A 57671-nucleotide genomic window follows, 5' to 3' on the forward strand; every position below is an offset into this window, starting at 1 on the left:
CAGTCGGAGCCCGCAAGGGTGACGGCGTACCTTTTGTATAATGGGTCAACGACTTAGTGTAACAAGCAAGCTTAAGCCGGTAGGTGTAGGCGAAGCGAAAGCGAGTCTGAATAGGGCGATTTAGTTTGTTGCATTAGACCCGAAACCGAGTGATCTAGCCATGAGCAGGTTGAAGGTTGGGTAACACCAACTGGAGGACCGAACCCGCATCTGTTGCAATAGATTGGGATGACTTGTGGCTAGGGGTGAAAGGCCAATCAAACTCGGAAATAGCTGGTTCTCCGCGAAATCTATTTAGGTAGAGCGTCGAGCGAATACCCCCGGGGGTAGAGCACTGGATGGGCTATGGGGACTCACCGTCTTACTGATCCTAACCAAACTCCGAATACCGGGGAGTACTACTCGGCAGACACACGGCGGGTGCTAACGTCCGTCGTGAAAAGGGCAACAACCCTAACCTCCAGCTAAGGTCCCCAAGTCATGGCTAAGTGGGAAAGGATGTGAGGATCCCAAAACAACCAGGATGTTGGCTTAGAAGCAGCCATCATTTAAAGAAAGCGTAACAGCTCACTGGTCTAAATAAGGGTCTTTGCGCCGAAAATGTAACGGGGCTGAAGCCATGCACCGAAGCTGAGGATTTGCAGTAATGCAAGTGGTAGCGGAGCGTTCCGTAAGCTGATGAAGGGAGACCCGTGAGGGCTCCTGGAGGTATCGGAAGTGCGAATGTTGACATGAGTAACGATAAAGAGGGTGAGAGACCCTCTCGCCGAAAGACCAAGGGTTCCTGCTTAAAGTTAATCTGAGCAGGGTTAGCCGGCCCCTAAGGCGAGGCAGAAATGCGTAGTCGATGGGAACCACGTTAATATTCGTGGGCCTGGTGGTAGTGACGGATTGCACAAGTTGTTCTGGTTTATTGGATTATCAGGGCAGCGGAGCGGTTCCAGGAAATAGCTCCACCGTATAGACCGTACCCGAAACCGACACAGGTGGTCAGGTAGAGTATACCAAGGCGCTTGAGAGAACTATGTTGAAGGAACTCGGCAAATTGCACGCGTAACTTCGGAAGAAGCGTGACCCCATGGTAGGCAACTATTATGGGGTGGCACAGACCAGGGGTAGCGACTGTTTATCAAAAACACAGGGCTCTGCGAAGTCGCAAGACGACGTATAGGGTCTGACGCCTGCCCGGTGCTGGAAGGTTAAGAGGAGAGGTGCAAGCTTTGAATCGAAGCCCCAGTAAACGGCGGCCGTAACTATAACGGTCCTAAGGTAGCGAAATTCCTTGTCGGGTAAGTTCCGACCTGCACGAATGGCGTAACGACTTCCCCGCTGTCTCCAACATAGACTCAGTGAAATTGAATTCCCCGTGAAGATGCGGGGTTCCTGCGGTCAGACGGAAAGACCCCGTGCACCTTTACTATAGCTTTACACTGGCATTCGTGTCGGCATGTGTAGGATAGGTGGTAGGCTTTGAAGCGGGGACGCCAGTTTCCGTGGAGCCATCCTTGAAATACCACCCTTATCGTCATGGATGTCTAACCGCGGCCCGTCATCCGGGTCCGGGACAGTGTATGGTGGGTAGTTTGACTGGGGCGGTCGCCTCCGAAAGAGTAACGGAGGCGCGCGATGGTGGGCTCAGACCGGTCGGAAATCGGTCGTCGAGTGCAATGGCATAAGCCCGCCTGACTGCGAGACTGACAAGTCGAGCAGAGACGAAAGTCGGTCATAGTGATCCGGTGGTCCCGCGTGGAAGGGCCATCGCTCAACGGATAAAAGGTACGCCGGGGATAACAGGCTGATGACCCCCAAGAGTCCATATCGACGGGGTTGTTTGGCACCTCGATGTCGGCTCATCGCATCCTGGGGCTGGAGCAGGTCCCAAGGGTTTGGCTGTTCGCCAATTAAAGCGGTACGTGAGCTGGGTTCAGAACGTCGTGAGACAGTTCGGTCCCTATCTGCCGTGGGTGTAGGAATATTGACAGGATCTGTCCCTAGTACGAGAGGACCGGGATGGACATATCTCTGGTGGACCTGTTGTCCTGCCAAGGGCATAGCAGGGTAGCTACATATGGACGGGATAACCGCTGAAGGCATCTAAGCGGGAAACCCACCTGAAAACGAGTATTCCCTATCAGAGCCGTGGAAGACGACCACGTTGATAGGCCGGGTGTGGAAGTGCGGCAACGCATGAAGCTTACCGGTACTAATAGCTCGATCGGCTTGATCGTTCTCATTGACTATGCTCATCGAACAAAGTTCGATGTGCCAGACCTTTGTCCTGACGCGCCATGGCGCTGCGGACGGCCCGCCAAACGATTGGCGACGGCCTCTGGCCTGTATCGGTGCCACAAGCACCCGCAGCCGGAAGAGGTTCCAAAAGACGTGTTCAAAACCAGCGAAAGAGAACCAAATAGCGCTATTCGCTATTGGCTACTCCCTATTCGCTCCAAATCCAGCTTCTCAAAACAACAAAGTTGCGCTTTGCCGACCTGGTGGTTATGGCGGGGTGGCTGCACCCGTTCCCTTTCCGAACACGGCCGTGAAACGCCCCTGCGCCCATGGTACTTCGTCTTAAGACGCGGGAGAGTAGGTCGCTGCCAGGTCTGCAAAACGCAACTTTGATAAAACAATCTTCTCTAAACAAAACAAACGGCCCATGCCGAACAAAAAGGGTCGCCCAAGCGGCCCTTTCTGCTGTAATATAATAACGCGGGGTGGAGCAGCCCCCGCCGGAACCGCAGAAGGCAAAGCCTTCGAGGATCGGCAAACAAAAAGTCCGGGCTTGCCCCAGACAGCTCATCATGGCGCGGGGTGGAGCAGCCCGGTAGCTCGTCAGGCTCATAACCTGAAGGCCGCAGGTTCAAATCCTGCCCCCGCAACCAAACAAATAGCCGCCTTCAGGGCGGCTTTTTGTTTGGTAACGGGTCGAGGGTTTTGCCTAATCAGCGGCCCGCAAGAAGGCAAAGCCGACGCAGCGGGACAGAAAACTACAAATCCTGCCCCCGCAACCAAACCTTCCCAAATACACATACGCAAAAGCCCGCCTCCTGCGGGCCTTTTGCGTTTCTGCTTACCGGTGGGTCGAGGCAGGCATCCGTCGGGCAGCAATTGGATCCGATGCTTCAGTTCAATTCATTCCGGCCCAGGAATTCGGCCGCCTGACTTGTCTCCAGGGCGCTCGCTGTCTCCCGGAAATAAGGCAGGCCTTCCCAGAGGCTGCGATCGCCGACGATATAGAATCGGCGTTTGGCGCGCGTGAGGGCAACGTTCAAGAGGTTCGGCTTCGAGGCGGCCCAACTGGCCGCTCCGCTATGGTCGGCATCGGCGCCGAGCACCATGAAAACGATGTCTTCTTCCTTGCCCTGGAAGGTATGCACCGTGCCTATCCGATCCCGCAGCCACCTCGACAGTTTCGGTGGAGGCGAGTGCGTATTTCCGTTCCAATCGACCCAGGCTGCATGGGCCAGCGCCTGCTTCAGACTGTTCTTGACCTCCTTGAACGGCGAAATGATATAGAGATCAGGCAATCCGCCGTCCCGGCGATAAGTGGCGGTGAGGAGATCGACGATGAAGTCCGTCTGTTCTGCAACGGCCTGTTTGCCGGCTACCCTTCCCTTGACGTCGATCCAGGCGCTGTCGCCATAAAACGGTGGAGCATCGCCGGCGGGCCGGCGCTCCTGCAGTCCGAAGACCATCTTGTTCTGATAGGCGATCTGGTTGGCAAGGCCGAACATCGGATCGATGCAGCGCCGATGCACCCTGAGAGGGCTGCCGATCCAGAGCCCGTCCGCCTCCTCGCCCGGAACGGTCGTTCCATAGCGATTGGCGGCATCCGCCAGCATCTGCACCGACGCCCTGTTCGGCGAATATTGTCCTGCGGCGGTGTGGGGCGAGAGAGCCGAGGTGGCGGTGATCAGCGCGCTGGGTAGCGTGAAGACCGGCTCGATTTGCTGGGGATCGCCGATCACCATGACACGGCGCGCCCGCAACAAGGCCCCGACGGCCGCCTGCGGCACCGCCTGACCGGCTTCATCGATGAAAACCCAGCCGATCGAGCCGGCTTCGAGACCGCGGAACTGCCGGGCGAAGGACGCAAACGTCGTCGACACGATCGGAACGATCATGAAAAGGCTCTGCCAGATCAAGGCAATGTGCTTGCCATCGACGGGACTGTTGTTGGAAAGTAGTTTGCTGATGGCGACGATATTTCCCCCAAAACCTCCGCCCTTCCTGCCGACCTCCGCCAGCCACGCTTCATGCAGCGTCAAAGCCGCTTCCAGCAATGCAGAACGCAGACCTGCCAACTCGTCTCGATGCCACAGACCATCAATCTGGAAACGGTCGGCCTCGAGATCGGAGAGATGCCTGGGTACGGTGGGATGATCGAGAATCGTCCCGAGACGATCGAATTCCTCTCTCCTCCTGGACCAGATTTCCCGTTGCGATCCTAGCGCCCGCTCGGCCCGTTGATGTCCCCGCAACGCTCGCTTCAGCGCAGGTCCATGGACTTTTGCAAGACGACGCTCGCATTCCGCCAGGGCCTTGCGCAGTTCCAGCTGCTTGCGCGCGTTGGCAACGACATTTTGCCGATGCTGCCGGGCAGGATTGGCCGCCAGCACTTTTTCCCACCACACAGGAGCGCTGCGCTCCAGCAGCTGTTCCTCCTCCTTCAGATGAGACAATCCTTCCCTGATCCCGAACATTTCGGCCGCGACCATGTCGCAGCGATCCTGTGCGCGCCGAAGTTCGGTCGCGGCCGCCCTGACCCCTTCAAGCGCCTCGCGGCAGAATGCATCCTGCGAAACCAGGGCGATTTCATCACAGAGATCGGCATAGCGCGCATACTGGCCGATCTTGTCGCGAACCACCTCGTCGGCGGCATGAAATGCCGCCGCTGCCTCGGCGAAGGTTGGTCCCTCGTAGCCTTTTAGCCATTCCCAGATGGTCTGTGGCTTATCGGCGCCGGACCAGCCAGGTTTTGGCCTTTCGGCGATCTCCATGAAGGCGAAACGTTCCTTGAAGGCTCGACGGTTCCGGGCGTTGCCGAGCGCACAGGCGATCAACCCCCATGGGCGGTCGCCGTCGGAGAGCTTGACGATAGCTCCATTGTCCTTCTGGCAAGCGATCTTGTGCGCGACCGTCTGCAGATATTGGAATGAAGATGTCTTCCCAATCGAACTCCGCTTGGGAAGGTCGCGCGAGATATTCTCCACGGCGGCGTTGTTGGACGAGGCGACGACCATTTCGAATCCTGAAATAGCCGGGATCAGCGCCGATATCGAGGCGGTGCTCCGGTCCGTGAAGATGGCTCGGCGCGGCGAGCCGTCGAAGGCGTCGCGCGCCGTCTTCAAGGAGGCCAGGACGCGGGCGCGCCGAACGATATTATCCGCGAACATGTCGCGAAGCAGGGTCGTCTTTCCCGTCCCTGGTGGGCCGTTAACCGAGAACAGTCCCGTTTCCGAAAGGTCGCCGATGGCCGAATTGATCGCGAACTGCTGCATGAGGCTCATCGCCTGGTGAGGTTCGCTGAGCCAGCGTCCGCGGTTGAGATTTCCTGGATGCAGGGCTTGAACGATCGCCCGGCGTCCATCCTCCGAGTAGAGGTCGATCCGCTTCTCTTGCGCAGGCGGCGTGAGATATTGCCTGAGCGGCTCGGGGATATCGCCGTGTTTGACGCACGTCATCGCCCGTTCGATATCCTCGATGAAGAAACTGTTCAGGATCCCGATGTCTTCTTCAACGTTTGCACTCTCCTCCTCCTCGTCGCCGGCATCGAGCGCATTGCTCTCCTGCGGTGGCGGCAAGGAGATGATTTCAGGTTTTTCCATCCTGTCTCGGTAGCGTATTTCGACAGCAGCGATGGGTTTCTCTTGCTTCGAGGAAAAGCCGGCCCAATCGCAGAGCAATTCATGCAGCGTCAGGATTTCGGCGGCATTGATCGGCTGACCGTCGGGATCCTCGGCGGACGAAGATCTCAGATGCCGTTGTGCCCGAAAGTTTTGAAGCAATTCCGAAAGCTGCCTCTTGCCATCGGCAAATGCCTCGTGGCTGAGTGAGGAGAGGCCGGATTTCCGCACCTGCCCCAGAGCCCAGGGAAGCGTGGAAACGGAAAATGTTTCGAACAACGGCTGTCCAAAGGGGGAGAGCTGCAGGCTGGCAAAGCAGGTATCGCCATCGAGATCGCCGCGTTCGGCATCCTCATACTCGGTGATATCGGCCGCAATGCTATCGAAGTGCCTGCGGATATCGGCAATTTCGGATTTGCTGAAAACGCCGAGGAATAGGGTGAAGCCCGTAATCTGCTTCTCTTCGGGTATGGCTGGGCGGCTGAGTGCGGCGCCGTCATCCTCGAGCGTTTTCGCATGCAGCCAAAAAACGCTTCGGCCTTCACTGGAGGCAATACGACTGGAGAGATCGTAAGGAATGAAGAACTCGATTTTGTGCCAGAAATCCAGAATGGCGAGAAGCCGTTCTCTTTCGGCGCCGTCTGCATTCATCTGCATGAGTTCTCACTGAGGCGTTGCAAAAATAGGCTCGCGCTTGTTTTAGCAACGATCGCAGCTCGAAATCAAAGTCCATGGCGACTGCGTCCCGAACGCATTTCCGCACATGGCAATACCGCGTCAATGCAGACGCGGTCGGCGTCGCTCGCCGAGCGCCGTCCCCGGTTCCAGCAAAGCCATGGTCTCCGCCACGACATCCGTCTTGCCAGCGGCGGGCTCGGCGATCGAGCGCAACCGTTTGAGCGCAGCACCGCCGGCATAATCAAGCGTGGCTGGATCGTCCGAATGCAGGTCCCGGATTTGCGGCAAAGACGGCCCCGTCCGCCAGCCGTTTGCCCCGATCTCGCCGACCCGGCGGAAAGTCTCTGCAGCTCGCTGATACTGCAGGGCAAGCTGCGTGTCGCCAAGCCGCATCTGGATCGGTGTAGGATCGGGCCCACTGGCTCAGTGAGGCTTTGGCAGTCAAGGACCCTGTCAGCTTGCCTCGGCCACGCTGCATGACGAAAGTATGACAATTTGTACTGAAATATTACATTAAGCTGATCGTCTATAGTCAGAGCAAATATAGCCTTCAAGTATCTACCGATTGAAAATGCAACCAAAGCTTTGTATTATATGGTTTTTCGTCCGCTAAAACTAATCACTTTGGGCCATTTCCTTCCTTCTCAATCCGTATTAACATAATTAAGAAATGTCTAAAAAATAAGGCGATGACATTCGGGATCGACATTTCATACTATCTAATACCCGCCATCGCTCCACGTTTGAGTAAAGTGTAACGCTAGGGGAGGCGTATATGTTCATGACAGGCTCTGGAATGGAGAATACTGACCAGGGGAGGAAGTTGAATACGTCTGGAGATACTATACTAGTAGTGGCAAAAGCGGATTTATTTTCGGAGTGCATGGTAGAAGCACTGGCAAAGAAATTTCCGAATTGTGAAGTAGCAAGCATAACGAGCACAAAGCCAATGCTGGAAAAAGATACCAGCGAGATTAAGCTTGTTTTATTCTATCATATACCCGGCCCCGAGCTTCATGAGGCGTTGCAGGCTGCGCGCGAAAACCACCCTGAAACCTCGATCGGGCTTGTTGTCGAAGCGATCGACATGCTCGAGCCCTACGTCAGCCGGCTGGTGGAGGCAAGGATCATCGATGGTGTCCTGCCGCTCAACCTGCGGCTCGACGTCTTCATGGCCGCTGTGGATTTACTGATGAAGGGCGGCGAACATTTTCCGTCAGCACTTCTCAACCGTCTCAACAACAAGAACGCCCAGCTGGAACCTTCGCTCTATCAGGCAAAATCGGTCGATGCGGCCCGCAACAATGCGCTCAAGCTGAGACGCGACAGCATCTCTGCTTTGACCACCCGGGAGGTTCAGATCCTGGATCTCATCTGCAAGGGGACGCAGAACAAGATTATCGCCGACAAGCTGCATCTTTCCGAAAACACCGTGAAGGTTCACGTCCGCAACATCTACAAGAAGATGAACGTGCGGAACCGCACGGAAGCGGCATCCCGCTTCTTCAATGAGCATCCAGCCGGAGAAGACGACATGTCCGGCCGGTGGCGCAATTGATATAATGCTATTGTTTCAGATAGAAGGACGCGCAAAGCAGCGCGACTTCTGTCCGAAGCCGCTTGGAGAGCAGATATAAGGCGCTGAGCCGTGATAGGCGACAGCGCGGGCCGTTACTCCGGCCGGGCGCTCGGCGTGATTTTCCGGATAGGCGTAGGCCTTCGAGAAACGCGGAGCCTCGGCCACGACGAGATTCTTCTTCGCGACGACAGCGATATCGTCATCAACGAGCGTGCAAGCCGTTTGTCCGATCGCCATAAGCGTCGTTCCCCCGACGAACATCGCCAAACGAAGACACCAGCCTTTCAGCTGCGCTGCATCTTGTTTCTTCAACATAGCCCAAACCCCTCGCATATGGCACTTCCGGATGCAAGACCGGCCGTGCCGTTGAGCTCCGCCGATCTCCCGACTTCCCTCGTATATTAGCGGCATTGAGTGAAGCTTGAGAGGCGTATGAGAGGCGTATTGGTGGTAAAACATTGAAGTGATTAATCATTTGTTACTTTTAAGTATACTTTCGTAATTATTTCGGATATCTAAATCTTTTCATGTTGACCCCGCTAACATTCGTTGTACTATTTTACTAATAATTCGGTATCCGAAGAGTAACTACAAAGTTATTCGTGTATGGACGCTCAGTTTTATGAATATCCAGAGCGGGTACAGAGGCATGCAGTGCGTAAATAAAACAAAAGACTAAATACCTGGGAAGGAGTTGGTAATGCGTAGTTTCGTTCCCAACGAAGGCTATTCTAAAGTGTCAGGCATACCGGTGCTCCAAGGACGACGCACCGTTCTTGTAAATGGCGGGGGCGGCTTCCTCGGTTCACATCTCTGCGAAAGGCTCCTGCAGCGCGGCCACAGCGTTACATGCCTCGACAATTTCTCGACCGGCCGCCGTGCGAATGTCGCTCACCTTGCAGCGAACATCCGCTTCCGCATCGTCGAGCACGATGTTAGGCAGCCCTTCGATATCGACGCGTCGCTCATCTTCAATTTCGCCTCCCCCGCCTCTCCGCCCGATTATCAGCGGGATCCTGTGGGAACGCTGCTCACCAACGTGCTCGGCGCCGTCAATACCCTTGATTGCGCGCGAAAGACCGGTGCGATCGTCGTCCAGTCGTCGACCTCAGAGGTCTATGGCGATCCGACCCAGAGCCCGCAGCACGAATCCTATTGCGGCAATGTCAACCCGATCGGGCCGCGCGGCTGTTACGACGAAGGCAAACGCAGCGCCGAAACGCTGTTCTTCGATTACCACAGGACTTACGGTGTCGACATCAAGGTCGGCCGCATCTTCAATACCTACGGACCGCGCATGCGCCTGGACGACGGCCGGGTGGTTTCCAATTTTATCGTTCAGGCCCTGCGCAATGCCGACCTGACGATCTATGGCGATGGTCAGCAGACCCGTTCTTTCTGCTACGTCGACGACCTCATTGAGGGTTTCCTGCGTTTTTCGGCTGCCGGCAGCGCCTGCAACGGTCCGATCAACCTCGGCAACCCAGCCGAAATGACCGTGCGGCGTCTGGCGGAAATAATTCGAGACTTGACGAACTCGCGTTCCCGGATCGTCCACCTGCCTGCGGTCACCGACGACCCTCGTCAGCGGCGGCCGGATATTTCCCGGGCCATGGCCGATCTTGGCTGGAAGCCCCGCATCGGGCTGGAAGCCGGCCTGGCTCGCACCGTCGAATATTTCGACGGACTGCTGGCCGGCACAGAGAAGGCGGAGGTCGTATGAGATGCCCCGCTACATTCTCGTTACCGGCGGCGCCGGTTTCATAGGCAGTCATATCTGCAAAGCGTTGTCGCGCGCCGGCATGATCCCCGTCACCTACGACAATCTCTCGACGGGACATGCCGACAGCGTCCGCTGGGGCCCGCTCATCCGGGCAGAGCTTGCCGACGCTGCCACGCTGCGCCGGACCCTTGCAGAGTTTTCGCCCGATTGCGTCATCCATTGTGGTGCCAATGCCTATGTCGGCGAATCCGTCGACATGCCCAGGAAATACTACCGGAACAATGTGGTCGGCAGCCTGACGCTGCTCGAGGTCTGCCTCGATCAGGATATCGAGCGGATCGTTTTTTCGAGCAGCTGCGCCACCTATGGCGTTCCCGCCTCGCTGCCGATTCGGGAGGAAAGCCCGCAGCACCCGGTCAATCCCTATGGGCGCACCAAGCTGATCTTCGAGATGGCGCTTGAGGATTTTGCCGCCGCCTACGGTATCCGCTTTGCCGCGCTGCGTTATTTCAATGCGGCCGGCGCCGATCCAGATGGTGAGCTTGCCGAGCGTCATCACCCCGAGACCCATCTCATCCCTCGTGCCCTTCTTGCCGCTGCCGGCAGGCTGGAGCGGCTCGATATCTTCGGCACCGATTATGCGACCGAGGATGGAACCTGTGTTCGCGATTATGTTCATGTCAGCGATCTCGCCCAGGCGCATCTCGCCGCCGTCAATCATCTGATGGCGGGTGGCGGCTCGCTCAGTGTCAATCTCGGCTCCGGCCGGGGCACTTCGGTGCGGGAGATTCTCGAGGCGATCCGTCGCGCGAGCGGCCGCGAAGTCCCGGTGAATTATCGCGCCCGCCGCGCCGGCGATCCGCCGATCCTCTTTGCCAATACCGCAAGGGCGAAGGCGGAACTCGGCTTCGCGCCGGTCTTGTCGGATATCGATACGATCATCCGCACCGCCGGCCCCACCTTCGGACTGGAGATGAGGGCATGAGCGACGCACTGCAAATCGGTCACAGGACGGCGAAGGCCGCTACAGCTGATGCATTCGATCCTGTTTTCACCGGCTGGAACCGCGTCGCCTATGCCTTCGGCATCCTCTGCTGGCTGGCAGCACTCGGTTATTTCTGGATCTGGTGGTGCCAGTCCGCCCATATTATTTCCTCGGCGGCCTTCGTGCTGATTACCCTCGTGCTTGCTTGGATCACGCTGGTACCGGCCTATTTTATCCTGATCTTCCTCGACGCGAGAACGGTCAGCGCTCGGGCAGGGCTGCCGGAAGGGCGGGTGGCGATGGTCGTCACCAAGGCGCCGTCCGAGCCCTTTGCCGTCGTTCGCGCTACGCTTCAGGCGATGCTCGACCAGATCGGCGTCGATTTCGATGTCTGGCTGGCCGACGAGGACCCTTCGGACGAAACCACGCGCTGGTGTGCGGAGCACGGCGTGCTGATCTCCACCCGAAAGGGTGTGGCGGAGTATCATCGCACCGCGTGGCCGCGTCGGACGCGTTGCAAGGAAGGCAACCTCGCCTATTTCTACGACCATTTCGGCTATGCACGCTATGATTTCGTCGCCCAGTTCGATGCCGACCATGTGCCGACGCCGACCTACCTCCGTGAAGTCCTGCGCCCCTTTGCCGATCCCGGCATCGGTTATGTCTCCGCTCCCAGCATCTGCGATGCCAATGCCGGCGCAAGCTGGGCGGCGCGCGGCAGGCTCTATGCCGAGGCAAGCCTGCACGGTTCGCTGCAGACCGGTTACAACAATGGCTGGGCGCCTCTATGCATCGGTTCCCATTATGCGGTCCGCACATCAGCCCTTCGCCAGATCGGCGGCCTCGGCCCCGAACTTGCCGAAGACCATTCGACGACGCTGATGATGAATGCCGGCGGCTGGCGCGGCGTGCACGCCGTCGATGCGATCGCCCATGGCGACGGACCAGCAAACTTCACTGATCTCGTCGTCCAGGAATTCCAGTGGTCGCGCAGCCTGGTCACCATTCTGCTGCAACATTCCCGCCGCTACATCATGCACCTGCCCTGGCGACTGAGATTTCAGTTCGTGTTCTCGCAGTTGTGGTATCCGCTCTTCTCCGCCTTCATGGCCGTGATGTTCCTGCTGCCGGTTGCCGCCTTGATGACGGGCCAGGTCTTCGTCAATGTGACCTATCCGGATTTCCTACTGCATTTTGGGCCGATATCGGTCGTGCTGACGCTGTTTGCCTTCTTCTGGCGGGCCACGGCAACCTTCAGGCCGCACGATGCGAAACTGTTCGGCTGGGAAGGGCTTGCCTTCATCTTCCTGCGCTGGCCATGGTCGCTTGCCGGCAGCCTCGCAGCTCTTCGCGACTATATCTGTGGCTCTTTCGTCGATTTCCGCATCACGCCGAAGGGAAGGCAGCAGCAGCGGTTTTTGCCGCTGCGCGTTATCGCGCCCTATATCGGGCTCGCCGGACTTTCCGCCGTCGCAATGATGTTTGCGACCGATGCCGCGGCCGCCCAGGGTTTTTATGTTTTCGCCATGATGAACCTCTCGGTCTACCTGTCGCTGACGGTGCTGATCGTCGTTCGCCATGCAGTCGAAAACGATCTGCCGCTGCTGCCGCAATCGCGCGGGCTGTGGCTTGCGACAGCCACCGGGCTTGCGATTTTCGTCGCCGGCGGCACGCAGGCGGGGAGCCACGGCCTGCGCGGCCTCGAAGCTCTTTCGCACGGCCAGGCGTTCGTCAGTTTCACCGAAACGCAATTTGCCGTGGCCGGCGCCGGCCTCGGCGGCGGCAAGACCAGGATCGTGAAGTTCCGCCTCAGATGGAATGGGTTCGGAAGCACGGGACGGGACGAACAAGGTGTCTGAGCCGGCGGAACCGGCAAGTATCGATTAGGAGGATGTAATGAGTATCGGATCGAAATTATACGGAGCGGCGCTCGCATTGAGCCTGTGCCTGCCAGTGGCAGCATACGGCGCAGAGGTCGCCAAAACGAAGGCGCCAACGCCGGTCAGCGCCTATGAGCTCTATCGTATCTACGGCGACAAGACCTGGACCTGGAACACCGGCGGCGGCCGTTTCTTCGACGATGGGCGGCGGTTCGTCGCCTGGAGCAATGACAAGGGGAAGCCGTCCTTCGCCGAAGGCAGATGGGTGGTCGACGATCTCGGCCAGCTCTGCATGCGTGCCACCTGGACGAATGCCGAGGGTGCGGCCCGCGCCAGCACCTGTTTCGGTCACCGCAAGATCGGCAACACGATCTATCAGCGGCGCCAGCCGGACGGCAATTGGTACGTCTTCCGCCATGCATCGGTGCTTCCGGATGACGAGTTCCGCAAGCTCGTTCCCTTGGATACGGTGAGCGCGAAGGCGCGCGAACTGAAGCAGGTTCTGCTGAGCCAGGAAATAGCCCGAAAAGGAGGGTGAAGCCATGAAGAAGCTAATGAAAAACAACCTCTCGACCACCGCGATCGCGTTGCTGTTGTTGTGTGTCGCGGAGCTGCCGGGCCGAAGCGAAGTGCAATTTGCGGGCATTGCGCCAAACCCGGCGGCGGCCGTGCAGACGATCATCGACAAGCGCCCCGTCGTTCATGCCGGCGGCATCAAGTTCGGGGCCTACGATCCGCACGGCGATTTCGGCGCGCAGACGAATGTCGCGACCGAAGCCCTGTTCCTGCCATGGGAAGACGTCGACCTGGAAACTCTGCGGGTCGCCGATGCCTATGCGCTGGCGAGAGGCCGCAACCTGCTGATCACCGTGGAGCCGTGGTCCTGGGACGTCGACTGGCGGCTAAGCTCCGCTCAACTTCGCGCCAAGGTCCTGCGCGGTGACTACGATGTCAACATGCGTTCGATCGCCCATATGATATCCGAGCTGAAAAGCCCGGTGATCGTCCGCTGGGGACAGGAGATGGAGGACAAGTCAGGGCGGTTTTCCTGGTCTGGCTGGAGCCCGCAAGACTATATCACGGCCTACAAGCGGATGATGGACATCCTCCGCAAGGAGGCGCCCGGCACAGAGCTCATGTGGTCGCCGAAGGGAGAACCTGGCCTCCAGGCCTACTATCCCGGCGACGATTATGTCGATCTCGTCGGGCTCTCGGTCTTCGGCCTGCAGCGCTACGACGAGCTTGCCTACAAGGAGCACCGGACGTTCTCGGAAGCGCTGAAGCAGGGCTATGATCTCGTCGCCGGCTACGGAAAGCCGATCTGGGTGGCGGAGCTCGGCTATGAAGGCGGCGACGCCTATATCAGGCCGTGGATCGAAACTGCCACGTTGAAGCAGAGCGCCTTCCCGAATCTGCAGGAAGTCGTCTATTTCAACGATCGGGATGTGCAAGCATGGCCGTTCGATCTCGGCCGGCCGGATTGGCGCGTGGTCGAAAACCTGGGCAGCAACTGATAGTCCGGAAAACAGAGGCCTGAAAAACAGAGAGGCCCGCAGGGGTGTTGCGGGCCTCTCCTCATGTCGGGCGACCGATCATCCCTTGATCGTTGCCTTACCCTCTTCGATGAGCCGGGTCGCCGCATCGGCGGGCGAAATCCGTTCGAAGGCGAGTTCGTCGCAAATCGGGCGCAGCACGCGCTGGTCGAATTGGGTTGCTCCCATCGGCACCGGCGGCGGATACTCACCGACCTGATCCTTGAGCAGGTTCACGTATTTGACCGTTTCCTGCTCCGTCGGGTTGAGCTGCGGCAGGATGGCTTCGCGCACGGCAGGCGACATTGGCACGCCGCGTTCGACACCCAGAATCTTGCCGGCTTCGGGATCGTTGACAAAGAAGCTGATGAATTTCGCAGCAGCTTCGCCCTGCTTGGTCGTGGCGCCCACACTCCAGATCAGTGCCGGACGGTAATAATGGCCGGATGGACCGCCCTTCTTTTCACGCGGCAGCATGGTGATGCCGAGCTTGTTCTTGATGATCAGCTGATAGCCGATCATCTGGTTGGAATAGGCCATGCCGATCACCGATTTGCCGAGACCAAGGCAATTGGTGTCGATCGTGTTCTGATCGAGCGTCTGCACGTCGGCAGCAACGGTGCCGCCCGCCTTGCGCAGTTTCTCCCAGTAGTCGAACCATTCCCTGGCATCGTCGGCCGTGAAGCCCAGCCCAACACTTTCTCTCGCAAAGAGGCTTTTGCCGCGCTGGCGCAGCCAGGCATCGAACACATAGGCGTAGCGCGCCGCATAGGGGCCGCCGCCCTTGCGGGATGACTTGGCGAGTTCGACGGCGAGCTTGGCGTACTCATCCCAGGTGAGGTCGGGCGTCGGCAACGGGATGCCTGCCTTTTCGAATTCGACTGTGTCAAAGAACATCGAGAAGGAGTTGAGGCCGAGGCCAACACCATAGAGCTTACCGTCAATGGTGGTCAGTTTCAGCATGTCGGCACCGAAGGACTGAACGTCCAGTGCGGAGGGGACGAATTCATCGAGCGGCAGGCAGGCGCCGCGCTTCGAATAGTCTGAAATCGTTCCCGGCTCGAGTTGGAAGATGTCGGCGATCGAGCGGCCAGCCATCTGCGTTGCCAGCTTCGTCCAATAGCCGTCGCCCGAAAGCGATTCACCGACAATAGTGACGCCAGGCGTTTTCGACTGATAGAGCTTGGCAACATCGAGCGTGCGCTTGGCGCGGTCGTTGGATCCCCACCACATGGCGCGCAGTTGCGCGCCTTCGGCAAAGGCCGGAATGGCGCTTCCGGCGCCGAGAGCGAGGCCGGCGGCCGCACCGGCTGAACCCATCAGAAATGAACGGCGATTGACCTGCATGCTAATCCTCCTTGTCCCAATTGCCCGCTGCCATCCTCCAATGGCTTTATCGGGCACTTCGGCAAACAGATTACGCAAAAAAAAATTTATTGCAAGAAGCAACCATTTTCTTGCAAATTTGCATTACTTGCATAATGTTTGCCTATGAACGACCAAAAGATCAGACGGCCGCGGCAGGCCGATATCGCTACATTGGCCGGCGTCTCCGTCTCCACGGTGTCGCGCGTTCTCGCCAATGAACCTGGCATCAGCGAAACCGTCCGCCGCCAGATATTGAAGGTGGCAGCCGAGCACGGCTATCCCGTCAAACCGGCTTCCGAAGCCGTTGCCGGCGGGCTGGCGCTGATTGCCAGCGACGGCGTCACCGGCACTCTCAGCGTCTTCTACGAAGCCATCGTCGACGGCCTGCGCGCCGGCGCTGCCGAAGCGGGCATGCCCTTCGACGTCCGGCTGGTCCGCGAGGATCGAACCACCCCGGATGCCGTGCGCGACTATATGCAGACGGCAGGCGCTGAAGGTCTCTTTCTCGTCGGCATCGATCCGAACGAGATGCTGCGCGGCTGGCTGCAAGCCAGCATGACGCCCACCGTTCTTGTCAACGGCACTGATCCAAGGATGCAGTTTGACGGTGTTTCGCCGGCTAATTTCTTTGGCGCCTACGAGGCCACCCGTCGGCTGACCGAAGCCGGGCATCGTCGCATCCTGCATCTCAGCGGCTCCCACCGCCACACGATCCGCGAGCGCGTGCGCGGTTTCGAGGCGGCGATCGCCGCCGTCCCCGGCGCCGAGGGCCGTCTGGTGTCCTTGACACTTCAAGGCAGCGCCATCCGCGAGGCACATGAACGCACGGCAGAAGCACTTGCCGAGAATGCCGGTTTTACCGCCGCCTTCTGCATGAATGATTTCATCGCCGTCGGCGTGCTCGAGGCTGTCACCGAGGCCGGCCTGCGCGTGCCGGAGGATTTCGCGATCGTCGGTTTCGACGATCTGCCCTGCGCGCTGATGACCAATCCGCGGCTGTCCACCATGCGCGTCGATCGTTCCGCCCTCGGGCGCGAGGCCGTGTCGCTGATGCTCGCCCGTTTCCGCAACAGGACGGCACCGGCGCGCCACATCTGCCAGGCGGTCATTCCCGTTCCGGGCGGAACTGTTCCGAATCCGAATGCCGAAAACCCGTGAGAGATGCGATGACCTATGATCCCGCCAGCGCCAACCCGCTTGCCGGCAATCCGCTGGAAACCCGCGCCGATATGAGCGGCGCCCTGCTTGCTCTCTTCAATCCGCTGCTTGCCTGTTTTTCGAAGGGCAATGCCCGCGTCACCCTCAATGGCGGCGGCGCCCATTTCGACCGGGCAGCGGCCGATCTCGAAGGGTTCGCCCGCCCGCTCTGGGGACTGGCGCCGTTTGGCGCCGGCGGTGGGAACTTTGCCCATTGGCATCGGTTTGCCGAGGGTCTCGCAAACGGCACCGATCCCGCCCATCCCGAATATTGGGGAACGGTCAATAGCCGCGATCAGCGGATGGTCGAGCTTGCCGCTCTCGGTTTTGCCCTGGCGCTGGTGCCGGAAAAGATCTGGGAGCCGCTCGATGCGCGCGCCCGCGGCAATGTCGTCGCCTACCTCAAGCATGTCAGGCAGTTCGACTATGCCGACAACAACTGGAAATTCTTCCGGATCTTCGTCGATATCGCACTCGATCGTCTCGGCGCCGATTTCGACCGCAGCCTGACGCGGCAATATCTCGAGGAGCTCGAAGGCTTCTATATCGGTGACGGCTGGTATCGCGACGGAAACGTGCGTCGCATCGACCATTACATTCCCTTTGCCATGCATTTTTATGGCCTGATCTATTCGAAGCTCGTCGATGACGATTATGCAAAACGCTACCGCGAACGCGCGGTCCTCTTCGCCCGGGATTTCCGCCACTGGTTTGCCGCTGACGGGGCGACGATCCCCTTCGGCCGCAGCCTGACCTATCGCTTCGCCTGCGCCGGCTTCTGGTCGGCGCTGGCCTTTGCCGATGTCGAGGCTCTGCCTTGGGGGGAGATCAAGCATCTCTGCCTTCAACATCTGCGCTGGTGGAAGGACAAGCCGATCGCCGATCGCGACGGCGTGCTGTCGATCGGCTTCGGCTATCCGAACCTCCTGATGTCGGAGAGCTACAATTCCGCCGGCTCGCCCTACTGGGCCTTCAAGGCCTTTCTGCCGCTGGCAATCCCCGATGATCATCCGTTCTGGACCGCTACGGAAAAGGAGCCGGAGCAGGCGCCTGTTGTCGTCGCCCAGCGTCACCCCGGCATGGTGATCATGCGGGCGGGCGGCGATGTCGTGGCCCTGTCTTCCGGCCAGGAAAACCTGCAGATGCGGTGCGGCACGGAAAAATACGCGAAGTTCGCTTATTCCGCTCGCTACGGCTTCAGTGTGGAGGCCGATGAGCGTGCCTTTGCGCTTGCCGCCTTCGATTCAGCACTTGCCTTCAGCGATGACGGGCTGCACTACCGCGTGCGCGAAACGAACGAGGAAGCCAAGCTCGCAGGCGACGTGCTGTATGCGAAATGGTCGCCTTTTGCCGATGTCGACGTCGAAACCTGGCTCGTGCCTGTCGCTCCCTGGCATATCCGCCTCCACCGGGTCAGGACAAGTCGGCCGCTGCGGATTGCCGAAGGCGGGTTTGCCATCGGCCGCCGGGATTTTGAGCTGGATACGCTGTCCGCTTCCGATGGGGTTGCCTATGCGATCGGCGACGCCGATTTCACCGGCATTCTCGATCTCGGCTCTTCGGTCAAGCGTTCGGGGCTCGTCCAGAAGGCAATGCCCAACACCAACGTGATTGTCGCGAAAACCCTCGTGCCGCAACTGCGCGGGCAGATTCCGGCCGGTGAAACAATTCTGGTGACGGCGGTGCTCGCGCTTGACGATCCCGCTGCTGTCTCGTCTGTCTGGACGATCCCGCCGAAAGCGCCTGACATTGCAGCGCTGGAGTCCCTGGTGAGGGAAAAGGGCGTGACAGTCAGCGCCATTGAGGCGCCGGGACACATGCCATGAGCCAGCCGGCCATTGTCCTTGCCATGCAACCGTCGCGCACGGAGCATGTCCTGCCGGATGAGGTCCGGCGCCGGCTGAGCGGCATCGGTCGCCTGCTGGATTCCAAGCCGCTGCAGCGCTTCGACGACGAGCGTGCGAGGCGTCTGCTGGCCGAAGCCGAAATCCTGATCACCGGCTGGGGCGCCCCCTATGTCGGGCCTGAAATCCCCGCCGCGGCGCCGCATCTTAAGCTCATCGTCCATGCGGCGGGCACGGTAAAGGGCGTTGTCGACGACGCCATCTTCGAAGCCGGTATCCCGGTCAGCCATTCGGCCGAGGCCAATGCTGTGCCGGTTGCCGAGTTCACGCTGGCGGCGATCATTTTCGCCGGCAAGCGTGCTTTCCGTTTCCGCGATCTCTACGTTGCCGACCGCAACCGCAATCGGACTCATCCGATGCAGCGCGAAGCGATCGGAAACTACCGCCGCACCGTCGGCATCGTCGGCGCGTCGCGCATCGGCCGGCGCGTCATCGAGCTCCTGAAACCCTTTGACTATAGACTGCTGCTCGCCGACCCGACGCTTGATGCCGCTGAGGCAGCCGGCCTCGGAACGGAAAAGGTCGATCTCGATGAATTGATGCGGCAGGCGGACATCGTTTCCTTGCATGCGCCGTCGCTGCCGTCGACACAGCATATGATCGATGCGCGAAGGCTGTCGCTGATGAAGGACGGTGCAACGCTCATCAACACGGCGCGCGGCATTCTCATCGATGAGGCCGCCCTGCTTTCGGTGCTGAAGACCGGCCGTATCGACGCGGTCCTCGATGTCACCGATCCGGAGATCCCTGAGGCGGGCTCGGCTTTCTACGATCTGCCGAATGTCTTTCTGACGCCGCATATCGCCGGCGCCATCGGGCTGGAACGGGCGCGCCTCGGCGAGATGGCCGTGGACGAGATAGAGCGCTTCGTGACCGGCCAGCCGCTGCTCTACCAGATCCACCAGGCAAATCTCGAAAACATCGCCTGAGGCGTCGAGCGGCTCAGGCGAAGGGTATCAGCGCGACGTCCTCAGCGAATTTGGCGAACCGTCATTGGCAAGTTCAGGCATGAGATCGGCAATATTGACCACCTTTCCGGTGCGCGAGCTCTCCAGCGCGGCAATGCCGCAGAGTACCGACATGGCACCCGCCCGCGTGCCGGCGCGCTGGGCGAGCCGGTCTTCCGTATCGGGCTTGAAGATCATGTTGCGCATCCGGTCGTCGCCGCCGTAATGGCCGCCGGTGAAATGCGGAACGACGATGCGCTCCACCGCCTCCTTACCATCAGGGAAATTGCGGATGAGGAGGATCGTGTCCTGCTTCGGCTCTTCCCAGGGCTGGGCCTCATATTGGCGAAGCTCGATGCGCCCTTTGGTGCCGTTGAAGGCAAGGTGATGGCCTTCGATCGGCTGGAAGGTGTTCAGCGAATAGGAGACATGGACATTGTTGCGGTAACGCAGCGACACCACCATCGTGTCGGGAATGTCGATGTCCTCGCGGAAGACGCAGCCGTCTCGGAAGTAGCCGTCGATCTTCGAGGGATCCTCGTAGAGCGAATCGAGGAAAGGATCGGCCTCGAGATCGAGGTAGTAGTCGCATTCATGCGCGTGCGGACAGAGCTTGCAGCGCGGGCCGCGGAACGGGCCCTTGCGGCCGTAATTCTGCAGGTCGGCGAAGGAGGTGACGGCATCGGGATCGCTGTCGAGGTACCAGTTCAGCAGATCGAAATGATGCGTCGCCTTGTGGACGAACAGGCTGCCGGAATTCTCCGTATAGGCATGCCAGCGGCGGAAATAATCGGCGCCGTGTTTGGTGTTCAGATACCAATGAAAATCGACTGACGTGACTCGGCCGATCTCGCCGGCATTCAGCAATTCCTTGATCTTCGCCGCCGTCGGCGCATAGCGATAGTTGAAGGACACGTCGACCCGGCGACCAGTGCGCTTTTCGGCATCCAGAATCCGGCGAATCTTCTCGACCGAGGTCGTCATTGGCTTTTCGGTAATGACGTCGATACCGGACTCCAGCGCCCGCACGACGATATCGTCATGCGTATGATCGGGCGTACAGACGATGACTAGATCCGGCTTCTGCTCAGCAAGCATCGAATCGATGTTTTCGTAGATCGGCGCATTGCTGCCGATCATGTTGCGGGCGCGTTCGCCACGCAGCGAATTCTTCTCGACGATCGCGGTCAGATCGACATGCTCGCGCCAGCCGGCAAGCAGATCCTTGCCCCACATGGTGGTGCCGCGGTTTCCCGTACCGATCAGGGCAAAACGGCGTTTCTCCATCGAATGATCCTCCTGCATGCGTGATGAAACAAATACTGAAATCAGGCCTAAAGCGCGTCGCGATCTTTCAGATTCGCTTGGCCAGCGCTCTAGGTTTTTGGTTTTCGCATGTCATGGTCCAAAACCGCTGTACACTTTTGCGCGACATGCCTTAGCAGCAGCTCCTGAAGCGCTCGACGCAGGTGGCGATCACTTCGTCGGCCGGGCGTTTCCACCAGTTCTCGGCCGAAAAGATCTCCACCTCCTGCGCGCCGAAGAACCCGGCGGCCTCCACCATCAGCCTTATGCCTTTGAGGTCGATCACGCCATCGCCCATCATGCCGCGGTCGAGCAGCATGTCCGTTGTCGGCACCAGCCAGTCGCAGATGTGATGGGCAAAGATGCGTTTCATGCGCCCGGCGCGGGCAATCTGGTTGGCAAGATCGGGGTCCCACCAGACATGGTAGACATCGACCGCAACGCCGACATCCTCGCCGAGCTGCTCGCACATATCGAGCGCCTGACCGAGTGTATTCACGCAGGCACGGTCGGCGGCATACATCGGATGCAGCGGCTCGATGGCGAGCTTTACGCCGGCAGCCCGCGCATGCGGCAGCACCGCGGCAATGCCGTCGAACACCATCTGGCGCGCAGCGACGATATCCTTCGACGCGCCCGGCAGGCCGCCGACGACGAGCACGAGGCAATCGGCTGAAAATGCCGCCGCCTCGTCGATCCCACGCCTGTTGTCGTCGAGGTTTCTCTGCCAGTCGGCATCGTTTGCCGCCGGGAAGAAGCCGCCGCGGCACAGCCCGGTCAGTTTGATGCCGTTCGATTTGACGATACGCACCGCCTCGTCGAGGCCGACCTTGGCGACTTGGTCGCGCCAGGGCGCGATCGCGGTGATGCCGTGTTTCAAGCAGATGTCCACGGCTTCTGCAAATCCGCATTGTTCGCGGATCGTCGCCAGATTGATCGAAAGTCCTTCGACCTGCATGTCATTCTCCTCCCATCACCTCAGCGCCTCAATTGACGCCGTGGACGGCGAGCACGTGGCGCATGCGGCTTGCGGCCAGTTCGGGATCGGCTAGAACCCGGGCCTTGTCGGCCAGGCGGAAGAGTTCGGCCAGATGCGTCAGCGAGCGCGTGCTCTGCTGGCCGCCGACCATGACGAAATGGTCCTGCAGGCCGTTGAGATAGGCGAGGAAGACGACGCCGGTCTTGTAGAAGCGGGTGGGCGCCTTGAAGATGTGGCGCGACAGCGGCACCGTCGGCTCCAGCAGGTCGAAGAATTCAAGATTGCTCTTGCGGCCGAGCGCCTCGAGGGCTGCCGAGGCAGCCGGCGCGATGGCATCGAAAATGCCGAGCAGCGCGTCGGAATGGCCCTCTTCGTCGCCGGCGATCAGTTCCGCATAGTTGAAATCGTCGCCGGTATACATCCGCACGCCTTTCGGCAGCCGGCGGCGCATCGCCACCTCCTTCTCCTTGGAGAGCAGCGAGATCTTGATGCCGTCGACCTTGTCGGCATGCGCCTCGATCACCTCGAGGCAGGTGGACATGGCTTCGATATGATCACTGTTGCCCCAGTAACCCTCGAGCGCCGGATCGAACATTTCGCCGAGCCAATGGATGATGACAGGTTCCTTGACCTGGCGAAGGATGCGGTCATAGACGTTTACATAGTCGTCCGGTCCTTTGGCGGCGGCGGCAAGCGCCCGGCTCGCCATCAGGATGATGCGACCACCGGCCGCCTCCACGGTTTCGATCTGCTCCTCATAGGCCCTGAGGATCGTGTCGATGGTGACGTCGGGTCCCGGCGTCAGATGATCGGTGCCGGCGCCGCAGGCGATCAGCGCGTCCTTTCGGCCGGCCGCCTCACCGAGCGCCCGGCGGATGAGGTCGCGCGCTTCCGGCCAGCCGAGGCCCATGCCGCGCTGCGCCGTATCCATCGCTTCGGCAACCCCGAGGCCGAGATCCCAGAGCCGATGGCGAAAGGCAAGTGTCCGCTCCCAGTCGATCGCCGGCGTCAGCCACGGATCGTTGTCGGCGAGCGGATCGGCGACCACATGGGCGGCGGCAAAGGCGATGCGCGGAAAGGCCTTGGCGTCGCGCTTGACGAGCGCGATCGGCGTGCCCGTCAGCGTGTAGGGGGCGATCTTGCCGTCGAGAGGGAGATTGATCGTCGTCACGGCTCAGAACTCCAGTGCGGGAACATCGAGCCAGCGGCGCTCGGCCCAGGATTTCAGGCCGAGTTCGGCAAGCTGTACGCCCTTGGCGCCAGCCTCCAGGCCATAGGGCCACGGCGCATCTTCGACGACATGGCGGATGAACATTTCCCACTGCGCCTTGAAGCCGTTGTCGAAGGCCTGTGTGTCGGGAACCTCGTCCCAGGTCTTGTAGAAGTCGATCGTTTGCGGCTGGTCCGGATTCCACACCGGCTTCGGCGTGTTGACGCGGTGCTGGCTCCAGCATTTCGTCAGGCCGGCGACGGCTGAACCATGTGTGCCGTCGACCTGGAATGTGACGAGGTCGTCGCGGCGGACGCGAACGGCCCAGGAGGAATTGATCTGCGCGATCGCACCGCCTTCGAGCTCGAAGGTCGCATAGGCCGCATCGTCCGTGTCGCAATCATAAGGCTTGCCCTGCTCGTCGATGCGGCGCGGAATATGCGTGGCACCGAGGCAGGATACGGCTTTAACTTCGCCGAACAGATTGTCGAGCACGTAGCGCCAGTGGCAGAGCATATCGAGGATGATGCCACCGCCGTCGCCCTTGCGATAGTTCCAGGAGGGGCGCTGGGCGGGCACGCCCCAATCGCCTTCGAAAACCCAGTAGCCGAATTCGCCGCGCACCGAGAGGATCTTGCCGAAGAAGCCGGAATCCCTGAGCAGGGCCAGCTTGCGCAGGCCGGGCAGGAAGAGCTTGTCCTGCACGACGCCGTGCTTGAGGCCGGAGCGGCGCGCCTTGCGGGCAAGGTCGAGTGCCACCTGCAGATCGTCGGAAATCGGCTTTTCGCAATAGACATGTTTGCCGGCATCGAGCGCCTTGGACAGCAGCTCGGCCCGCATCAGCGTCGTGCCGGCGTCGAAGAAGATCGTGTCGTCGGGATTGGCGAGAGCGGCATCGAGATCGGTCGACCAGCGCTTGATGCCATGCTTCTTCGCCAGCTCTTCCATCTTGGCGCCGTTGCGGCCGATAATGATCGGGTCGATCTCGAGTTTCTCGCCCGATTTCAGGGTGATGCCGCCCTGGTCGCGGAAGGCGAGGATAGAACGCACCAGATGTTGATTGTAACCCATGCGGCCGGTGACGCCGTGCAAGATGATCCCCAAGCGTGCCATGTTTTCCTCCCAGCAATCTATTGCGGCGGGAGCGGGCGTCCTGGCCCGGCCCTCCCAAGCCGGTAACTAAACAGTTACTTGATGGCAGAAGAGCGACGCGGCTGTCAATAGTCAAATCCGATTTTAGAAATTCAGCGCTTGATCGAGGCGAGCGTGACGTGGACGATATGTCTTTCCCAGGCGTTGAGATGGGTCGGCTCGATCAGGTCGCGGCCGAAGATCGTCGACAGCGTGTATTGGTTGGAGAGGTAGAAATAACCGAGCGAGGCGATCGTCAGGTAGACATGCAGAGGATCGGCGGTCTCGATGAAGACGCCCTGCTTCTTTCCTTGCTTGAGCACGTCCGAAAGCTCGCCGATCAGATGCGAATGCAATTCCTTGAGCCGGACGGACTGGCGCAGCCAGCGGGCCCGATGCAGATTTTCCGTGCCGAGCAGGCTGAGGAATTCCGGATGTTGGAGAAAATAACGCCAGGTGAAGAGTGCCAATTCGCCGATGCCTTCCTCGGGGCTGCGGTCGCCGATATGCAGCGCGCGCTCTGCGGTGCGAATGCCGACATAGGCTTCCTCGAGCACTCTGAGGTAGAGCTGCTCCTTGTCGCCGAAATAATGATAGAGCATGCGCTTATTGGTGCCGGCGCGCTCGGCGATCGCATCGACGCGAGCCCCACCCATGCCGTTTTCGGCAAATTCCCGGGTTGCGGCATCAAGGATAGCAGCGCGTGTCCGTTCCGGATCGCGTTGGGTCGTCCGTTCTGCCGATGGGCGTCGAGACCTTTTCTTTCCCCCATTCTCCCCGCTGTCGTTCATTTCTCCACCTCCGTCTTCACATGTTGCGCTCATAAGCCTTCGGTGCGAAATTGTAAAAACCGAATTTGAAGGGCCTGCGAGCGACACCGCTTGACACGTGCGCCGCTTTGCCCGTAGCTTGTAACCAATTAGTTATTTATGCAAGGGTAACTGGGTTCGGAAGCGTGTGGAGGCGCTTCCCTTTTGGAGGAGGAAAAAATGAGCCTACGTGTAAGCAGACGTAATTTCGTTGCGGGAGGAGCGACGCTTCTTTCGCTCTCGGCGCTGGGAACCAGCGCTTTGGCACAGGAAAAGCGCCTGCGTCTCCTATGGTGGGGTTCGCAGCCGCGCGCCGACCGAACCAACAAGGTATCGCAGCTCTATCAGGCGAAAAATCCGGGCACGTCGATCACCGGCGAATTCCTCGGCTGGGGCGACTACTGGCCGCGCCTTGCGACCCAGGTCGCTGGCCGCAACGCGCCCGACGTCATCCAGATGGATTACCGCTATATTGTCCAGTATGCGCGGCGCGGCGCGCTCGCCCCGCTCGAATCCTATATGCCGGCCAAGCTGAACCTCGACGATTTCGACAAGGCGCAGATCGAAGGCGGCAGCGTCGACGGCCATCTCTACGGCGTCAGCCTTGGGGCGAATTCGGCCGCTACGGTCCTGAACACCACCGCCTTCAAGGAAGCCGGCGTCGATCTGCCGACCCAGGCGACCACCTGGGAAGAATTCGCCCGCATGGGGGCTGAGATCACCAAGGCAGGCAAACGCAAGGGCATGTTCGGCATGGCCGACGGCAGCGGCGGCGAACCGCTGTTCGAAAACTGGCTGCGTCAGCGCGGCAAGGCGCTTTATACCGCCGACGGCAAGATCGCCTTCGACGTGGACGATGCCTCCGAATGGTACGACATGTGGGCCAAGTTCCGTGCGGCGGGCGCCTGCGTTCCTGCCGATGTCCAGGCCCTCGACAAGAACGATATCGACACCAACACGGTTTCGCTCGGCAAGTCGGCCGCCGGTTTTGCCCATTCCAACCAATTCGTCGCCTATCAGGCAATGAACAAGGACAAGCTGGCGCTGACCAACTACATGCGCGTCAAGGCGGATTCGAAGGGCGGCCATTATCGCAAGCCTTCGATGTTCTTCTCGGTCTCCGCCCAGTCGAAATCCGTGGACCTGGCCGTGGACTACGTCAATTTCTTCGTCAAGAACCCCGAGGCAGCGCTGCTGCTGGATGTCGAACGCGGAATTCCGGAATCGAAGGCCATGCGCGAAGTCGTGGCGGCGAAGCTTGATGAGAACGGCAAGGTTGCGCTGGCCTATGTCAGTGGCCTTGGCGATCTCGCCGGCAAATTGCCGCCGCCGCCGCCGGCCGGCGCCGGTGAAGGTGAGCTGATGTTACGCAACATCGCCGAACAGGTCGGCTTTGGACAGCTGTCTCCCTCAGACGGCGGCAAACAGCTTGTCGCTGAAATCACGCAGATTCTCGCACGAGGCTGATCCCGTATGAGCAATGCGATGCGCACGCCCGCAGGGGCCATAAATGTGGAAAGATATCAGGGGGCCGTGGCCGAAGGACGCTTCAGGCGTCTCTGGAATGCCAATGCTCCCGGCTATCTCTTCCTTCTTCCATGGCTCGTGGGCTTTTTCGGGCTGACGCTCGGGCCGGCCCTGATTTCGCTCTACCTCTCCTTCACCGACTTCGACATGCTTCAGTCGCCGCGGTGGGTGGGAATGGCGAATTACGTGCGCATCGCCACGGCGGATCCGAAATTCTCGGCTGCCATGCATGTCACCCTGACCTATGTCGTCTTCTCGGTGCCGTTCAAGCTGACCTTCGCCTTGCTGGTCGCCATGGCCCTGAACCGAGGCCTGCGCGGGCTGTCGATCTATCGTGCCATCTTCTATCTGCCGTCACTGCTGGGCGGTAGCGTGGCGATCGCCGTGCTCTGGCGTCAGCTTTTCGCCAGCGATGGCCTGGTCAATGCCGCGCTCTCGCATTTCGGCATCGAAGGTCCGAGCTGGATCTCGCATCCGAGCTATTCGATCTATACGCTGGTGGCTCTGTCCGTCTGGCAGTTCGGCTCGCCGATGATTATTTTCCTGGCCGGCCTGCGCCAGATCCCGCAGGATATGTATGAGGCGGCCAGCCTCGACGGCGCCTCGAAATTCCGGCAATTCTACAAGATCACCCTGCCACTTCTGACGCCGGTGATCTTTTTCAACGCCGTCGTCCAGACGATTGATGCTTTCAAGGCCTTCACGCCGGCCTTTATCATCTCAGGCGGCACCGGCGGTCCGATCAATTCGACCCTGTTCTACACGCTTTACCTCTATCAGGAAGCCTTCGGAAATTTCCGCATGGGCTATGCCTCGGCGCTCGCCTGGATCCTGGTGTTGATCATCGCGATCTTCACCGCCTTCTCCTTCCTGACCTCGCGTTATTGGGTGCACTACGATGACTGAGATGACCGCTTCCGTCACTGCGGCCAGGCCGCCATCCGACATCACCAAACGCAGCCTGCCGACGTCGCTCATCATCCACGCTCTGCTGATCGCCGCTTCACTTTTGATGCTCTATCCGCTGTTGTGGATGGTTTCGGCGTCGGTCAGGCCGGAGAACGAGATCTTCTCGTCGACCTCGTTCATCCCGTCGTCGATCGATTTCGCTTCCTATGCGCGCGGTTGGGTCGGCCTTGATGTCAGTTTCGGCCGGTTTTTCTGGAATTCGCTGGTCATCTCGCTGCTGGTGGTGATGGGCAATGTCATCGCCTGTTCGCTGACAGCCTTCGCCTTTGCGCGGCTGCGTTTTGTCGGCCGGAACTTCTGGTTCGCGATCATGCTCGGCACGCTGATGATCCCCTACCATGTGACGCTGATCCCGCAATATGTGCTTTTCCTCAACCTCGGCTGGGTGAACACCATCCTGCCGCTGGTTGTGCCGAAGTTCCTGGCTAGCGATGCCTTCTTCATCTTCCTCATGGTGCAGTTCTTCCGCGGTATCCCGCGCGAACTCGATGAGGCGGCGATGATGGATGGCTGCAGCGCCTGGCGCATCTACTGGAAGATCATGCTGCCGCTGTCGCTGCCGGTGCTGGCAACGGCAGCGATCTTCTCCTTTATCTGGACCTGGGACGATTTCTTCGGCCCGCTGATCTACCTGAACGACATGAACACCTATACGATCCAGCTCGGCCTGCGCACCTTCGTGGATTCCACCAGTGCATCGGATTGGGGCGGTTTGTTCGCCATGTCGACCCTGACGCTCGTGCCAGTGTTCTTCTTCTTCCTGTTCTTCCAGCGCCTGCTGATCGAGGGCATCGCCACGACGGGCATGAAGCGTTGATGACGATAACGGGAAAGAGCGACATGAGCATCAGGACGGTTGCGATCGTCGGCTGCGGTATCGGCCGCTCCCACATCGTCGAAGGCTACTTGCCGCATTCCGACAAGTTCAAGGTCGTGGCGATCTGCGACCTGAACGAGCAGCGCATGGCGGCGGTTGGCGACGAGTTCGGCATCGAACGGCGCACCACTTCCTTTGCGGAGCTGTTGGCCGACGACACGATCGACATCATCGATATCTGCACCCCTCCCGGCACCCATCTGGAACAGGTGATCGCGGCCCTTGCCGCCGGCAAGCATGTCGTCTGCGAAAAGCCGCTGACGGGCTCGCTTGCCGCTGTCGATACCATCATGGAAGCGGAAAAGACCGCCAAAGGCGTGCTGATGCCGATCTTCCAATATCGTTACGGCGACGGCATCCAGAAGGCCAAGCGGATTATCGACGCCGGTATTGCCGGCAAGCCCTATACCGCTTCGGTCGAAACCTTCTGGCTGCGCAAGCCGGAATATTACGCCGTGCCCTGGCGCGGCAAATGGGCGACGGAACTTGGCGGCGTGCTCGTCACCCATGCGCTGCATCTGCACGACATGCTGATGCATCTGATGGGTCCGGCGGCAAGGGTCTTCGGCCGCGTCGCCACCCGTGTCAACGATATCGAGGTAGAGGATTGTGCCTCCGCCAGCCTGCTGATGGAAAGCGGCGCCTTTGTCTCGCTGTCCTGCACGCTTGGTTCGCAGGAACAGATTAGCCGGCTGAGGCTGCACTTCGAGAATGTCACTTTCGAAAGCAGCCACGAGCCCTATACCCCCGGCAAGGACCCCTGGAAGATCATCGCTGCGAATGACGACGTGCAGGAGCAGATCGACAAGGTCGTTGGCGACTGGCAGCCGGTCGCGCCGCGTTTCACCACCCAGATGGGCCAGTTCCACGCTTTCCTCAGCGGCCATGCGCCGCTGCCGGTAACGAGCCGGGACGCCCGCCGCGCGCTGGAGCTCGTCACCGCAATCTACCAGTCTTCCGATAGCGGCGCCGACGTGCCGCTCCCGGTCGGTCCCGACAGCCCGAAATACGCCGATTGGCGCGCAAAAACGAAGTAACCGACAAAATAAAAAGAGAGGGTTTGAGAAGATGGCAACCAGTGTCGTTCTTCAGAAGGTCGAGAAGCGCTACGGCTCGCTGGATGTGATCCATGGCATCGACCTGACGATCGATCCCGGCGAATTCGTCGTTTTCGTCGGCCCCTCGGGCTGCGGAAAATCGACCCTGCTGCGCATGATCGCCGGTCTCGAGGAGATTACTGGCGGCGGGCTGCTGCTCGACAACGAGCGCATGAACGAGGTGGCGCCTGCCAAGCGCGGCATCGCCATGGTCTTCCAGTCCTATGCGCTCTATCCGCATATGTCGGTCTACAAGAACCTCGCCTTCGGCCTGGAGACGGCAGGTTACAAGAAGGCAGATATCCAGCCTAAGGTGAAGCGCGCCGCCGAGATATTGCAGATCGAGAAGCTCTTGGAGCGCAAGCCGAAGGCACTCTCCGGCGGCCAGCGCCAGCGTGTCGCGATCGGCCGTGCCATCGTGCGCGAGCCGCGGATCTTCCTGTTCGACGAGCCGTTGTCGAATCTCGATGCCGAATTGCGCGTGCAGATGCGCGTCGAGATCTCCCGCCTGCACCGCAGCCTCGGCAATACGATGATCTATGTCACCCATGACCAGGTCGAAGCCATGACGATGGCGGACAAGATCGTGGTGTTGAATTCCGGCCGTATCGAGCAGGTCGGCGCGCCGCTTGATCTCTACAACAACCCGGCCAACCGCTTCGTTGCCGGTTTCATCGGCAGCCCGAAGATGAATTTTTTGAAGGGCCGCATCGAGCAGGTCGGCGAGGCCGAAACCAGCATCCATGTCTGCGGCAATTCCGTCCGCCTGCCGCGCCGGCTGAAAGGCAAGGCGGGAGAGGAGGTCACCTTCGGCATCCGTCCCGAGCATCTTTCGCTGGCCGAAGGCGCCATCACGCTCTCGACCGTCAACGTCGATCTCGTCGAAAATCTCGGCGGCGCCACCATGCTCTATACCACGACGCCGGATAACCAGCTCCTGACCGTTGCGCTTGACGGCCAGCAGAAGGTGGAGCGCGGCGCCAATGTGAAGGCTTCCTTCGATCCGGCCCGCTGCCACGTGTTCGACGCGGCTGGCAAGACGATCTGACCCCACTCATAATTCCTTAAATCGGGATCGATTTAAGGATAAATTATGTAGTAATTCAAAGGTGTTAGAGCGCCTTTTGCATGTCTGAAAAGACGCGCGGCGCTGTAGCGGCCGCTTGACATCAGATCCTCCTCTGCCCCATCATTTCGGAAAGGGCTGAAGGGGATGAGCATGACGCCTGAAGATAGGATTCATGCGCTTGGCATCTGGCAGGGCCCGATCGCAATCTCGCCGATAGCAGGCGGCATCACCAACAGAAACTATCTGGTCAGCGATGCCGTCGCGCGATGCGTGGTCAGGCTCGGCACCGATATTCCGATCCATCACATCAGCCGTCAGAACGAGCTTGCCGCAAGCCGTGCCGCCCATGCCGCCGGCATATCGCCTGCCGTCATCCACCATTCGCCGGGCGTGCTGGTGCTCGAATATATCGAGGCGCGGGCGCTTTCGCCGGAGGATATCAGGACGCCTGATATGCTCGCCCGGGTCTTGCCCCTGGTGCGCGCCTGCCATCGCGACATCGCCCGGCATTTCCGCGGCCAGGCGATGATCTTCTGGGTCTTTCACGTTATCCGGGATTACGCTGCCAATCTGAAGGCGTCGCAGAGCAGCTATCTTCCTCTGCTGCCGGGGCTCGTCGGCAGGGCTGAGACGCTGGAAGAAGCGGCAGGGCCTTTCGAGATCGCCTTCGGCCACAACGACCTGCTGGCCGCCAACTTTCTCGATGACGGCAAGCGGCTGTGGCTGATCGACTGGGACTATGCCGGTTTCAACACGCCGCTTTTCGATCTTGGCGGATTGGCCTCCAACAACGAGCTCCCGGAAGCGGTCGAGCGCACGATGCTGGAGACCTATTTCGACCGGCCGCTGACCGATGATGTCAGCAGGCGATATGCCGCAATGAAATGCGCCTCGCTGCTGCGCGAGACGCTCTGGAGCATGATTTCGGAAATTCATTCCAGCATCGATTTCGATTATGCCGGCTACACAGCCGAAAATCTGGCGCGCTTCGAGCGCGCCTATCAAGCCTTTGAACAGGACCAATAAATGACGAAGGAATTACCGAAGACGGCGAAAGCCGTGGTCATCGGCGGCGGCATTATCGGCTGCTCGACAGCCTATCATCTCGGCAAACTTGGCTGGACCGATACCGTGCTGCTGGAGCGCAAGAAGCTTACCTCGGGCACCACCTTCCACGCCGCCGGCCTTGTCGGCCAGCTGCGCACCAGCGCCAATATCACCCAGCTTCTCGGCTATTCCGTCGATCTCTACAAGCGGCTGGAGGCGGAAACGGGTCTCGGCACCGGCTGGAAGATGAATGGCGGCCTGCGCCTTGCCTGCAACGAGGAACGCTGGACCGAGGTCAGGCGCCAGGCGACCACCGCCCAGTCCTTCGGCCTCGAAATGCAGTTGCTGACCCCGCAGGAAGCCTTCGATCTCTGGCCGCTGATGATTGTGGACGATCTCGTCGGCGCTGCTTTCCTGCCGACCGACGGTCAGGCCAATCCCTCCGACATCACCCAGGCGCTGGCAAGGGGCGCCCGCATGTCGGGCGTTTCGATCTTCGAGGATATCGAAGTCCTCGACCTCGAAATCGAAAAGGGGAGGATTCGTGCCGTCATCACGGCGCAAGGGCGCATCGAATGCGAGCGCGTCGTCGTTTGTGCCGGCCAATGGACGCGCGCCTTCGCGGCCCGCTTCGGCGTCAACGTGCCGCTGGTCTCCGTCGAGCATCAATACATCATCACCGAATCCTTCGGCGTGCCATCCAACCTGCCGACCCTGCGCGATCCCGATCGCCTGACCTATTACAAGGAGGAGGTCGGCGGCATCGTCATGGGCGGCTACGAGCCGAACCCCATTCCCTGGGCGGCAAACGGCATCCCCGAAGGTTTCCATTACACGCTGCTCGACAGCAATTTCGACCATTTCGAGCAGATCATGGAACAGGCGCTCGGCCGCGTTCCGGCGCTGGAGAATGTCGGCGTCAAGCAGCTGCTGAACGGCCCGGAAAGCTTCACGCCGGATGGCAACTTCATTCTCGGCGAAGCGCCGGAGCTGAAGAATTTCTTCGTCGGCGCCGGTTTCAACGCTTTCGGCATCGCTTCGGCCGGCGGCGCCGGCATGGCGCTTGCCGAATGGGTGACGAAGGGCGAACCGCCCTATGATCTCTGGCCAGTCGATATTCGCCGTTTCGGCCGTCCGCATTTCGATACCGACTGGGTGCGGACACGCACGCTCGAAGCCTACGGCAAACATTACACCATGGCCTGGCCGTTCGAGGAACATTCGAGCGGCCGCCCCTGCCGCAAATCGCCGCTCTATGACCGGCTGAAGGCGCAGGGTGCCTGTTTCGGCGAAAAGCTCGGCTGGGAGCGGCCGAACTGGTTTGCCGATCTCTTCGCCAACGAGGAGCCGAAGGATATCTACAGCTATGCCAGGCAGAACTGGTTCGATGCCGTCGGCCGCGAGCACAAGGCGGTGCGCGAAGCGGCCGTCATCTTCGACCAGACCTCCTTTGCCAAATTCGTGCTGAAGGGCAGGGATGCCGAGGCAGCGCTGTCCTGGATCGCCTCCAACGATGTCGCAAGGCCGGTGGGATCGCTTGTCTACACGCAGATGCTGAACGACAAGGGCGGCATCGAGTGCGACGTGACGGTCGCCCGCATCGCCGAGAACGAATATTACATCGTCACCGGTACCGGTTTCGCCACCCATGACTTCGATTGGATCGCCCGCAATATCCCGGCGGACATGCATGCCGAGCTGGTCGACGTCACATCCGCCTATTCCGTGCTGTCGCTGATGGGACCGAATTCCCGCGCCGTGCTGGAAAAGGTGACGGGCAGCGACGTCTCGAATGCAGCCTTCCCCTTCGGCAAGGTCAGGACCATCGGCATTGCAGGCTGCCCTGTGCGGGCGCTGCGCATCACCTATGTCGGCGAGCTTGGCTACGAGCTGCATGTTCCCATTGAATACGCGACCACGGTCTATGACGTGCTGATGGCCGCTGGCGGTGAACTCGGCCTCGTCAATGCCGGCTACCGCGCCATTGAGAGCTGCCGCCTGGAAAAGGGTTATCGCGCCTGGGGCTCGGATATCGGTCCCGACCATACGCCTGTTGAAGCCGGTCTCGGCTGGGCGGTGAAGATGCGGAGGAATATCCCGTTCCGCGGCCGTGAGGCGATCGAGCGGCAGCTTGCGGGAGGCGTGAAGAAACGCCTCGCCTGCTTCATTCCGGAGGATGCTAATGCCGTGCTGCTCGGCCGCGAAACGATCTATCGCGACGGCAAGCGCGTCGGCTGGCTGTCGAGCGGCGGCTTCGGCTATACGCTGGGCAAACCGATCGGTTACGGCTACGTCCGCAACCCCGATGGCGTCACCGAGGATTTCGTCCTCTCCGGCACCTATGAGCTTGACGTCGCGCGGGAACGCATCCCCTGCAAGGTATCGCTGTCGCCGCTCTACGATCCCGATATGGCGCGGGTGAAAGCCTGACGAACTCGACCTGGTTCTTTGCGACCGAAGCTTTGAGGACAGGGATGACGAGGAGAGGGCACGCCGTGTGAGCCCCCCTCTGCCCTGCCGGGCATCTCCCCCACAGGTGGGGAGATTACAAGTGGCTTGAACCATCCTACCCATCTATCGTTTCGCCGTGCTGGACGTTTATTGTTTGGGGAAGCCGGTGCGCCCAGCCAATCTCCCCACCTGTGGGGGAGATGCCCGGCAGGGCAGAGGGGGTCACACGGCGTGCCCTCGCCTCATCATTCCCAGCCGAAGCGAGTCTATCTCGGAAAGACTCCAAGCCTCAAAACAGCGGCAGCCGGTCGTCCTGGATCAGGATCTCCAGCTTGTCTGACACATCCTGCGTCCACGCCCGATTTCCTGTCAAAGCTGCCGGGAAGAGTCCCGGAAGTGTGAAAAGAGCCGCCGAAATCGCTAAACCAGTGCGCGGAACATCGGCGATGAGGGCGGCAATTTCCGCCGCACGGGGATCGCGCAGTTCATAACGCTCACCATTGCCGTGCTCGCCGATCGCATAGCGCATCCATGCGGCAACGGCGATCGCATAGGTCTCCGCCTTGTCGCCATGCGCCAGTGCCTCGGTTGCCGGTTCCAGCAGCCGCTGCGGCAGTTTCTGCGTGCCGTCCATGGCGATCTGGTAGGTGCGATGGGCGATCGCCTTGTTTGCAAAGCGCGCTATCAAATCGCTGGCATAGTCATCGAGGTCGATGCCGGGAACCGCATCGAGTGTTCTCGCGGCCGCATGCATGTGGCGGTAGGCAAGTGCTGCCAGGGCTGCATCGTCCATCACGTCGCGGATGAATTCATAGCCGCCGATATAACCGAGATAGGCGAGCAGCGAATGGGCACCGTTCAGCATCCTCAGCTTCATCTTTTCGTAGGCCGAGACTTCCTCGACCATCAGCGCGCCGCGCACCTTTTCCCAGGCCGGCCGGCCATTGGCGAAATGATCTTCGATGACCCACTGCGTAAAAGGCTCTGTCTCGACCGCCGCCATGTCGGTGCGGCCCGTCAGCCGCTCGGCATCGGCATAGGTCGCTTCGGTGCTTGCCGGCGTGATGCGGTCGACCATCGTCGAAGGGAAGGGCACATTCGCTTCGATCCAGCGATGCAGGTCGGGATCGATGCGCGAGGTGAATTCAAGCACGAGGCGTTTCAGAACCGCGCCGTTGCTCGGCAGGTTGTCGCAGCTGAGCGGCGTAAAGGGCGCGATCCCCTTCTGCCGGCGGCGCGCAAGGCCTTCCACGAGGTAGCCGATGACGCCGCGCGGCGCATGCCGGCTGGCGAGATCGGCAACAATATCGGGGTGCTTCAGGTCGAGGCCGCCGGTTGCCGGATCGAAACCATAGGCCTTCTCCGTCACCGTCATGCTGACGATGCGGATAGCGGAATCTTCGAGCCGCGCCAGCAGACCGGCCGGATCGCGCGGCGCCACATGCGCCTTCAGGATCGAACCGATCACCTCAGCCGTCGTGCCCGAGCTGTCGCGGATCAGCGTCGTATAAAGCCCGTTCTGAGCGCTCAGATTGTCGGCGACATCGGGCGTTCGCAGGCTTGCTACCTCGATGCCCCAGTCGCCGCCTGCGGCTGCGAGCGCACCATCGGTAAACGGTGCGAAATGCGCGCGGAAGAAGGCGCCCGGCCCGAGATGCAGGATGCCGCTTTTCAGCTGGTCGCGGTCATAGGCGGGAAGCTTCGCCGTCGGGGCGAGGCCGGAAAGCGTCTGCAGTCGTTCGGTCACAGCTTGTAGGCCTTCTTTGCATTGCCATAGGAGAGCTCGCCCGCGACGATCTCGGCTTCCCGCTTGGAAATCCGGTGCTCGGCGGCAAGCTGGGCGAGGAAGCGACAGACTTCGCGGCGCCAGACGTCATGCCGGGCCGGGATCGAAAGCAGCGCGCGCGTATCGTCGTTGAAACCTGCCATATTGGCAAAACCTGCCGTTTCCGCAACCTGGTCGAGATAGCGTCGGATGCCGTTCGGGCTGTCGTAGAACCACCAGGGCGGGCCGATCATCAGGCAGGGCCAGTGGCCAGCCATCGGCGCCAGCTCGCGTGCATAGGTCGTCTCGTCGAGCGTGAAGAGCAGCACACGCAAACCCGGTGCGTGGCCATATTTTGATAGCAGCGCATTCAGGCCGCCGACCCAGTCCGTGCGTGTCGGGATATCGGCGCCCATATTGGCGCCGCGCGTCGCAAAGAGCCCGCGGTCGGTATTGCGCCTGGAGCCGGCGTGGATCTGCATCACCATGCCGTCTTCGGCCGAAAGCCCGGCCATCTCGGTCATCATCTGGCCGCGGAAGAGCTCGGCCTCTTCAGGCGAAAGCGGACCCTTCAGCGCCTTGTCGAGCAGCGCCTGTTTTTCCGCAGGCGGCAGATCTGATGTAAAGGCTGTCGGCACGCCGTGATCGGTCGCGGTGGCGCCGAACTGGCGGAAATAGGCGCGCTGGCGCCGGTGCGCTTCGATCAGGCCCTCCCAGCGCGTCACCTCAGTGCCGGTGATTTCTCCGAACTTGATGAGATTGTCGCGGAAGCCGACGGCGTCGGGATCGGTGACGCTGTCCGGCCTGTAGGTGGTGCGCACCTTGCCGATCCAGCCGTCCGCCGCCAACTTCTGGTGATGCGCCAGCGGGTCGAGCGCCCCATCCGTTGTCGCGATCGTTTCGATGCCGAATCGCTGATGCAGCGCCCGCGGGCGGAATTCGGGAAGGGCAAGCTGGGCATTGATATGGTCGTACAGCGCATCGGCATTGTCAGACGTCAGCGGCTCGGTGCAGCCGAGCACGGCCGACATGGCGTGGTCGACCCAGAGGCTCGATGGCGTCCCTCGGAAAAGGTGGTAGTGCGCGGCAAAGGTCCGCCAGATCGCCCGTCCCTCAGCCACCGGTTTGCCGTCGAGCCGCGGCACGCCGAGCTCGTCCAAGGTGACGCCGACGCTGTGCAGCATGCGGAAGAGATAGTGATCGGGAATGACCAGCAGCGAGGCCGCGTCTTCGAAGGGCTTGTCGTCGGCAAACCAGGAGGGTTCGGTATGCCCGTGCGGGCTGACGATCGGAAGATTGCGCACCGTCTCGTAAAGGTCTCGCGCGATGGTCCGTGTTGCCGGATCAGCCGGAAAAAGCCGGTCCGGATGAAGAAAGCCGTTTCCTGCATCCATCAGTATTCCTCCCTGATGGATAACGGCCTACCCCACAACATCAGGCACGGCAAGGTCTTTTAGTAACCAAACGGTACAGTTTGCGCGTGGCCGCGCTGGCCATGGAAAGCATTGACGAGGCGGCCTATTTCCGCTTTGAGAGAACCATCTGTTCTGCCGGTTTCGGCAAAGGAGCATCGATGTCCGACGAGACGAACCGTATCACCCAGCTGGAAGAAATGTTGGCCCACCAGGCAAAGACGATCGAAGAGCTTTCCGATCAGCTCGCCGAGCAATGGAAGATCGTGGAGCAGATGCGCACCAAGCTCGACCGGCTGACCGAACGCTTCCTTTCGCTGGAGGAGCAGTCGCTGGACGCGCCGGCGATCACCCGCCCGCCGCACTATTGACGACACGCGGCGCAATGCCGCGTGCCCGCTGGGGTGTCTTGCGCCGTAGGACGGCGGATCAGACGCCGCCGATGCAGAGATATTTCATTTCCAGATAGTCGTCGGCGCCGTGGCGCGAGCCTTCGCGGCCGAGGCCGGATTGCTTGATGCCGCCGAAAGGCGCGGTCTCGGACGACATGATGCCGGTATTGATGCCGATCATCCCGTACTCCAGCGCTTCCGCCACCCGCCAGACCTTCTTCAGGTCGCCGGCGTAGAAATAGGCGGCGAGGCCGAATTCCGTATCATTGGCCTGGGCGATGACATCCTCGATGGTCTCGAAGCGAAAGAGCGGCGCCACCGGCCCGAAGGTCTCCTCGCGCGCCACTTTCATGCCGCGCGCAACGCCGGTCAGCACCGTCGGCGTGAAGAAGGTGCCGGCGCCGTCGATGCGCTTGCCGCCGGTCAGCACCTTGGCGCCCTTGGCAAGCGCGTCGCTGACATGGTCTTCCACCTTGGCAAGGCCTTGCGCGTCGATTAGCGGCCCGATCACGACACCCGGCTTGAAGCCGTCGCCGACCGACATCTCGGCGACCTTGGCGGCAAGCTTGGCGGCGAAGGTGTCATAGACGTTCGACTGGACGTAGAGGCGGTTGGCGCAGACGCAAGTCTGGCCGGCATTGCGGTATTTGGAGGCGATCGCGCCTTCGACGGCAGCGTCGAGATCGGCATCGTCGAAGACGATGAAGGGCGCATTGCCGCCGAGCTCCAGGCTCACCTTCTTGATCTGGTCGGCGCACTGCCGCATCAGGATGCGGCCGACCTCGGTCGAGCCGGTGAAGCTGATCTTGCGCACCTTTTCGTTGCCGCAGAGCTCGCGGCCGATCGCCGGACCGTCGACCCCGACGATGACGTTGAAGACGCCGGCCGGAATGCCGGCCTGCTCGGCGAGCACGGCAAGGGCGATCGCCGTCAGCGGCGTCTGTTCGGCGGGCTTCGACACCACGGTGCAGCCGACGGCCAGCGCCGGAGCGATCTTGCGGGTGATCATCGCCGCCGGGAAGTTCCACGGCGTGATCGTGCCGACGACGCCGACCGGCTGTCGGATGACGATCATCCGCTTGTCTTGGGAAGGCGCGGGGATCGTCTCGCCATAGATGCGTTTGGCCTCTTCCGCATACCATTCGATATAGGCCGCGGCATAAAGGATCTCGCCGCGCGCTTCCGGGAACGGCTTGCCCATTTCGGCAGTCAGGATCGCGGCGAGTTCGTCGGCATTGGCAACCATCAGGTCGAACCATTTGCGCAGGATCGCGCTGCGCTCCTTGGCCGGACGGGCCGCCCAGGCCGGCTGGGCGGCATGGGCCGCATCGATTGCCGTCCGCGTCTCGGCAGCGCCCATATCGGGCAATGAGGCGAGCAGCTCGCCGGTTGCCGGGTTCAGCACGTCAAAAGTCCGAGTGGCATCGCCTGATGTCCAGACCCCGTCGATATAGCCGGCATCGCGCAGCAGGGGCGAGGAGAAGGGAACGTGCTTAGTCAGTGCGGTGGTGAAAGCCATGTCATAACCTCCGTGGGAGTGCGGCTGCCGGTTGCCGGCAGCCATTGAAATCCAGTTCCGGTGCGATCACTTGGCCGCGCTCGCTTCCAGCATCGAGGCTTCGAGAATATCGAGCGCCTCGCCGAGGATCTCGTCCTGGATGGTGATTGGCGCAAGAAAGCGGATGACGTTACCGTGGACACCGCAGGTGAGCAGGATCAGGCCCTTGTCGAGCGCGATCAGCCGCACCCGGTTGGCGAATTCCGCACTCGGCAGTCCCGTCGTCCGGTCGTTGAATTCGACGGCGTTCATGAAGCCCGGCCCGCGGATATCGACGATCTCGGGCACCGTCTCGCGCAACGATTCCAGCCGCTGCTTCAGCCGTCCGCCAAGCTGGTTGGCGCGGTTGCAGAGATCTTCCTCGACAATGACGTCGAGCACGGCATGGGCGGCCGCGATCCCGAGTGGATTGCCGCCATAGGTGCCGCCGAGCCCGCCCGGTCCTGGCGCATCCATGATTTCGGCGCGGCCGGTGACGGCGGCGAGCGGAAAGCCGCCGGCCAGGCTCTTTGCCATCGTCGTCAGGTCGGGCGCCACTTCGTGGTGGTCCATTGCGAACATCCTGCCGGTGCGGGCGAAACCGGTCTGCACCTCGTCGGCGATCAGCAGGATGCCGTCCTGGTCGCAGAGTTCGCGCAGCGCCTTCATGAAGGCGGCAGGTGCGGCGTAGAAGCCGCCTTCGCCCTGCACCGGCTCGATGATGATGGCGGCGACGCGCTGCGGATCGACATCGGCGGCGAAGAGCTTCTTCAGTGCCGCCAGCGACTGGTCGGCGGTAACGCCGTGCAGCTCGACCGGGAAGGGAACGTGGAACACGTCGCCCGGCATCGCGCCGAAGCCGACCTTATAGGGCACGACCTTGCCGGTCAGCGCCATGCCCATGAAGGTGCGGCCATGGAAGCCGCCGCCAAAGGCGATGACGCCCGAGCGGCCGGTTGCGGCACGGGCGATCTTGACGGCGTTCTCAACCGCTTCGGCGCCCGTGGTGACGAAGATCGTCTTCTTCTCAAAATCTCCAGGCAGCAGCGCGTTCAGCCGCTCGGCAAGGTGTACGTAGCTTTCGTAAGGCACCACCTGATGGCAGGTATGGGTGAAGCGATCGAGCTGATCCTTGACCGCCGCGATGACCCGGGGGTGACGGTGGCCGGTGTTGAGAACGGCGATGCCGGCGGCGAAATCGATGTAGCGGCGGCCTTCCTTGTCCCAGATCTCGGCATTCTCTGCACGATCCGCATAGATCTGGGTCGTCATGCCGACGCCGCGTGAAATAGCGGCGTTCTTCCGGTCCGTCAGGCTTGTCGTCTTCATCGATGGCTCCTCCGCTGAAAAGTTTGAGAACTATCTTGCATATCTTCTGCAAGGTGAATACAAAACACCTACATTTTTCCTGCAAGAAAACAAGCGGCATTTTTTGCTTCAAACATCACGTTTTTTGATGAAAGCTCTGGGGCGATCGGAATCAGGGATATTGGCGGATGAACGATAACGGGCCTGTGCGCTACAAGGTGGCGGAAGCCGCGCGGCTGGCGGGCGTTTCGGCCTCGACGCTACGCCTCTGGGAAAGCCAGGGTCTGGTGGTTCCCGGCCGTTCGCAAACCGGTCATCGGCAATACAGCGCCGACGATGTGGCGCGGTTGAAGCGCATCTCCTGGTATCGTGTCGAGCGCGGCCTCAATCCCGCGGCAATCCGCGAGGCGCTGGAGAGCGAGGAGCCTTCCGCCGATGGCGCTGAGACAAGCCAGGATGGCGGCCTCGGCCGCAAACTGCGCAGCCTGCGCCATGCGAGCGGCAAGACGCTCGATCAGGTGGCCGGCGACATCGGCGTCAGCTCTTCGACGCTCTCGACGCTGGAGCGCACCTCGCAGGGCGTCAGTTTCAAGACGCTGCACGATCTCGCCGAATATTACGGCACCACCGTCTCCCGCCTCTCCGGTGAAGAAAGCGGGGACGTGCCGGCGCTGGTGCGCGCCGGCGAATGGCGCAAGTGGCCCGAAACAACCCCGGGCGTCGCGGTGCAGCTCCTTGCCGAAGGCCGCAGGATGATGGACTGCCACCGTTTCGTGCTGGCGCCGGGGGCTGCCAGCGAAGGCGCCTATCGCCACGAGGGCGAGGAATTCATGCATGTTCTGTCCGGCCGGCTCGAACTGGTGCTCGACAGCGATCAGTTCTTCGATCTCGGGCCTGGCGATTCACTTTATTTCGAAAGCCGCCGCGACCATTCCTGGCGCAACCGCCACGATGGCGAAACCGTGCTTCTCTGGATCAACACCCCGCCGACATTCTGAACGGCTAACACGATGCGGAGACGAAATGAGGTAGAGCGTCCTTTGTGCGTCCAGGAGGACGCACGGCGCTCCAGCGGCTGGAAAGCGGTTTCGCACTCTGCGCCATTGCGCTATAGCGCTGCTGGATAAATTCTTAAATCGGAATCGATTTCAGGATAAAATCAAGCAGCCATTCAAAGTGCTACAGCGTCCTTTGCGCGTCATAAGAGACGCGCGGCGCTGTGGGGGATGCATTCGAACGAAAGACAATCTCATGGCAGCGACCATACGTTATCACGAAGGCGATATTTCCGCGGCCGATGCATCCCGCTACACCGGCGCGATTGCGATCGACACCGAAACACTCGGCCTTGTGCCGCGCCGCGACCGGCTCTGTGTCGTCCAGCTTTCGCCGGGTGACGGCACCGCCGATATCATCCGCATCGCCGCCGGCCAGAAAGAGGCGCCCAATCTCGTCGCCCTGCTCGAAGACCCTACCCATCAGAAGATCTTTCATTACGGTCGCTTCGATATTGCCGTGCTCTTCCATACCTTCGGTGTCACGACGACCCGGGTTTTCTGCACCAAGATCGCCTCGCGCCTGATCCGGACCTATACGGATCGCCACGGCCTCAAGGACAATCTCAAGGAGATGCTCGACGTCGATGTCTCCAAGGCGCAGCAATCTTCCGATTGGGCGGCCGAGACGCTGTCCCCGGCCCAGCTCGAATATGCCGCCTCCGACGTGCTTTATCTGCATGCATTGCGCGACAAGCTGACGGAACGCCTGATCCGCGATGGCCGCTACGATCATGCGACGGCCTGCTTCGAATTCCTGCCGACCCGCGCCAAGCTCGACCTGCTCGGCTGGGAAGATGCCGATATCTTCGCCCATAGCTGAGCGAATTGCCTTCATTCTGCGTTTGCGAATGGGCGTACGGCAGGCTTGCCGGCGGCCGTTAGCGATTCGTTAACGCCTGTTCATTAATATTCCTGTTAATTTTTATGCATTTCGATGACGCCGGAACTGCGTCATGCGGACAGGAGGATCTGCTGGGATGCAAGGGGACCGGATGAGCGCGGTCCTTTTCTAGAGCCTGCTTTCATCGTCACTTTACGAAAGGAGCATGCCATGTTGACTCCCGTTCGTGCAGCGTCCAATGCAAGCTTTTCGTCCCAGAGTCAGACAGCGGCGATCGTCGCCAGTGGTCTCGGCCAATCGGTGATTGCCCCCGCGCCTGTCAACGCAGTCGAGGCCGCCGACCTCAATTCCGCCATTGCCGGCAAGCTCAATATTCTGCTCCTTGCGGCGCGCGAGCGCATGGTCGAAGCCCTTTTCGATGTCATCGACGCGGCAGGCCGCTCGATCTCGCTGGAGCGTGGCGAGGACGAGAGCAATCTTGCCTTCGCCTCTCGGCTCGCCGATGCCATCCGGCGACTGCCAACCGCCAGGATCGACGAGGTCGAGCGCCAGCTCACCGAGAATGGGCATAGCGTGCCGCTCCGGACGATCGCCGAGGCCCTGAAGAACCCGACAGGTCCTGAAGCCGCCCGCGTCGTCGCCTATCTGGAGATCGTCCGCTATAAGGATCGCGATCTCGCCGCCCGCGCCGTCGTCCGCTCCTATGGGCAGAACGATGCATCGCCGATGCGCGCCGAAGCTCGCCCCGAGATCCGGCTGCCCGAGGTAAGGCTGCATGAGGACAGCCTGCCTGCTGCCATGCACCAGCCGGCAGACACGGCGCCCGCGTCAGCCGATTCGCTGATCGAGGCCGCAGCTTCGGCGACCGTCGAGGAAGCGGTCATCGCCGAAGCCGTGGAAGCTGCCGATCCGGAATCGCCGAAGGCTGAGAACCGGGCTCAATCCGCCCCTGTCACGGCAAGGGAGATCGCCCCGGAAAAATCTGCACCGCGGGAGATCGAAGCCGGGCAACCGTTGCCGACGGAAGCCGCAGCGGCAGACGATACGCAGGCAACGCCGGAGCCGGCTGCCGTCCAACCCCGCGCGATGCCGGAAAAAGTCGATCCAGTCATTCCCAGGAACTGGGCAGGAATTGTCGCCTCGATGACCGAAGAAGTCTCCGAGATGATCGTCACCATCATCCGCGAACAAGACGTCCAGACCGTGTTGGAGGATGTTCCCGTCGAGGCGGCAGTGGAGATCGATACGATCCTCGACGACGCCGTCATCAGCGATGCGACCGAAACCCTGACCAGGCAGCCGGCCGAATTCACCGCACCCGATGCTCGCCAATCCGCAGCACTCCGCCCATCGCAGATGGATATCGAGGCCGCGGCTGCGGCCGCCCGTCAGCCGAAAGAAATCTCCGCGCAACCGCAGATGAGGCCGGTTCCCGAGACGGCCGAGGCTTCCTATGTGCCGTTGGCGGCAAGGATGCCGGAGGGATTTGCCTATAGTCAGCTGCCCTACCAGTTCGCCAAGGATACGCCGTCGAACGAGAAGGCAGGCGAAACGCACCACCAGCATCAGCACCACCGTGACGACGCGTCCGAGGATCAGCAGCAGGCGCAGTCCGGCGGCGGCGATGCCGAACCCGACGCTGAAGAAACCGCCGCCGCACCCGAGCGGAGGACGCCAAGGATGATCGATGCCGAACCATCGGTCTATCAGCCAGGCGAGGCCGACGACCCGGTCTATGCGCTCTATCAGCGCATGGTCGGCTGGGAATAGAGCAATTCCAGGAAAAGTGCGAAGCGGTTTTCCGTCCGGGATTGCGTAAAAACAAGAGGATAGAGCGGTTCTGGGCTCCGTTAAAAGCTGAACCGCTCTAGCACTTTTATCGCCTGAAAATGAAGAACCCGCCGGATCGCTCCGGCGGGTTCTTCAATTCAAAGGCGGATGCGAGGCTTATTCGCCGCCGCGGTTCTTCAGGGCTGCGCCCAAGATGTCGCCGAGCGAAGCGCCGCTGTCGGACGAACCGAACTGGGCAACGGCTTCCTTCTCTTCCGCAATCTCCAGAGCCTTGATGGACAGCATGATCTTGCGGTCCTTCTTGGAGAAGTTGGTGACGCGGGCGTCGAACACCTGGCCGACCGAGAAACGCTCGGGGCGCTGCTCGTCGCGGTCGCGGGCGAGGTCGGCACGGCGGATGAAGGAAGTGATGTCCTCGTGGTTGACGAGCTTCACTTCGACACCACCGTCGTTGACCGCGATGACTTCGCAGGAAACGACTGCATTCTTGCGCAGGTCGCCAGAAGCAGCGGCGTCGCCGACTGCATCCTTGCCGAGCTGCTTGATGCCGAGCGAGATGCGTTCCTTCTCGACATCGACGTCGAGAACGACGGCCTTGACGACGTCACCCTTGTTGAACTCCTCGATGACCTGTTCGCCTGGACGGTTCCAGTCGAGGTCGGAGAGGTGCACCATGCCGTCGACATCGCCGTCGAGGCCGATGAACAGGCCGAATTCGGTCTTGTTCTTGACTTCGCCTTCGACTTCAGTGCCAGCCGGATGGCTGCGGGCGAATGCTGCCCACGGATTTTCCAGCGTCTGCTTGAGGCCGAGCGAAATACGGCGCTTGGACGGATCGACTTCGAGAACGACGACTTCGACTTCCTGGCTCGTGGACAGGATCTTGCCGGGGTGAACGTTCTTCTTGGTCCAGGACATTTCCGAGATGTGGATCAGGCCTTCGATGCCCGGCTCCAGCTCGACGAATGCACCGTAGTCGGTGATATTCGTGACGGTACCGGAAATCTTCTTGCCTTCCGGATACTTGGCCTGGATGCCATCCCACGGATCGCTCTCGAGCTGCTTCATGCCGAGCGAGATACGGTGGGTTTCCTGGTTGATGCGGATGATCTGAACCTTGACCTGCTGGCCGATGTTCAGGATTTCCGACGGATGGTTCACACGGCGCCATGCCATGTCGGTGACGTGCAGCAGGCCGTCGATGCCGCCGAGGTCAACGAACGCACCATAATCGGTGATGTTCTTGACGACGCCGTCAACAACCTGGCCTTCTTCGAGGTTCTGAACGATTTCAGAACGCTGCTCGGCACGGGATTCTTCCAGAACCGTACGGCGCGAAACCACGATGTTGCCGCGGCGCTTGTCCATCTTGAGGATTTCGAAGGGCTGCGGATTGTGCATCAGCGGGGTGACGTCGCGGATCGGGCGAATATCGACCTGAGAACGCGGCAGGAAGGCGATCGCACCGTCGAGGTCGACCGTGAAGCCGCCCTTGACCTGGTTGAAGATCACGCCTTCGACGCGCTCGCCAGCTTCGAACTTGGCTTCGAGCTTGACCCAGCTTTCTTCGCGGCGAGCCTTCTCGCGCGACAGAACGGCTTCGCCAAGCGCGTTTTCGATGCGCTCGACATAGACTTCGACTTCGTCGCCGACCTTCAACAGGCCGTCCTTGGCGCGCGCGCCGAATTCCTTGAGCGCGATGCGGCCTTCAACCTTCAGGCCGACGTCGACAACGGCGACGTCCTTCTCGATGCCCGTGACGATGCCCTTGGTGACATAGCCTTCGGCCAGGTCGTTCTTGGCAAAGGACTCTTCGAGAAGAGCCGCGAAATCCTCGCGGGAGGGGGTAGCTACTGACATAAAATCTCCTGCGTGTCCTGAAACGGAAGCGGACACGTATGCGCCGGTTGGTTTGCGTTGAACGGGCCTGAACCCAGTCCGCCCTCTTACGAAGGCAATCCGGCGCTTGGACGGAATTTCAGGCTTGCTGTATGAGAAGCGATCCATGCTCAGAGCACGCAAAATCGCTTGAATTTAGGCATTTCGGCTCAAGACCGCATCGATGATCGATTGAGCAGCTTGAAACGCGGCTTCTATACTCATTTCCGACGTATCAAGCAAGTGCGCATCATCAGCTGGTTTCAAAGGGCTGTCGGCCCGTCCCATGTCGCGTTCGTCGCGCCGCTTGACGTCCTCGAAGATCGCATCGAAATCCGCCGTCAGGCCCTTGCCGAGGATCTCGTCATAACGGCGTCTTGCGCGGACTTCCGGCGACGCCGTTACATAGAATTTCACCGCCGCATTCGGGCAGACGACCGTGCCAATATCGCGCCCATCGAGCACCGTTCCCGGCGCTTTCGTCGAAAACCGTCGCTGCGCCTCGACCAGCGCCCGGCGCACCGCCGGCATCACGGCAATCTTCGATGCGGCTTCGCCGATTTCATGTCTGGAAAGTATATCACGATCCAATCCGGCGAGTTCAACCTCTCTTGCGATCTTTTCCGCCACCGCCTCATCGTCGAGCGGCAGGCCGGCATCGAGCAGCGCCTTGGCCGTGGCGCGATAGGTCAGGCCGGTATCGAGATGGTGATATCCGTAGCGCTCTGCAATGAGGCGCGAGAGCGTGCCCTTGCCGGCCGCCGCCGGGCCATCGATGGCGATGGTGAAAGTCTCGTTTGTCATATGATCAATCCTGCGGCAGCACGCCGAAGCGGCGAATGAGTTCGTCTTTGCGGACATGCAGCAGGTGGCACATCATTCCGCCACCAGCTCGATCTTCGCTCCAAGGCCGGTCATCAGCTGCATGAATTCCGGAAAGCTGGTCGCGATCATCGCCGCGTCGTCGATCGTCACAGCATGCTCCGAGGCAAGCCCCAGGACAAGGAAACTCATGGCGATGCGATGGTCGAGATGCGTCCGGACTTGGCCGCCGGCAGCGTTGCCGATGCCCCTGCCGTCTGGCCGGCCGCGCACGATGAGAAAATCCTTGCCCTCGTCGCAGTCGACGCCATTCAGCTTCAGCCCGTCGGCGACGGCGGAAAGGCGGTCGGACTCCTTGACGCGCAGTTCCTCCAGCCCCTTCATGACCGTCGCGCCCTCGGCGAAACAGGCAGCGATGGCCAGAATAGGATATTCGTCGATCATCGACGGCGCCCGACCTTCGGGAACGCTGACGCCCCTGAGCTCGGAATGGCGCACGCGCAGATCCGCCACGTCCTCGCCGCCGGCAAGACGTGCATTCACCACCTCGATATCGGCCCCCATTTCCTGCAGCGTCAGGATCAGCCCCGTGCGGGTCGGGTTCATCAGCACGTTGACAATGGTGATGTCGGAGCCGGGAACAATCAGCGCCGCAACCAGCGGGAAGGCGGTGGAGGAGGGGTCGCCGGGAATGTCGATCACCTGGCCCTTAAGCTTGCCGCGGCCTTCGAGCCGGATCGTGCGGACGCCATCCCGTCCGTCTCGACGGAAAGGGCGGCACCAAAGCCCTGCAGCATCTTTTCGGTATGGTCGCGCGTCATCACCGGCTCGATGACCGTGGTGACTCCAGGCGTATTGAGGCCGGCAAGCAGCACGGCCGATTTCACCTGGGCGGATGCCATCGGCACCCGATAGCGGATCGGGCTCGGCGTTCCCGGGCCTCTGAGCGTCACCTGCAGCCTGTCGCCTTCGGATGCGCTGACCTGCACGCCCATTTCGCGCAGCGGAGCGAGCACACGGTCCATCGGCCGTTTCGAAAGCGAGGCGTCGCCTGTGAAGGTGGAGTGAAAGTCGTAGGTGCCGACGAGACCCATGGTCAGCCGCACGCCGGTGCCGGCATTGCCAAAATCAAGCGGCGCGTCAGGCGCAAGCAGCGCCCCATTGCCGGTGCCCTCGATCACCCATTGCGCACCCTCCTTGCGGATCCCGGCGCCCATCGCCTGCATTGCCCGGCCGGTATTGATCACGTCCTCACCCTCGAGCAGGCCGGTGATCCGCGTTTCGCCGGAAGCGAGCCCGCCGAACATGAAGGAACGATGCGAGATCGACTTGTCGCCCGGAACGCGGACGCTGCCCTTGAGACCGGCGGATTTGCGGGCGGTGGCGGGCCTGGGCGCAGAGCCGTTCGGCATGGCGTAATCCTTTGCAAACGCAGTCTATTTTTGCCGCAAGGCAGGCTTGGCCGGTCGCAAATTCCGTCCGCTTCTGCAGCTGTTGCGGCTCGTTAACATAAACGCGCCGGGCGGTCATCCGTCGGCTTGCCAAAATCCCGGCGCTCGGATCGCAAAGTTTGGCTTTGACATGCGAAGCCACAGCGATTAAGGGGACCGGCTTATAAATTCCGATGGAACGCCGGCTTGAACGGCATCTGCCGAATCTCATATTCGGCTATTCACACGAGGCTTATAGTGGCGAAAGCGGAACTTGGAACCAAGCGTACCGATCCGGAAACCGGCAAGAAGTTTTATGATCTGAACCGGGATCCGATCGTTTCTCCTTATACCGGCAAGTCCTACCCCCTGTCCTTCTTCGAAGAAACCTCGGCGATCGCCGAAGTTGCCGAGGAAGACGAGGTCGCGGAAGTCGATACTGAAAACACCGAAGTCGAACTGGTTTCGCTGGAAGATGCCGATGACGCCGCCGGCGGCGACGACATTCCGGATATCGGCGATGACGATGTCGAAATCGAAGGCGATGACGACGACGATACCTTCCTCACACCCGACGAAGATGACGATGATGACGACATGAGCGACATCATCGGCGTGACCGGCGACGAAGACGAAGTCTGAGACCGCATTTCGGCCCGGCGAGGAAAAAATTCTCCGGGCCGCATTTTTTTAGGCTTGCTATCTCCGGAATCCGGAAGTAATAAGCCGCCACTCCGCAGGCCACGTGCCTTACGAGTATCCCAGGACCGGCCATGAGCCGGACCACCTTGATGGGGCTATAGCTCAGCTGGGAGAGCGCTTGCATGGCATGCAAGAGGTCAGCGGTTCGATCCCGCTTAGCTCCACCAAATTTCTCGCGAACCAATATTTCGCTGTGAAATCAACGGCCTACAACTAAGCATTCGATTGCTGAGTACCCAAAAAGTACCCAAATAGAGTACCCACTGCGGCGCTCTATGGTTCTTTTCTTGGCCAGCGTTTTTTCATGTGTTCGTACTCGACCTGAAAGAATCGGCAAATCGACTTAAGAGAGCGCAATCGTTGCTCGTCACCGCCACAGGCTTTGCTGAGCCGTCCCTGCCAAACCCCCAAGCCCTCTGCTAACGACTTCAAAATTTCGTGCGATCCGTCCGAACGGGAGCCTCGCAGCCATTGCGGATAAACGCCTGTCATGATGTAGGGGTGGCGAAGTTGATCTTGATAAGCCTCCCGTTGGGCCGACCAAAGTGCGTGAGCAAGCGGCTTGCCGAAATGCTTTCCAATAGTCCGCAGGAGCACATCCTCGGCCTCGACGCCCGTAACTGGCCAGAGTGTGCCGATGTAAGCCTTTGCGTTCGCAAACATGAAGCGCTTGGAGAGTTCATGCCATGAAACGCAAGCGTTGTTAAAAATGATGGGCGTGCGGTAGTTGGCTAAAGCGGCGGTCGGGAGTGCAATAAGGTTGTTGTCGTACATGCGAAGGGCCGCTGACCCCAAAACTCGATTTATGGTCTCCTTTGAGATTGGCTTCAATTCCTGCGTGTCATGAGCTTGACGCATGTACTCAACGATCGCAGACCCGACGACGATCTTTTTCGCTTTTTCGGGATCATTCCAAAGCACGCCATCCAGGGAATGAAATCGCTCAAATCGTGTGAGCTGGACCACGTCGGGATCATCCTCCGACTGAGCAATGCCCAGCGCAATGTCTACAACCAACTGTCTTGTCCGACCTTCTGCGTCTTTAAATTCGTGGGTCCAACGATAACCGGGAGCGTCTCCGCAGTGAGTAGCAATGATCAATAGATCATAGGGGAAATGTTCAATCATTTGGCTTACATCGCGCACATTCGCGGCAGGCCCTCTGTATCCCCGCACGAATGTTCCCCGTTGCGCTAGTAGCTCTGCGGCGGTCGCAATTTCCGGTGCAGGTGTCTGGCCGGGGTCTACTACAACTGCCGCGACGGTTTCGTCCTTGTTTGAGGCCGCGCTGGCGAAACCGTTGATGATCGCCATTCCAAGGTCTGGATAGGTGAATAAGTGCGTGGAGGGCGCTTCAGAATATCCAAAACCAAACGGCAGCTTGTTTGTTATGAACGTCAGTGACGGAGACGCTGGGAGGCTTAAAGCTCCACAGAAGGAACGCAGTCGGGCCCGAAGATCTTGTCTGAGTTCGCGGGCAGAGTAGTCCGGATGGTCATACAGCGAATAGAAAGTCTCCAGGATGGCGTCGGCCACATCAGTTGGAACATTGGGGACGATAACAAGTCCGGCTCCCAGTGCATACGCGTAGTTGGCTGCTATGACCTCACTGAGTTCGTGCCCTTGTTCGCAAACTACTAAGTGCCCTGTTCTACTTTCGACAACTTCACGGGGGGATGGGCCAGTTGCAAACTCTATCATGCGACGCTCACGGAGAGCCTTAAGGAGACCGATCCCAAGGTTGTCACGTCCCCAGGTCAAAGGGTGCGACGTTGAGGAGTCGTGGGCAGTCTCACCTCCTAAGCCTGTCAGCGAACTCCCCTCTGAGATGTAGGTGGTTCGGCGGATTGGCAAGTAGTTTCCAAGGTGGGAATGGGCGGCTTTGGATAGGCCCACCATATAAATTGATTGGGCGCCTGAGCGAGCGACCGCATTGTTACATCTAACAACTTCAGTTTCAGCGTCAGGTCGGGAAAGGCGAGGGCCGGCGAGCACAGGCAAGTAACTACCTCGGGCAGCCAATTTGCATGAAACCTGGGCAGCAAGTTTCGCATCTTCGGCGATAATTAGGGATTTGGAGAGGTTTGGCGGTTTCATGCGGTGCTCGACTCGATGCTGTTCTGCAGGTAAGAGAGTTGCATGCAGGGTGTGCTCGGTCTAGCAGTCTGATGAAATGACCGCTTTCCACCGTACAGCCTCCGCAAGTTTCCCTAATCCATTTGATGAGACGTAATGAAGATTCGTCGAACCGCGTTGATCTACGGTAGGGTGGGCTAGCTGCCTTTGGCAGGATCGAGGCTCCGGCCGATCGCGATCTTCACGCCGCCTCGGGGCCGAGGTCCGAGAAGCCGAACATCGACATCTGGAGTCCGTCGGGAAACAATATGCCGTTGAGAAGAGAGACGGCTTTCTCGCTTCGATGGCTGGCGAGCGAATAATAGATTGTCTGAGCTTCGCGGCGCGCCTTGACGACCTGCTGACGTTTCAGCACGTTCAGATGGTGCGATAACGCCGACTGGCTGAGCCCGACACTTGTGGCGAGTTCCGTGGCTGAGATCTCACCCTTGGCCAGCGTGCGCAGCACGGCTAAACGGCTGGCGTTGGCGAGCGCGGAAAAATAGTCCGCCAGCTCACGGTCATTTACGATCATGGCGTGCCTCCTCTGAACACGAAATGTACACTAGCGGCGGGCGAGATTTGCTCATTGACCTAACGCAAATCGCATAGTGAGAAGGCCGCGTCAAAACGCGCTGAAGGTCAGCACGGCCCGTGGTGAAAACGGACGCTGTTCGATCCGCGATCGTCCGGCGACGAAAGCAGGGCGCGGGCTTCAGCTTGACTATGCCAGCCATCTCGGCTGACGGCATCATGCGGTCGCGCTAGCGGACGGCTGATGCGGCTCAGGACGAGCGGTCTGCCGGCTGACAGGGGACGGGCTCGAGGACTTTTGCCTTAATGCGCAGCATGATCTCCTCGGCGAGCCTTTCGGCGGGCTGCGTGGCGTCGAGGCGCGGCCATGCGATGGCGCCCGTCTCATGCGCGAACTGGTGCGCCAGGATATCGACCGTCGCGTCGGAGGGGCTGCCAATCCGTGCCGCAACGCGCTGCCACAGCAGTGCCGGATCGGCTTCGAGCCAGAAGGCCGAAAAGGGATGGTGGCCTTCTTCCGCCGCTTCCTCGATCATCCGCCGGTGGACCGGCTTGTCGAAGACCGCATCGGCCACCGCCGAACTGCCTTCCGCAAGGATGAGACGGGCGCGCCAAGCCATCTCCTGATAGACCTTTGCCGAGACCTCTGGCCGGTACGCGGCCTTCGGCAGCCTCGTCTCTGCCGGAACGCCGTGCATTGCCTTGCGGATGCGGTCGCTTTCGATGATACGTGCTCCCGGCGCGAGGCCAATCCGCGGCGCCAGCACTTCTGCAAGCGTCGTCTTTCCCGATCCGCTGAGGCCGCCGAGCGCGACGAGTTGTCCCGGCACCTGATGCAGGAGAGACCGGGCGAGCTGGAAATAGGAGCGCGCCTCATCGGTCAACATCGCCGCACGATCACCTGCATCCTCCGTCTGAGTGGCGATCACATGAGCCCGCACGGCAGCGCGTACGGCAATGAAGAACGGCAGTGCTGCAAAACCGTCGTCCTCGTCCGTCTCGTCGAGATAACGGTTCATCACGAGGTTCGCGAACTCGGGATGCCCTCGATGCCAGAGATCCATCAGCAGGAAGGCGAGGTCGTAGAGAACGTCGGTGGTGGCAATCTGATCGTTGAACTCGATGCAATCGAACAGGCATGGTTCGCCATCAAGCAAGAATATATTGCGGAGATGCAAGTCGCCATGGCAACGCCGGACCTTGCCGGCCAGCCCCCGTCGGTCCAGGAGTTGGGCGAGCCGCGCGAGGTGCCTCTCGAAGGCCCCGGTCAGTTCCTCGATCTCCTTGGCGGAAAAGACATGGCTGGTCGCAAAGCCGGCCTTATTGACCTTCAGCACCGCAGCCATGCTCGCCGCCCCGCCGTTGGCACTCATGACCGGCGCGAGACGATGAAAGCCGACGATCGCCCTTGCAAGGGATGTCATCATCGACGACGTCAATCCGCCGGAGGTGGCGATATGATCGAGCAGCAGCGACTGATCGAAACGCCGCATTTCCACCAGAGCATCATGCAGGGTCCCTTGACCATCAAGCGCAAGGCCACCGTCCTTTTCCAGCGTGATCGTCCTGACTCCGAGATAGATGCCGGGCGCCGTGGGCGCGTTCAATTCCACCTCTTTCCGGCATGTCGCCAGCCTTTTCTCCGCCGAGGAGAAATCGGCATAGGGCAGCTTCACGGCGCGCTTCATCTTGTAGGCGCGGTCCCCGGCAAGAAAAATGCGCGAGATATGCGTCTCGAGCACTTCGACCGGCTGCCCATCCTGGGCCAATGCGTCGTTGAGAAAGGAAATGGTTGCCGACTGGTCTTCCGTGATCATCTGCAAACTTTCAGCTGACATGCCGCACTATCGAAAGCATCGCCCTGCCTCCGCGACAATACATTGACCCGTATCAATGCTCGGACCGCCGCCACATCTCAGAACGAAAGCGAGACCGGGGTCGCGGGGTGAAAATCAACCTGTCTTCGAGAAGGCAGCTTGTCGAAGCGCTGATCGCGGTGATCCGGAAAGCCGGCGATGCCGCGCTCGCGTTGCAGGACGACGACGTTGCGGTAAGAGCCAAACAGGACGGTTCACCCGTCACCGCCGCCGATCTTGCCAGCAATGACATCCTGCGCGCAGCATGCCTGGCGGTCTTTCCGGCAATGCCTGCCCCGGCGAAGAAGACAGCCATGTCTTCGAGGCCCGCAAGGACTCAGATTCCGCTCTCGTAATCGATCCGCTCGACGGCACGAAGGAATTCATAAAAGGCCGAGACGAGTTTGCTGTCAATATCGCCCTATGCACCCGCCCGTGACCGGCTTTTCTTCTCCTACGGCGCCGGACTTGCATTCGAGCAAACAGCCGGCAGTCAGCGCCGCAGCCTGCCCCGCCCTTCCGCTCCACGGCGTCATCCGATCGCGCTTGTCAGCCGCTCTCATCTCGATCCCCGGACCGAAGCGCTCCTGGTCGCGCTGCAACGCCCCAGCAATAGGCCGTGGCTCAAGGCTTCAAGACGGCCGCTCCACTCAATCGGCCGGCACGCAAGTCGTCAAGCGCCCTATTGGCTTCGGTAAGCGGATAGACAATCGTATGGGTTCTGATGCCTGCCTGGCGGGCGATGGGGAAGAATTCCTCCGCATCCTTGCGCGTGAGATTTGCGACCGAAACAACGCTTCTCTCCCCCCAAATCAGCGCATAGGGCATAGCCGGAAGATCACTCATGTGGATGCCTCCGCAGACGACCCTGCCGCCCTTGCGCACCGCCTTCAGCGCTGCCGGCACGAGTTCGCCGACCGGAGCGAAGATGATTGCCGCGTCGAGCATGACGGGCGAAGGTTCATCCGAGCTTCCCGCCCACGAAGCGCCAAGGCTGAGCGCGAAGCGTTGCGCTGCCTCATCGCCGGTGCGTGAGAAAGCATAGACCTGACGGCCCTGCCAGCGGCATATTTGCGCGATGATATGGGCGGCTGCACCGAATCCGTAAAGCCCGATCCGGGCACCGTCACCAGCCTTTTTCAGCGAACGCCAGCCAATGAGACCCGCGCATAGCAGCGGCGCAAGAGCGACCGGATCGGCCTCGCCGTCAAGTGCAAATGCATAATCTGCGTCGGCAACCACATGGGTGGCAAAACCTCCGTCGCGCGTATATCCGGTAAATTGCGGCTGGTCGCAGAGATTTTCATCTCCGGTGCGGCAGAACGAGCAGCAGCCGCATGTGTGGCCGAGCCAGGGCACACCAACCCTTTGCCCTATGCGTGATGGCGCGACACCTTCCCCAACGGCCTCGACGATGCCGACGATCTCATGGCCGGGAACGAGTGGAAGCTTCGGGTTCGGAAGGTCGCCGTCACAGACGTGAAGATCCGTCCTGCAGACGGCGCAAGCTTCGATCCTCAACGTCAACTGGCCCGTTCCAGGCACGGGATTAGCGCGCTCTACCAGACGCAAGGGGGTCGCGATCCTTTCCAAAATCATTGCTTGCATCAGCTTCTCCTCACCTCGCAAACCGGCACCCTTTTGAAAACGCGTCAATCGGCATGAACGCGCGTCAAGGATACGTCCTGCCCATTCTCGTTTGCCGTTTTCGTTACGTGACGACGGCCCAGATTGACCTTCTCAATGCATCGGCATTCCATGTCACATCGTGGTATAGTTCAAATGAAATAACGTGCGCGGAGGCCACTTCATGAATGACGCTGTGAACGAGGCATGGAGGCCGAGCATTTCGCCGGAGACCGTCCGCTTTCTCATCCTCAAGGGCAAGCAGTTCGACGTCAAGGATGTTGTCACTGAACCCGATCCGGGCTCGAATCCAAGTGACGACGGGATGATCGAAGTGCTGGAGGACCATGACGACGATCCCGTCGAGACGGAGCTCAGGAGTGCAATCTGGGCTCTCAACGAAGACGAACAGATCGACCTGGTCGCCTTGGCATGGCTCGGCCGAGGCGATGGGAATGTCGATGATTGGGATGAACTGCGCAGCCTGGCTGCCGATGCGCACAATACGCGCACGGCGGCTTATCTTCTCGGTCTGCCCCTTCTGCCGGATTATCTCGAAGAGGCGCTCGACCAGTTCGGAGAGGCGTCCACGGACGACGCGCTGGGCCGGCTCTGATATCGCCGGTGTCCAAAGCGACAGCCAGGGAATTTCCTCAGCTGCAAGGAATGTCGATCCGACGCCATGAACTGAGCTGCATGACTGTGAATGGCTCTTGGAGCGCAAGGAGATCAGCAATGAACCGTCGCCGTTGGCAAGACCACATCGCCTTTATCGTGGGAATATGGCTCATCAGTTCTCCTTGGGTATTCGGAAGATTTAGTCCGGACTCCATGCCTGTGGGGTCGGCCGCCTGGAATTTCCTTGTCTGCGGAACCGCTATCGCTATCCTAGGCTTGGCTGCTCTGGCATCGTACCGTTTTTGGGAAGAATGGGTCAATCTTCTGATCGGTGTCTGGCTTGTCGCCTCGCCATGGATCCTCCAGTACGTTCAAGAGCCGCTCCTCGTTTGGAATGCTTTCATCTCAGGCATTCTCCTCGTTGTTCTCGGCGTATGGGCACTTCGCGGAGCAAACCTATCTGAACGCCGCTGAACGACGGCTTGCGGATGACGAAATGACATATACGGCGCAGGTGCCTTCACGATTGGATGGGCCGGCAACGTCTGGACCCATCGGATGATCACGTCATGGTAACGACCGAAGAAGCCTTCCAGCGCCTCAGTCTCGCGCTTGCGATTGGTATTCTGGTCGGCATCGAGCGCGGCTGGCAGGATCGTGAGGCCGCGTCGGGCAAAAGGGTAGCGGGGATCCGCACCTATGGCCTGTCCAGTTTCCTGGGCGGCTTCTGCGGCTTCCTGCAGCCCGTGACGGGGCCAATTCTGCCGACGGCCATCTTTGCTTCCTTTTGCGTCACAATTCTCCTTTTCAGCCGCATGCAGGCAACACATGACAAAGACTACAGCGCAACCGGTGCCATTGCGGCAATAACGGTCTTCGCGCTGGGCTTCGGCGCAGTCGTTACGGATATGACGGCAACGGCGGCAAGCGCTGTTGCAATAACAGCGCTCCTCGCCGCGCGCGAACCATTGCATGGATTTCTTCGTCAATTGACTTGGCTCGAGCTCAGGGCCGCCCTGATCCTCCTGACGATGACGGTGGTCATCCTCCCGATCCTTCCCAATCAGCCGGTTGACCCCTGGCAGGCGATCAACCCCTTCGAGCTTTGGATGCTGACGATCCTGGTGGGAACTGTTTCCTTTGCCGGTTATATCCTGATCAGGCTCAGCGGCGCCCGCGCCGGCATCCTGCTGACCGGGGCAAGCGGCGGCATTGTCTCGTCGACGGCCTTGACGCTTTCCTTTGCCCGCCAGTCGACACAGATGCCTGCCCTCTCACCATTGCTTTCAGCGGGAGCGATGCTGGCGGGCGCCGTTTCCCTCGCCCGGGTGCTTTTGATTTGCGGCGTCGTTGCACCGGCTGTTTTCAAGGAACTGGTTCCATCGCTCGCTCCAGCTGCTGTGATCTTCGCCATGGCAGGCGGCCTCGCCGCATTGTGGCGGCGCCCGGATGACAGCACTGATTTCTTGCCGCGAAACCCGCTTGAGGTGATGGTTGTGCTGCGTTTCGCGCTTGTTCTCGCCATCGTGATAGTCCTGACGCGCGTGACCCTGAACGTCTTCGGAAACCAGTCGCTGCTCGCCCTTGCGTTCATCACGGGACTGGGCGATCTCGATGCGATTACACTTGCCGTGGCTAAATTGTCATCCGTCCAGGTGCCGGCGGATGCGGCCGCTCGCGCCATAGCGGTCGCCGCGTTCGCCAATCTGCTTGCGAAAGCTGTTCTTGCAGCAAGCATGGGGAGCATCGCCTATGCAGTTCGTTTCGCGATCGCCGGCATTGTCGCGACTTTTGCCGGAATTGCCGGCTTGGTTCTGGCGTGACCACTGGCAGAACCAACAGCAGCACGGGAAAGCCGATCGCCCAGGAGAGCGCC

At 60.4% G+C, this 57671-nt stretch carries 45 protein-coding genes, 2 tRNA genes, 2 rRNA genes and 2 pseudogenes (2 of these 51 only partly in view); 30 read left to right on the forward strand and 21 right to left on the reverse strand.

Annotated features, from left to right (window positions below):
* From N1937_RS22295 to N1937_RS22305, 3 genes are all read left to right on the forward strand, one after another.
* Positions 1–2228, forward strand: a 23S ribosomal RNA gene (locus N1937_RS22295) (it extends 649 nt beyond the left edge of the window).
* A 260-nt stretch (positions 2229–2488) separates the two neighbouring features.
* A 5S ribosomal RNA gene (gene rrf / locus N1937_RS22300) occupies positions 2489–2603 on the forward strand.
* Between the two features lie 202 nt (positions 2604–2805).
* Positions 2806–2882 (forward strand) — tRNA-Met (locus tag N1937_RS22305).
* A gap of 240 nt (positions 2883–3122) precedes the next feature.
* Here the strand turns inward: N1937_RS22305 and N1937_RS22310 are convergent.
* Together N1937_RS22310 and N1937_RS22315 are read right to left on the reverse strand one after the other, a co-directional pair.
* Entirely contained in the window at positions 3123–6503 is a 3381-nt protein-coding gene (locus N1937_RS22310) for a DEAD/DEAH box helicase (protein WP_260056997.1), read from the reverse strand.
* Positions 6504–6623: 120 nt separating this feature from the next.
* Positions 6624–6917 (reverse strand): hypothetical protein, encoded by a 294-nt coding sequence (locus N1937_RS22315; RefSeq protein ID WP_260056998.1) that lies wholly within the window; start codon positions 6915–6917, stop codon positions 6624–6626.
* Between the two features lie 382 nt (positions 6918–7299).
* Between N1937_RS22315 and N1937_RS22320 the strand changes: the two genes are divergently transcribed.
* Positions 7300–8082: a helix-turn-helix transcriptional regulator gene (locus N1937_RS22320; protein ID WP_170279150.1), complete on the forward strand. Its 783-nt coding sequence runs from the start codon at positions 7300–7302 to the stop codon at positions 8080–8082.
* Between the two features lie 15 nt (positions 8083–8097).
* Here the strand turns inward: N1937_RS22320 and N1937_RS22325 are convergent, their stop codons facing one another.
* On the reverse strand, positions 8098–8418 hold the full coding sequence (locus tag N1937_RS22325) for a hypothetical protein (RefSeq protein WP_017966402.1): 321 nt from the start codon (positions 8416–8418) through the stop codon (positions 8098–8100).
* Positions 8419–8803: 385 nt separating this feature from the next.
* On the opposite strand from N1937_RS22325, the gene N1937_RS22330 reads away from it, so the two are divergent.
* Genes N1937_RS22330 through N1937_RS22350 form a run of 5 tightly spaced genes read left to right on the forward strand, consistent with a single transcriptional unit; the run spans position 8804 to position 14205 of the window.
* A complete protein-coding gene (locus N1937_RS22330; protein ID WP_260056999.1) occupies positions 8804–9826 on the forward strand; it encodes a UDP-glucuronic acid decarboxylase family protein in 1023 nt (340 codons plus the stop codon).
* 1 nt (position 9827) lies between these two features.
* Positions 9828–10811, forward strand: a complete 984-nt coding sequence (galE, locus tag N1937_RS22335; RefSeq protein ID WP_260057000.1) for a UDP-glucose 4-epimerase GalE — start codon at positions 9828–9830, stop codon at positions 10809–10811.
* Positions 10808–12670, forward strand: a complete 1863-nt coding sequence (locus N1937_RS22340; RefSeq protein WP_260057001.1) for a glycosyltransferase family 2 protein — start codon at positions 10808–10810, stop codon at positions 12668–12670. The genes galE and N1937_RS22340 overlap by 4 nt, the downstream gene beginning before the upstream one ends.
* 37 nt (positions 12671–12707) lie before the next feature.
* Positions 12708–13229, forward strand: coding sequence for a DUF995 domain-containing protein (locus tag N1937_RS22345; protein ID WP_170257443.1), 522 nt, complete (start codon positions 12708–12710; stop codon positions 13227–13229).
* Between the two features lie 4 nt (positions 13230–13233).
* A complete protein-coding gene (locus N1937_RS22350; protein WP_260057002.1) occupies positions 13234–14205 on the forward strand; it encodes a glycoside hydrolase family 26 protein in 972 nt (323 codons plus the stop codon).
* A gap of 78 nt (positions 14206–14283) precedes the next feature.
* Here N1937_RS22350 and N1937_RS22355 read toward each other — a convergent pair whose 3' ends face one another.
* Positions 14284–15570 (reverse strand): ABC transporter substrate-binding protein, encoded by a 1287-nt coding sequence (locus N1937_RS22355; RefSeq protein ID WP_260057003.1) that lies wholly within the window; start codon positions 15568–15570, stop codon positions 14284–14286.
* A 144-nt stretch (positions 15571–15714) separates the two neighbouring features.
* Here N1937_RS22355 and N1937_RS22360 point away from each other — a divergent pair, with 144 nt between their 5' ends.
* Genes N1937_RS22360 through N1937_RS22370 form a run of 3 tightly spaced genes read left to right on the forward strand, consistent with a single transcriptional unit; the run spans position 15715 to position 19621 of the window.
* Positions 15715–16749, forward strand: a complete 1035-nt coding sequence (locus N1937_RS22360) for a LacI family DNA-binding transcriptional regulator (protein WP_260057004.1) — start codon at positions 15715–15717, stop codon at positions 16747–16749.
* Between the two features lie 8 nt (positions 16750–16757).
* The gene (locus tag N1937_RS22365; RefSeq protein WP_260057005.1) at positions 16758–18614 is read left to right on the forward strand and encodes a DUF2264 domain-containing protein; all 1857 of its coding nucleotides are present in this window, start codon (positions 16758–16760) and stop codon (positions 18612–18614) included.
* Positions 18611–19621, forward strand: coding sequence for a hydroxyacid dehydrogenase (locus N1937_RS22370; protein WP_260057006.1), 1011 nt, complete (start codon positions 18611–18613; stop codon positions 19619–19621). The genes N1937_RS22365 and N1937_RS22370 overlap by 4 nt, the downstream gene beginning before the upstream one ends.
* A gap of 27 nt (positions 19622–19648) precedes the next feature.
* On the opposite strand, the gene N1937_RS22375 is transcribed toward N1937_RS22370, so the two are convergent.
* The 5 genes from N1937_RS22375 to N1937_RS22395 all read right to left on the reverse strand — a co-directional run bounded on the left by N1937_RS22375 (position 19649) and on the right by N1937_RS22395 (position 25055).
* The gene (locus N1937_RS22375) at positions 19649–20926 is read right to left on the reverse strand and encodes a Gfo/Idh/MocA family protein (protein ID WP_260057007.1); all 1278 of its coding nucleotides are present in this window, start codon (positions 20924–20926) and stop codon (positions 19649–19651) included.
* A 151-nt stretch (positions 20927–21077) separates the two neighbouring features.
* Complete coding sequence (locus N1937_RS22380) at positions 21078–21902, reverse strand: sugar phosphate isomerase/epimerase family protein (protein WP_260057008.1); 825 nt, start codon at positions 21900–21902, stop codon at positions 21078–21080.
* A gap of 28 nt (positions 21903–21930) precedes the next feature.
* Complete coding sequence (locus N1937_RS22385; protein ID WP_260057009.1) at positions 21931–23094, reverse strand: dihydrodipicolinate synthase family protein; 1164 nt, start codon at positions 23092–23094, stop codon at positions 21931–21933.
* 3 nt (positions 23095–23097) lie between these two features.
* Positions 23098–24246: a Gfo/Idh/MocA family protein gene (locus tag N1937_RS22390; protein WP_222291903.1), complete on the reverse strand. Its 1149-nt coding sequence runs from the start codon at positions 24244–24246 to the stop codon at positions 23098–23100.
* 131 nt (positions 24247–24377) lie between these two features.
* The gene (locus tag N1937_RS22395; protein WP_170263196.1) at positions 24378–25055 is read right to left on the reverse strand and encodes a TetR/AcrR family transcriptional regulator; all 678 of its coding nucleotides are present in this window, start codon (positions 25053–25055) and stop codon (positions 24378–24380) included.
* 198 nt (positions 25056–25253) lie between these two features.
* Between N1937_RS22395 and N1937_RS22400 the strand changes: the two genes are divergently transcribed.
* The 7 genes from N1937_RS22400 to N1937_RS22430 all read left to right on the forward strand — a co-directional run bounded on the left by N1937_RS22400 (position 25254) and on the right by N1937_RS22430 (position 34089).
* Complete coding sequence (locus N1937_RS22400; protein WP_222291905.1) at positions 25254–26540, forward strand: ABC transporter substrate-binding protein; 1287 nt, start codon at positions 25254–25256, stop codon at positions 26538–26540.
* Positions 26541–26546: 6 nt separating this feature from the next.
* Positions 26547–27506 (forward strand): carbohydrate ABC transporter permease, encoded by a 960-nt coding sequence (locus N1937_RS22405; protein WP_260057010.1) that lies wholly within the window; start codon positions 26547–26549, stop codon positions 27504–27506.
* Positions 27499–28386, forward strand: a complete 888-nt coding sequence (locus N1937_RS22410) for a carbohydrate ABC transporter permease (RefSeq protein ID WP_441005652.1) — start codon at positions 27499–27501, stop codon at positions 28384–28386. The genes N1937_RS22405 and N1937_RS22410 overlap by 8 nt, the downstream gene beginning before the upstream one ends.
* On the forward strand, positions 28386–29483 hold the full coding sequence (locus N1937_RS22415; protein WP_222385686.1) for a Gfo/Idh/MocA family protein: 1098 nt from the start codon (positions 28386–28388) through the stop codon (positions 29481–29483). Before N1937_RS22410 ends, N1937_RS22415 begins: the two co-directional genes overlap by 1 nt.
* A gap of 31 nt (positions 29484–29514) precedes the next feature.
* The gene (locus N1937_RS22420; RefSeq protein WP_170263200.1) at positions 29515–30591 is read left to right on the forward strand and encodes an ABC transporter ATP-binding protein; all 1077 of its coding nucleotides are present in this window, start codon (positions 29515–29517) and stop codon (positions 30589–30591) included.
* 171 nt (positions 30592–30762) lie between these two features.
* Positions 30763–31638, forward strand: coding sequence for a phosphotransferase family protein (locus N1937_RS22425; protein ID WP_260057011.1), 876 nt, complete (start codon positions 30763–30765; stop codon positions 31636–31638).
* On the forward strand, positions 31639–34089 hold the full coding sequence (locus N1937_RS22430; protein WP_260057012.1) for a GcvT family protein: 2451 nt from the start codon (positions 31639–31641) through the stop codon (positions 34087–34089). It begins immediately after the preceding gene.
* Between the two features lie 310 nt (positions 34090–34399).
* Here N1937_RS22430 and N1937_RS22435 read toward each other — a convergent pair whose 3' ends face one another.
* Positions 34400–35857, reverse strand: a complete 1458-nt coding sequence (locus N1937_RS22435; protein ID WP_260057013.1) for a mannitol dehydrogenase family protein — start codon at positions 35855–35857, stop codon at positions 34400–34402.
* Positions 35854–37269 carry a glucuronate isomerase gene (uxaC, locus tag N1937_RS22440; RefSeq protein ID WP_260057014.1) on the reverse strand — a complete coding sequence of 472 codons (1416 nt, stop codon included), beginning with the start codon at positions 37267–37269 and terminating at the stop codon, positions 35854–35856. The genes N1937_RS22435 and uxaC overlap by 4 nt, the downstream gene beginning before the upstream one ends.
* A 179-nt stretch (positions 37270–37448) precedes the next feature.
* Here uxaC and N1937_RS22445 point away from each other — a divergent pair, with 179 nt between their 5' ends.
* Entirely contained in the window at positions 37449–37658 is a 210-nt protein-coding gene (locus tag N1937_RS22445; RefSeq protein WP_026154379.1) for a SlyX family protein, read from the forward strand.
* A gap of 58 nt (positions 37659–37716) precedes the next feature.
* Here the strand turns inward: N1937_RS22445 and N1937_RS22450 are convergent, their stop codons facing one another.
* Together N1937_RS22450 and N1937_RS22455 are read right to left on the reverse strand one after the other, a co-directional pair.
* Positions 37717–39198 carry an NAD-dependent succinate-semialdehyde dehydrogenase gene (locus N1937_RS22450; RefSeq protein ID WP_222313644.1) on the reverse strand — a complete coding sequence of 494 codons (1482 nt, stop codon included), beginning with the start codon at positions 39196–39198 and terminating at the stop codon, positions 37717–37719.
* A 66-nt stretch (positions 39199–39264) separates the two neighbouring features.
* Complete coding sequence (locus N1937_RS22455) at positions 39265–40545, reverse strand: 4-aminobutyrate--2-oxoglutarate transaminase (RefSeq protein WP_260057015.1); 1281 nt, start codon at positions 40543–40545, stop codon at positions 39265–39267.
* A gap of 167 nt (positions 40546–40712) precedes the next feature.
* Here N1937_RS22455 and N1937_RS22460 point away from each other — a divergent pair, with 167 nt between their 5' ends.
* The 3 genes from N1937_RS22460 (at position 40713) to N1937_RS22470 (ending at position 44193) form a co-directional block, all read left to right on the forward strand.
* Positions 40713–41522 carry a MerR family transcriptional regulator gene (locus tag N1937_RS22460; protein WP_170282644.1) on the forward strand — a complete coding sequence of 270 codons (810 nt, stop codon included), beginning with the start codon at positions 40713–40715 and terminating at the stop codon, positions 41520–41522.
* 253 nt (positions 41523–41775) lie between these two features.
* Complete coding sequence (locus N1937_RS22465; protein ID WP_170257463.1) at positions 41776–42402, forward strand: ribonuclease D; 627 nt, start codon at positions 41776–41778, stop codon at positions 42400–42402.
* A 231-nt stretch (positions 42403–42633) separates the two neighbouring features.
* Entirely contained in the window at positions 42634–44193 is a 1560-nt protein-coding gene (locus N1937_RS22470; protein WP_260057016.1) for a hypothetical protein, read from the forward strand.
* A gap of 177 nt (positions 44194–44370) precedes the next feature.
* Here N1937_RS22470 and rpsA read toward each other — a convergent pair whose 3' ends face one another.
* The 3 genes and pseudogenes from rpsA to aroA all read right to left on the reverse strand — a co-directional run bounded on the left by rpsA (position 44371) and on the right by aroA (position 48326).
* A complete protein-coding gene (rpsA, locus tag N1937_RS22475) occupies positions 44371–46074 on the reverse strand; it encodes a 30S ribosomal protein S1 (protein ID WP_003544285.1) in 1704 nt (567 codons plus the stop codon).
* A 174-nt stretch (positions 46075–46248) separates the two neighbouring features.
* On the reverse strand, positions 46249–46896 hold the full coding sequence (gene cmk, locus N1937_RS22480; RefSeq protein WP_222385679.1) for a (d)CMP kinase: 648 nt from the start codon (positions 46894–46896) through the stop codon (positions 46249–46251).
* A 72-nt stretch (positions 46897–46968) separates the two neighbouring features.
* Positions 46969–48326: pseudogene (aroA, locus tag N1937_RS22485) on the reverse strand (3-phosphoshikimate 1-carboxyvinyltransferase).
* Positions 48327–48602: 276 nt separating this feature from the next.
* On the opposite strand from aroA, the gene N1937_RS22490 reads away from it, so the two are divergent.
* Both N1937_RS22490 and N1937_RS22495 read left to right on the forward strand, forming a co-directional pair.
* A complete protein-coding gene (locus tag N1937_RS22490) occupies positions 48603–48986 on the forward strand; it encodes a TIGR02300 family protein (RefSeq protein ID WP_017966434.1) in 384 nt (127 codons plus the stop codon).
* 151 nt (positions 48987–49137) lie between these two features.
* A tRNA-Ala gene (locus N1937_RS22495) sits at positions 49138–49213 on the forward strand.
* 106 nt (positions 49214–49319) lie between these two features.
* Here N1937_RS22495 and N1937_RS22500 read toward each other — a convergent pair.
* The 3 genes from N1937_RS22500 to N1937_RS22510 form a co-directional block, all read right to left on the reverse strand.
* Positions 49320–50747: a hypothetical protein gene (locus N1937_RS22500; RefSeq protein ID WP_260057018.1), complete on the reverse strand. Its 1428-nt coding sequence runs from the start codon at positions 50745–50747 to the stop codon at positions 49320–49322.
* 616 nt (positions 50748–51363) lie between these two features.
* Positions 51364–51696, reverse strand: coding sequence for an ArsR/SmtB family transcription factor (locus N1937_RS22505; protein ID WP_260057019.1), 333 nt, complete (start codon positions 51694–51696; stop codon positions 51364–51366).
* A 250-nt stretch (positions 51697–51946) separates the two neighbouring features.
* Positions 51947–53533 carry an AAA family ATPase gene (locus tag N1937_RS22510; RefSeq protein WP_260057020.1) on the reverse strand — a complete coding sequence of 529 codons (1587 nt, stop codon included), beginning with the start codon at positions 53531–53533 and terminating at the stop codon, positions 51947–51949.
* A 107-nt stretch (positions 53534–53640) separates the two neighbouring features.
* Between N1937_RS22510 and N1937_RS22515 the strand changes: the two genes are divergently transcribed.
* On the forward strand, positions 53641–53907 hold the full coding sequence (locus N1937_RS22515; RefSeq protein ID WP_260059099.1) for a hypothetical protein: 267 nt from the start codon (positions 53641–53643) through the stop codon (positions 53905–53907).
* Positions 53907–53990, forward strand: coding sequence for an inositol monophosphatase family protein (locus tag N1937_RS22520; RefSeq protein ID WP_260059010.1), 84 nt, complete (start codon positions 53907–53909; stop codon positions 53988–53990). Before N1937_RS22515 ends, N1937_RS22520 begins: the two co-directional genes overlap by 1 nt.
* A gap of 185 nt (positions 53991–54175) precedes the next feature.
* On the opposite strand, the gene N1937_RS22525 is transcribed toward N1937_RS22520, so the two are convergent.
* Complete coding sequence (locus tag N1937_RS22525; protein ID WP_170282452.1) at positions 54176–55159, reverse strand: zinc-dependent alcohol dehydrogenase family protein; 984 nt, start codon at positions 55157–55159, stop codon at positions 54176–54178.
* A gap of 202 nt (positions 55160–55361) precedes the next feature.
* Between N1937_RS22525 and N1937_RS22530 the strand changes: the two genes are divergently transcribed.
* The 3 genes from N1937_RS22530 (at position 55362) to N1937_RS22540 (ending at position 57618) form a co-directional block, all read left to right on the forward strand.
* Positions 55362–55793: a DUF3775 domain-containing protein gene (locus tag N1937_RS22530; RefSeq protein WP_017966441.1), complete on the forward strand. Its 432-nt coding sequence runs from the start codon at positions 55362–55364 to the stop codon at positions 55791–55793.
* Between the two features lie 119 nt (positions 55794–55912).
* Positions 55913–56269 (forward strand): SPW repeat protein, encoded by a 357-nt coding sequence (locus N1937_RS22535; RefSeq protein ID WP_260057021.1) that lies wholly within the window; start codon positions 55913–55915, stop codon positions 56267–56269.
* A gap of 95 nt (positions 56270–56364) precedes the next feature.
* Positions 56365–57618: an MgtC/SapB family protein gene (locus tag N1937_RS22540; protein WP_170262719.1), complete on the forward strand. Its 1254-nt coding sequence runs from the start codon at positions 56365–56367 to the stop codon at positions 57616–57618.
* On the opposite strand, the pseudogene N1937_RS22545 reads toward N1937_RS22540, so the two are convergent.
* Positions 57617–57671, reverse strand: a pseudogene (locus N1937_RS22545) (DUF2798 domain-containing protein) (its annotated part continues 149 nt past the right edge of the window); the annotation flags it as partial. The gene N1937_RS22540 and the pseudogene N1937_RS22545 sit on opposite strands and share 2 nt — an antisense overlap.

The organism is Rhizobium sp. WSM4643 (genome assembly GCF_025152745.1).
GTDB lineage: Bacteria > Pseudomonadota > Alphaproteobacteria > Rhizobiales > Rhizobiaceae > Rhizobium > Rhizobium leguminosarum_I.

Coding starts and splice junctions, on each gene's coding strand:
- N1937_RS22390 (WP_222291903.1), bottom strand. CDS start 24,246: ATGGCACGCTTGGGGATCATCTTGCACGGCGTCACCGGCCGCATGGGT.
- N1937_RS22445 (WP_026154379.1), top strand. CDS start 37,449: ATGTCCGACGAGACGAACCGTATCACCCAGCTGGAAGAAATGTTGGCC.
- N1937_RS22330 (WP_260056999.1), top strand. CDS start 8,804: ATGCGTAGTTTCGTTCCCAACGAAGGCTATTCTAAAGTGTCAGGCATA.
- N1937_RS22410 (WP_441005652.1), top strand. CDS start 27,499: ATGACTGAGATGACCGCTTCCGTCACTGCGGCCAGGCCGCCATCCGAC.
- N1937_RS22450 (WP_222313644.1), bottom strand. CDS start 39,198: ATGGCTTTCACCACCGCACTGACTAAGCACGTTCCCTTCTCCTCGCCC.
- N1937_RS22325 (WP_017966402.1), bottom strand. CDS start 8,418: ATGTTGAAGAAACAAGATGCAGCGCAGCTGAAAGGCTGGTGTCTTCGT.
- rpsA (WP_003544285.1), bottom strand. CDS start 46,074: ATGTCAGTAGCTACCCCCTCCCGCGAGGATTTCGCGGCTCTTCTCGAA.
- N1937_RS22500 (WP_260057018.1), bottom strand. CDS start 50,747: ATGATAGAGTTTGCAACTGGCCCATCCCCCCGTGAAGTTGTCGAAAGT.
- N1937_RS22380 (WP_260057008.1), bottom strand. CDS start 21,902: ATGCAGGTCGAAGGACTTTCGATCAATCTGGCGACGATCCGCGAACAA.
- N1937_RS22510 (WP_260057020.1), bottom strand. CDS start 53,533: ATGTCAGCTGAAAGTTTGCAGATGATCACGGAAGACCAGTCGGCAACC.
- N1937_RS22395 (WP_170263196.1), bottom strand. CDS start 25,055: ATGAACGACAGCGGGGAGAATGGGGGAAAGAAAAGGTCTCGACGCCCA.
- N1937_RS22360 (WP_260057004.1), top strand. CDS start 15,715: ATGAACGACCAAAAGATCAGACGGCCGCGGCAGGCCGATATCGCTACA.
- N1937_RS22420 (WP_170263200.1), top strand. CDS start 29,515: ATGGCAACCAGTGTCGTTCTTCAGAAGGTCGAGAAGCGCTACGGCTCG.
- N1937_RS22525 (WP_170282452.1), bottom strand. CDS start 55,159: ATGCAAGCAATGATTTTGGAAAGGATCGCGACCCCCTTGCGTCTGGTA.
- cmk (WP_222385679.1), bottom strand. CDS start 46,896: ATGACAAACGAGACTTTCACCATCGCCATCGATGGCCCGGCGGCGGCC.
- N1937_RS22405 (WP_260057010.1), top strand. CDS start 26,547: ATGAGCAATGCGATGCGCACGCCCGCAGGGGCCATAAATGTGGAAAGA.
- N1937_RS22320 (WP_170279150.1), top strand. CDS start 7,300: ATGTTCATGACAGGCTCTGGAATGGAGAATACTGACCAGGGGAGGAAG.
- N1937_RS22460 (WP_170282644.1), top strand. CDS start 40,713: ATGAACGATAACGGGCCTGTGCGCTACAAGGTGGCGGAAGCCGCGCGG.
- N1937_RS22350 (WP_260057002.1), top strand. CDS start 13,234: ATGAAGAAGCTAATGAAAAACAACCTCTCGACCACCGCGATCGCGTTG.
- N1937_RS22345 (WP_170257443.1), top strand. CDS start 12,708: ATGAGTATCGGATCGAAATTATACGGAGCGGCGCTCGCATTGAGCCTG.
- N1937_RS22340 (WP_260057001.1), top strand. CDS start 10,808: ATGAGCGACGCACTGCAAATCGGTCACAGGACGGCGAAGGCCGCTACA.
- N1937_RS22505 (WP_260057019.1), bottom strand. CDS start 51,696: ATGATCGTAAATGACCGTGAGCTGGCGGACTATTTTTCCGCGCTCGCC.
- galE (WP_260057000.1), top strand. CDS start 9,828: ATGCCCCGCTACATTCTCGTTACCGGCGGCGCCGGTTTCATAGGCAGT.
- N1937_RS22470 (WP_260057016.1), top strand. CDS start 42,634: ATGTTGACTCCCGTTCGTGCAGCGTCCAATGCAAGCTTTTCGTCCCAG.
- N1937_RS22355 (WP_260057003.1), bottom strand. CDS start 15,570: ATGCAGGTCAATCGCCGTTCATTTCTGATGGGTTCAGCCGGTGCGGCC.
- N1937_RS22535 (WP_260057021.1), top strand. CDS start 55,913: ATGAACCGTCGCCGTTGGCAAGACCACATCGCCTTTATCGTGGGAATA.
- N1937_RS22465 (WP_170257463.1), top strand. CDS start 41,776: ATGGCAGCGACCATACGTTATCACGAAGGCGATATTTCCGCGGCCGAT.
- N1937_RS22370 (WP_260057006.1), top strand. CDS start 18,611: ATGAGCCAGCCGGCCATTGTCCTTGCCATGCAACCGTCGCGCACGGAG.
- N1937_RS22425 (WP_260057011.1), top strand. CDS start 30,763: ATGACGCCTGAAGATAGGATTCATGCGCTTGGCATCTGGCAGGGCCCG.
- N1937_RS22310 (WP_260056997.1), bottom strand. CDS start 6,503: ATGCAGATGAATGCAGACGGCGCCGAAAGAGAACGGCTTCTCGCCATT.
- uxaC (WP_260057014.1), bottom strand. CDS start 37,269: ATGGATGCAGGAAACGGCTTTCTTCATCCGGACCGGCTTTTTCCGGCT.
- N1937_RS22375 (WP_260057007.1), bottom strand. CDS start 20,926: ATGGAGAAACGCCGTTTTGCCCTGATCGGTACGGGAAACCGCGGCACC.
- N1937_RS22530 (WP_017966441.1), top strand. CDS start 55,362: ATGAATGACGCTGTGAACGAGGCATGGAGGCCGAGCATTTCGCCGGAG.
- N1937_RS22365 (WP_260057005.1), top strand. CDS start 16,758: ATGACCTATGATCCCGCCAGCGCCAACCCGCTTGCCGGCAATCCGCTG.
- N1937_RS22540 (WP_170262719.1), top strand. CDS start 56,365: ATGGTAACGACCGAAGAAGCCTTCCAGCGCCTCAGTCTCGCGCTTGCG.
- N1937_RS22430 (WP_260057012.1), top strand. CDS start 31,639: ATGACGAAGGAATTACCGAAGACGGCGAAAGCCGTGGTCATCGGCGGC.
- N1937_RS22400 (WP_222291905.1), top strand. CDS start 25,254: ATGAGCCTACGTGTAAGCAGACGTAATTTCGTTGCGGGAGGAGCGACG.
- N1937_RS22455 (WP_260057015.1), bottom strand. CDS start 40,545: ATGAAGACGACAAGCCTGACGGACCGGAAGAACGCCGCTATTTCACGC.
- N1937_RS22315 (WP_260056998.1), bottom strand. CDS start 6,917: ATGCGGCTTGGCGACACGCAGCTTGCCCTGCAGTATCAGCGAGCTGCA.
- N1937_RS22415 (WP_222385686.1), top strand. CDS start 28,386: ATGACGATAACGGGAAAGAGCGACATGAGCATCAGGACGGTTGCGATC.